43 protein-coding genes, 1 tRNA gene and 1 rRNA gene (1 of these 45 running past the window's edge) are annotated in these 57,671 nt (G+C 49.4%); 17 read left to right on the forward strand and 28 right to left on the reverse strand.

The features are described from left to right. Together H8D24_03125 and H8D24_03130 are read right to left on the reverse strand one after the other, a co-directional pair. Positions 1 to 963, reverse strand: a 16S ribosomal RNA gene (locus tag H8D24_03125); the annotation flags it as partial. Between the two features lie 370 nt (positions 964 to 1,333). Continuing rightward, on the reverse strand, positions 1,334 to 2,533 hold the full coding sequence (locus H8D24_03130) for a tyrosine--tRNA ligase (GenBank protein ID MBC8519385.1): 1,200 nt from the start codon (positions 2,531 to 2,533) through the stop codon (positions 1,334 to 1,336). 230 nt (positions 2,534 to 2,763) lie between these two features. Between H8D24_03130 and H8D24_03135 the strand changes: the two genes are divergently transcribed. Further along, positions 2,764 to 3,096 carry a hypothetical protein gene (locus H8D24_03135; protein MBC8519386.1) on the forward strand — a complete coding sequence of 111 codons (333 nt, stop codon included), beginning with the start codon at positions 2,764 to 2,766 and terminating at the stop codon, positions 3,094 to 3,096. Positions 3,097 to 3,501: 405 nt separating this feature from the next. Here the strand turns inward: H8D24_03135 and H8D24_03140 are convergent. Beyond that, positions 3,502 to 3,578: transfer RNA gene (locus tag H8D24_03140), tRNA-Arg, on the reverse strand. Between the two features lie 38 nt (positions 3,579 to 3,616). Continuing rightward, positions 3,617 to 5,125, reverse strand: a complete 1,509-nt coding sequence (locus tag H8D24_03145; protein ID MBC8519387.1) for a YifB family Mg chelatase-like AAA ATPase — start codon at positions 5,123 to 5,125, stop codon at positions 3,617 to 3,619. 41 nt (positions 5,126 to 5,166) lie between these two features. On the opposite strand from H8D24_03145, the gene H8D24_03150 reads away from it, so the two are divergent. Together H8D24_03150 and fetB are read left to right on the forward strand one after the other, a co-directional pair. Next, a complete protein-coding gene (locus H8D24_03150; GenBank protein ID MBC8519388.1) occupies positions 5,167 to 5,775 on the forward strand; it encodes an ATP-binding cassette domain-containing protein in 609 nt (202 codons plus the stop codon). After that, positions 5,765 to 6,577, forward strand: coding sequence for an iron export ABC transporter permease subunit FetB (gene fetB / locus H8D24_03155; GenBank protein MBC8519389.1), 813 nt, complete (start codon positions 5,765 to 5,767; stop codon positions 6,575 to 6,577). The genes H8D24_03150 and fetB overlap by 11 nt, the downstream gene beginning before the upstream one ends. 32 nt (positions 6,578 to 6,609) lie before the next feature. Here fetB and H8D24_03160 read toward each other — a convergent pair whose 3' ends face one another. The 5 genes from H8D24_03160 to H8D24_03180 are packed head-to-tail and all read right to left on the reverse strand — an operon-like array spanning position 6,610 to position 12,025. Continuing rightward, a complete protein-coding gene (locus H8D24_03160) occupies positions 6,610 to 7,188 on the reverse strand; it encodes an SPOR domain-containing protein (protein MBC8519390.1) in 579 nt (192 codons plus the stop codon). After that, on the reverse strand, positions 7,188 to 8,945 hold the full coding sequence (locus H8D24_03165; GenBank protein MBC8519391.1) for an arginine--tRNA ligase: 1,758 nt from the start codon (positions 8,943 to 8,945) through the stop codon (positions 7,188 to 7,190). The genes H8D24_03160 and H8D24_03165 overlap by 1 nt, the downstream gene beginning before the upstream one ends. A gap of 12 nt (positions 8,946 to 8,957) precedes the next feature. After that, positions 8,958 to 9,512, reverse strand: a complete 555-nt coding sequence (locus H8D24_03170) for a DJ-1/PfpI family protein (GenBank protein ID MBC8519392.1) — start codon at positions 9,510 to 9,512, stop codon at positions 8,958 to 8,960. A gap of 10 nt (positions 9,513 to 9,522) precedes the next feature. After that, positions 9,523 to 10,872: a S41 family peptidase gene (locus H8D24_03175; GenBank protein MBC8519393.1), complete on the reverse strand. Its 1,350-nt coding sequence runs from the start codon at positions 10,870 to 10,872 to the stop codon at positions 9,523 to 9,525. Positions 10,873 to 10,909: 37 nt separating this feature from the next. Continuing rightward, a complete protein-coding gene (locus H8D24_03180) occupies positions 10,910 to 12,025 on the reverse strand; it encodes an anhydro-N-acetylmuramic acid kinase (protein ID MBC8519394.1) in 1,116 nt (371 codons plus the stop codon). Between the two features lie 205 nt (positions 12,026 to 12,230). On the opposite strand from H8D24_03180, the gene H8D24_03185 reads away from it, so the two are divergent. The 3 genes from H8D24_03185 (at position 12,231) to ppsA (ending at position 15,610) form a co-directional block, all read left to right on the forward strand. After that, positions 12,231 to 12,797, forward strand: a complete 567-nt coding sequence (locus H8D24_03185; protein ID MBC8519395.1) for a hypothetical protein — start codon at positions 12,231 to 12,233, stop codon at positions 12,795 to 12,797. 69 nt (positions 12,798 to 12,866) lie between these two features. After that, a complete protein-coding gene (locus H8D24_03190; protein MBC8519396.1) occupies positions 12,867 to 13,184 on the forward strand; it encodes a hypothetical protein in 318 nt (105 codons plus the stop codon). Positions 13,185 to 13,246: 62 nt separating this feature from the next. Next, the gene (ppsA, locus tag H8D24_03195; GenBank protein MBC8519397.1) at positions 13,247 to 15,610 is read left to right on the forward strand and encodes a phosphoenolpyruvate synthase; all 2,364 of its coding nucleotides are present in this window, start codon (positions 13,247 to 13,249) and stop codon (positions 15,608 to 15,610) included. 74 nt (positions 15,611 to 15,684) lie between these two features. Here ppsA and H8D24_03200 read toward each other — a convergent pair whose 3' ends face one another. The 8 genes from H8D24_03200 to H8D24_03235 form a co-directional block, all read right to left on the reverse strand. Beyond that, the gene (locus tag H8D24_03200; GenBank protein ID MBC8519398.1) at positions 15,685 to 18,402 is read right to left on the reverse strand and encodes an HAD-IC family P-type ATPase; all 2,718 of its coding nucleotides are present in this window, start codon (positions 18,400 to 18,402) and stop codon (positions 15,685 to 15,687) included. A gap of 65 nt (positions 18,403 to 18,467) precedes the next feature. After that, positions 18,468 to 21,239 carry a bifunctional [glutamate--ammonia ligase]-adenylyl-L-tyrosine phosphorylase/[glutamate--ammonia-ligase] adenylyltransferase gene (glnE, locus tag H8D24_03205; protein MBC8519399.1) on the reverse strand — a complete coding sequence of 924 codons (2,772 nt, stop codon included), beginning with the start codon at positions 21,237 to 21,239 and terminating at the stop codon, positions 18,468 to 18,470. Beyond that, positions 21,236 to 22,234, reverse strand: coding sequence for a peptidoglycan DD-metalloendopeptidase family protein (locus H8D24_03210; GenBank protein MBC8519400.1), 999 nt, complete (start codon positions 22,232 to 22,234; stop codon positions 21,236 to 21,238). Before H8D24_03210 ends, glnE begins: the two co-directional genes overlap by 4 nt. 32 nt (positions 22,235 to 22,266) lie before the next feature. Then, positions 22,267 to 23,694, reverse strand: a complete 1,428-nt coding sequence (gene ntrC, locus H8D24_03215; GenBank protein ID MBC8519401.1) for a nitrogen regulation protein NR(I) — start codon at positions 23,692 to 23,694, stop codon at positions 22,267 to 22,269. 3 nt (positions 23,695 to 23,697) lie between these two features. Further along, complete coding sequence (locus tag H8D24_03220; protein ID MBC8519402.1) at positions 23,698 to 24,774, reverse strand: PAS domain-containing protein; 1,077 nt, start codon at positions 24,772 to 24,774, stop codon at positions 23,698 to 23,700. Between the two features lie 242 nt (positions 24,775 to 25,016). Further along, positions 25,017 to 26,423, reverse strand: a complete 1,407-nt coding sequence (glnA, locus tag H8D24_03225; GenBank protein MBC8519403.1) for a glutamate--ammonia ligase — start codon at positions 26,421 to 26,423, stop codon at positions 25,017 to 25,019. Positions 26,424 to 26,680: 257 nt separating this feature from the next. After that, entirely contained in the window at positions 26,681 to 26,902 is a 222-nt protein-coding gene (locus tag H8D24_03230; protein ID MBC8519404.1) for a sulfurtransferase TusA family protein, read from the reverse strand. An 11-nt stretch (positions 26,903 to 26,913) separates the two neighbouring features. Beyond that, a complete protein-coding gene (locus H8D24_03235) occupies positions 26,914 to 27,957 on the reverse strand; it encodes a tRNA (5-methylaminomethyl-2-thiouridylate)-methyltransferase (GenBank protein ID MBC8519405.1) in 1,044 nt (347 codons plus the stop codon). A 138-nt stretch (positions 27,958 to 28,095) separates the two neighbouring features. On the opposite strand from H8D24_03235, the gene H8D24_03240 reads away from it, so the two are divergent. Both H8D24_03240 and H8D24_03245 read left to right on the forward strand, forming a co-directional pair. Continuing rightward, positions 28,096 to 28,404, forward strand: coding sequence for a hypothetical protein (locus H8D24_03240; protein MBC8519406.1), 309 nt, complete (start codon positions 28,096 to 28,098; stop codon positions 28,402 to 28,404). 23 nt (positions 28,405 to 28,427) lie between these two features. After that, a complete protein-coding gene (locus H8D24_03245; GenBank protein MBC8519407.1) occupies positions 28,428 to 30,716 on the forward strand; it encodes a U32 family peptidase in 2,289 nt (762 codons plus the stop codon). 36 nt (positions 30,717 to 30,752) lie between these two features. Here H8D24_03245 and H8D24_03250 read toward each other — a convergent pair whose 3' ends face one another. Further along, a complete protein-coding gene (locus tag H8D24_03250) occupies positions 30,753 to 31,940 on the reverse strand; it encodes an NAD(P)/FAD-dependent oxidoreductase (protein ID MBC8519408.1) in 1,188 nt (395 codons plus the stop codon). A gap of 99 nt (positions 31,941 to 32,039) precedes the next feature. Here H8D24_03250 and glyQ point away from each other — a divergent pair, with 99 nt between their 5' ends. Genes glyQ through H8D24_03275 form a run of 5 tightly spaced genes read left to right on the forward strand, consistent with a single transcriptional unit; the run spans position 32,040 to position 36,675 of the window. After that, complete coding sequence (glyQ, locus tag H8D24_03255) at positions 32,040 to 32,966, forward strand: glycine--tRNA ligase subunit alpha (GenBank protein ID MBC8519409.1); 927 nt, start codon at positions 32,040 to 32,042, stop codon at positions 32,964 to 32,966. Next, a complete protein-coding gene (locus tag H8D24_03260) occupies positions 32,963 to 35,044 on the forward strand; it encodes a glycine--tRNA ligase subunit beta (protein ID MBC8519410.1) in 2,082 nt (693 codons plus the stop codon). The genes glyQ and H8D24_03260 overlap by 4 nt, the downstream gene beginning before the upstream one ends. Positions 35,045 to 35,051: 7 nt before the next feature. Continuing rightward, entirely contained in the window at positions 35,052 to 35,393 is a 342-nt protein-coding gene (locus H8D24_03265) for a nucleoside triphosphate pyrophosphohydrolase family protein (protein MBC8519411.1), read from the forward strand. Between the two features lie 2 nt (positions 35,394 to 35,395). After that, a complete protein-coding gene (gmhB, locus tag H8D24_03270; protein MBC8519412.1) occupies positions 35,396 to 35,947 on the forward strand; it encodes a D-glycero-beta-D-manno-heptose 1,7-bisphosphate 7-phosphatase in 552 nt (183 codons plus the stop codon). Next, a complete protein-coding gene (locus H8D24_03275; protein MBC8519413.1) occupies positions 35,947 to 36,675 on the forward strand; it encodes a 1-acyl-sn-glycerol-3-phosphate acyltransferase in 729 nt (242 codons plus the stop codon). Before gmhB ends, H8D24_03275 begins: the two co-directional genes overlap by 1 nt. On the opposite strand, the gene gyrB is transcribed toward H8D24_03275, so the two are convergent. The 4 genes from gyrB to dnaA form a co-directional block, all read right to left on the reverse strand. Beyond that, on the reverse strand, positions 36,672 to 39,089 hold the full coding sequence (gene gyrB / locus H8D24_03280) for a DNA topoisomerase (ATP-hydrolyzing) subunit B (GenBank protein MBC8519414.1): 2,418 nt from the start codon (positions 39,087 to 39,089) through the stop codon (positions 36,672 to 36,674). The genes H8D24_03275 and gyrB overlap by 4 nt on opposite strands. A 203-nt stretch (positions 39,090 to 39,292) precedes the next feature. Beyond that, a complete protein-coding gene (recF, locus tag H8D24_03285; protein ID MBC8519415.1) occupies positions 39,293 to 40,378 on the reverse strand; it encodes a DNA replication/repair protein RecF in 1,086 nt (361 codons plus the stop codon). A 32-nt stretch (positions 40,379 to 40,410) separates the two neighbouring features. After that, complete coding sequence (gene dnaN / locus H8D24_03290) at positions 40,411 to 41,523, reverse strand: DNA polymerase III subunit beta (protein MBC8519416.1); 1,113 nt, start codon at positions 41,521 to 41,523, stop codon at positions 40,411 to 40,413. 251 nt (positions 41,524 to 41,774) lie between these two features. Continuing rightward, positions 41,775 to 43,247 carry a chromosomal replication initiator protein DnaA gene (dnaA, locus tag H8D24_03295; GenBank protein MBC8519417.1) on the reverse strand — a complete coding sequence of 491 codons (1,473 nt, stop codon included), beginning with the start codon at positions 43,245 to 43,247 and terminating at the stop codon, positions 41,775 to 41,777. A 109-nt stretch (positions 43,248 to 43,356) separates the two neighbouring features. Between dnaA and rpmH the strand changes: the two genes are divergently transcribed. From rpmH to mnmE, 4 genes are all read left to right on the forward strand, one after another. After that, a complete protein-coding gene (gene rpmH / locus H8D24_03300) occupies positions 43,357 to 43,491 on the forward strand; it encodes a 50S ribosomal protein L34 (GenBank protein ID MBC8519418.1) in 135 nt (44 codons plus the stop codon). A 63-nt stretch (positions 43,492 to 43,554) separates the two neighbouring features. Continuing rightward, positions 43,555 to 43,929, forward strand: coding sequence for a ribonuclease P protein component (rnpA, locus tag H8D24_03305; GenBank protein ID MBC8519419.1), 375 nt, complete (start codon positions 43,555 to 43,557; stop codon positions 43,927 to 43,929). Positions 43,930 to 43,931: 2 nt separating this feature from the next. After that, entirely contained in the window at positions 43,932 to 45,629 is a 1,698-nt protein-coding gene (yidC, locus tag H8D24_03310) for a membrane protein insertase YidC (GenBank protein ID MBC8519420.1), read from the forward strand. A 16-nt stretch (positions 45,630 to 45,645) separates the two neighbouring features. Next, complete coding sequence (gene mnmE / locus H8D24_03315) at positions 45,646 to 46,986, forward strand: tRNA uridine-5-carboxymethylaminomethyl(34) synthesis GTPase MnmE (GenBank protein MBC8519421.1); 1,341 nt, start codon at positions 45,646 to 45,648, stop codon at positions 46,984 to 46,986. Positions 46,987 to 47,004: 18 nt separating this feature from the next. On the opposite strand, the gene H8D24_03320 is transcribed toward mnmE, so the two are convergent. The 6 genes from H8D24_03320 to H8D24_03345 all read right to left on the reverse strand — a co-directional run. Continuing rightward, entirely contained in the window at positions 47,005 to 48,930 is a 1,926-nt protein-coding gene (locus H8D24_03320) for a dimethyl sulfoxide reductase anchor subunit (protein MBC8519422.1), read from the reverse strand. 10 nt (positions 48,931 to 48,940) lie between these two features. Continuing rightward, complete coding sequence (locus tag H8D24_03325) at positions 48,941 to 51,187, reverse strand: molybdopterin-dependent oxidoreductase (protein ID MBC8519423.1); 2,247 nt, start codon at positions 51,185 to 51,187, stop codon at positions 48,941 to 48,943. Between the two features lie 24 nt (positions 51,188 to 51,211). After that, a complete protein-coding gene (gene nirD, locus H8D24_03330; protein ID MBC8519424.1) occupies positions 51,212 to 51,529 on the reverse strand; it encodes a nitrite reductase small subunit NirD in 318 nt (105 codons plus the stop codon). Positions 51,530 to 51,742: 213 nt separating this feature from the next. Then, positions 51,743 to 54,256: an NAD(P)/FAD-dependent oxidoreductase gene (locus H8D24_03335; protein MBC8519425.1), complete on the reverse strand. Its 2,514-nt coding sequence runs from the start codon at positions 54,254 to 54,256 to the stop codon at positions 51,743 to 51,745. Positions 54,257 to 54,641: 385 nt separating this feature from the next. Then, positions 54,642 to 56,381 carry a bifunctional protein-serine/threonine kinase/phosphatase gene (locus H8D24_03340; protein MBC8519426.1) on the reverse strand — a complete coding sequence of 580 codons (1,740 nt, stop codon included), beginning with the start codon at positions 56,379 to 56,381 and terminating at the stop codon, positions 54,642 to 54,644. A gap of 1 nt (position 56,382) precedes the next feature. Continuing rightward, positions 56,383 to 57,671: the 3' portion of a NarK family nitrate/nitrite MFS transporter gene (locus tag H8D24_03345; protein ID MBC8519427.1), read on the reverse strand. 181 nt of this gene lie beyond the right edge of the window; 1,289 of the gene's 1,470 nt are visible here — the last part of the coding sequence; the start codon falls outside the window, past its right edge — the gene reads right to left on this strand; it ends in the stop codon at positions 56,383 to 56,385.

Below are 57,671 nucleotides of genomic sequence, written 5' to 3' on the forward strand. Positions count from 1 at the left end.
TAAACCACATGCTCCACCGCTTGTGCGGGCCCCCGTCAATTCCTTTGAGTTTTAACCTTGCGGCCGTACTCCCCAGGCGGACAACTTAACGCGTTAGCTTCGCTACTAAGATCACTACAATCCCAACAGCTAGTTGTCATCGTTTACGGCGTGGACTACCAGGGTATCTAATCCTGTTTGCTCCCCACGCTTTCGTACCTCAGCGTCAGTATTGGTCCAGGAAGTCGCCTTCGCCACTGGTGTTCCTCTGCATCTCTACGCATTTCACCGCTACATGCAGAATTCCACTTCCCTCTACCATACTCTAGCTAGACAGTATTGAATGCAGTTCCCAGGTTGAGCCCGGGGCTTTCACACCCAACTAATCTAACCACCTACGCACGCTTTACGCCCAGTAATTCCGATTAACGCTTGCACCCTCAGTATTACCGCGGCTGCTGGCACTGAGTTAGCCGGTGCTTCTTCTGTAGGTAACGTCAAGTTACATTAGTATTAACAATGTAACCAATCCTCCCTACTGAAAGTGCTTTACAACCCTCGGGCCTTCTTCACACACGCGGTATTGCTGGATCAGGGTTTCCCCCATTGTCCAATATTCCCCACTGCTGCCTCCCGTAGGAGTCTGGGCCGTGTCTCAGTCCCAGTGTGGCTGATCGTCCTCTCAGACCAGCTACAGATCGTTGCCTTGGTGAGCCATTACCTCACCAACAAGCTAATCTGACGCAGGCTCATCTAATAGCGAGAGCTTTCAAGAAGAGGCCCCCTTTCCCTCGTAAGGATCATCCGGTATTAGCTCGAGTTTCCTCGAGTTGTCCCCGACTATAAGGTAAATTCCTACGCGTTACGCACCCGTCCGCCACTCGACGCCTGGAAGCAAGCTTCCATCGTTTCCGTTCGACTTGCATGTGTTAAGCATACCGCCAGCGTTCAATCTGAGCCAGGATCAAACTCTTCAGTTCAATCACTGCGGCTGCTTGTGGCAGCCAATCTTTTCTCGAATTGTTCGTAAGCTTCGAAAGAGTCCATTTCTGGACTTTTTCTAGGGTTACTTACAATCGATATTTCTTGCTTAGCAAGATACCGATGCAAGTACCCACACAAATTATCTGACCTGATTTTTAAAGAGCATTTGCATGACTCACGTCGTGCAAGGAGGGCGTATTCTACATCCCTCTATTCGACTGTCAACCACTAATTCAAATTAATTTTTGGTGAACCCGAATTACCTGCTTTTGGTGCCGTTTTCAGCAACAACAATCTGAGCAGGGAGGCGCATTCTACATCCTCAAAAACGCCTGTCAACAGTTTTACAAAATAAAGTACCGGCTCTCGATTATTTAACTGTAACCCTGGCAAATCTACGCTTGCCAACCTGATAAACCTGAGCCTCTCCAGGCATGACTTTCAACTTCGTCTCCTCTATCTTCTCACCATCCACCTTGACTGCTCCCTGACGTATCATGCGTAGCGCATCAGAGGTGCTGGCGGTAAGCCCGGCCTCTTTCAATAAATTGGCAATAGCCAGGCCATCACCCTCTGCTATCAGTTCAACCTCATCCATCTCGTCCGGTATAGCGCCCTTACGGAAACGATTAATGAAATTCTGCTCCGCCTGAGTCGCGTCATCTTGACTATGAAAGCGGGCCACAATCTCTTTTGCCAACTCTACTTTTGCATCTCTTGGATTGCCCCCATCCTCAACACCTTTTCTGAGTGAAGCTATCTCCTCCATTGGACGAAAACTTAGCAGCTCAAAATACTTCCACATCAACTCATCCGAAACCGACATCAATTTTCCAAACATCTCATCCGGGCTATCACTAACGCCAACATAATTATTCAGTGACTTTGACATCTTCTGCACGCCATCCAGTCCCTCAAGAATGGGCATAGTGATAATTGTCTGTGGTGTCTGACCTTCCTGCTTTTGCAGCTCGCGCCCCATCAACAGATTGAACTTTTGATCAGTTCCTCCTAGCTCAACATCCGCTTTCAGCTCTACAGAGTCCCACCCCTGAATAAGAGGATAGAGAAACTCATGAATCGCTATGGGCTGTCCACCCTTATAGCGCTTGTCAAAATCATCTCGCTCCAGCATCCGCGCAACGGTCAGTCTTGATGCAAGCTTGATCAGATCTGCGGCCGACTTCTCGCCCATCCATGATGAGTTGAATACAATAGTGGTCTTCTCGGGATCAAGGATCTTGAAGACCTGATGCTCATAGCTCTTCGCATTCTCCAATACATCATCACGAGTCAGCGGCTTTCTGGTGACATTTTTACCGGTCGGGTCACCAATCATTCCGGTGAAGTCGCCGATCAAAAACATCACCTCATGTCCCTGATCCTGAAATTGACGTAACTTATTTATCAAAACAGTATGGCCAAGATGAAGATCTGGCGCTGTTGGGTCAAATCCTGCCTTGATGCGTAGCGGTCTCCCCTCTTTCAGCTTATCCACAAGCTCGGATTCAACCAGGATCTCCTCAGTCCCACGCCGAATCTCTTCCAATGACTCTTTTATTGATACCATCTTGATCTTCACTCTATATTGATTATTCAGTTTTGAAGCGATAGCCGCGAAGAGTACCACAACTTTTAGCCACCCCTGGACTACATAAGGCGCTCAGACACCCATATCTGTACTCCCACAGCACACCAATTTAATAGTAATTTAATACTTGACAATGTTATTGAATACGACTATCATTGCACCCGTAAAACAGATTTATTTTTATTTTATTAATTTTGATGGAGATTATCATGAAAAAGATTATTGCTACTATTGCTCTTGTTGCTGTTGCTTCTAGCGCTTCTGCTTTCTTCGGTGGAGACAACGATAACCAGTCTGGTTACGGAACTGGTTCTGCTGACGGTGCTTTTGACGGACGTGGACGTGGCGCTGGTAAGGGAAATGCTGACGCAGAAGGTAACTTCAGCATGACTATCAACGCTTCTGGTAAGGGTTCTTCTAACATGGAAGCTGACATGGACGCTGCTGAGAATGCACGTTTTGACGGTAAGAGCGACATCCGTACTGAGTCTAGCCCTTCTTACCCATACTATGGTGCTCCTGTAGCTCCTGCTGCTCAGTAAGACCTAGTCTTCTTAGTTGCAAAAACCCCGTACGATCTACGATCGTACGGGGTTTTTTATGCCCAACACATATTGAAAAACAGATTAAAGCTCTAGAGCGAGAGCACCATCGCTGTTGTTACTGTTACAAAAACTGCACAAACCACCATAAACGAGATAATGAATCTATCCAAAATTCTCTCCTTAATGTAAAAGCAATAAACCACTCAAAAGATGCGTGATCAGAGGGACTCTAACGACTTTGCCATGTACTGTCCAGTGTTTTACCAGATATGTTTTTTCTTATATTTATCAATATGATAAGCAAATACGTTCATGCATAAATTCTGCTAAATAGCAAAAAATTTATACTGGATGCAATAGTCCCTGGTGCATGGTGACAGCAAAAGAGGTGGTCGATAAAAGTGGCGCGCCCGAAGGGATTCGAACCCCTGACTTCCACCTCCGGAGGGTGGCGCTCTATCCAGCTGAGCTACGGGCGCATGCTCAATCTACAGGTGGTGCATTCTACTTGAAGAGGTTAACTATCTCGATCCATTTTTCTATATGAGAGCGCCTCTGCAATATGCCTCATTTCAACCCAGCGATCCTCTGCAAGGTCAGCAATCGTCCTGGCCACCCTTAATACCCGGTGATATGCACGTGCGGACAGCCCCAGAGAATCAATCGCATCAATCAAAAACTGCTTCTCCTCCTGCCCAAGACCACACGCCTCTTCCAGTTGATCACCCTGAAGCTGACTATTTGGAACACTCTGACGCTTTATCTGTATCTCTCTTGCACTTTTGACCCGCCGCCTTACCTGGCTACTATCCTCAACATTATCCTCTCTCTCCCCTGCCAACATTTCAGCAGGGATACGTGCGACCTCAATCTGCAGATCAATTCTATCTAGCAATGGTCCTGAAATCTTTCCCTTATAGCGCTGAATTTGGTCTGGAGTACAGTGACACTTGCCTGATCGATCACCATAATAACCACACGGACATGGATTCATGGCGGCAATCAATTGGAAACGTGCAGGAAACTCCACCTGTGCCGCCGCACGAGAGATGGTAATTTTTCCTGACTCCATAGGCTCTCTCAGTACCTCCAACACACTACGAGAAAACTCTGGAAGCTCATCAAGAAAGAGAACTCCATGATGAGATAGTGAGATCTCTCCTGGCCTAGGACGCCCCCCACCACCCACCAGAGCAACTGCCGATGCAGTGTGGTGTGGTGTTCTAAAAGGTCTAACTCCCCAACGGGATGCATCAAACTGTGGACTGTTTATTGAGTAGATGGTGGCGCTCTCTAGCGCCTCCTGCTCACCCATTTCAGGCAAAATGCCAGGCATTGTAGAGGCCAGCAGCGTCTTTCCAGTACCCGGCGGGCCACTCATAAGCAGATTATGTGAGCCCGCAGCGGCAATCTCCAGAGCTCTTCTGGCTATATGCTGCCCACGCACCTGTGATAGATCAGGAACCTGCTGCTTCTCGATCTCCGCAACATTGATCTCAACAGCAGGAAGAGGCGTCTCATCAACAAAAAATGAGACCACTTGTTGCAAGGTTGTGGCCGGGTAAAAATTTAAGTCGGAGACGTGTGATGCCTCAGTCGCATTCTTTTCCGGAAGTATCAAGGCTCGACCAACATCACGAGCCTTAAGTGCCGCAGGGAGCACGCCTCTAACCTCCCGAATGGCGCCATCCAGAGCCAGCTCACCAATAAACTCAAAAGAGTGCAATTTCTCCGGCTGGATCACTCCAGAAGCCGCAAGAACCCCCATTGCAATTGCCAAATCAAGCCTTGCGCCAGATTTTGGCAGATCGGCCGGCGCAAGATTTATGGTTACCCTTCTCTGTGGAATCTTGAAACCAGAACTGATCAGTGCACCACGTACACGATCCTTTGCCTCTCTCACCGCAGCCTCAGGTAGTCCAATTATTGATATGCCTGGCAGGCCTCCGCTCAGCAATACCTCAACCACAACCTCAGGCGCCTCAATACCAGAGATTGCACGACTATTCACGGCTGCCAATGACACAAAACACTCCTCAGAATTTATTTTGGATACAATAACACGCTATGGATGGCCTCTCTCTTAAACAGCTAGCAACCGATCATATTGGTCCTATCGACCTCTCCATTAACCTTGGGCACAGTATCGGTCTTTTTGGCCCATCAGGCTCGGGCAAAACTTTACTGCTCCGTGCAATCGCTGATCTTGATCCACACCAGGGAGAAATCACCCTGGCCGGCAAATCCCAGATCCAATACATACCAAAACTCTGGCGTCGACATGTTGCATTTTTTGCTACTGAAAGTCAGTGGTGGGGAGAGACTGTAAAAGAACACATGCCCGGACCGGTAGTTCCATGGCTGGAGATGTGTGGTTTTGACCAAACGGCGTTACAGTGGTCTGTTAACCGCCTGTCAAGCGGAGAGAAGCAGAGACTTGCCATTGTCCGTCAACTTGCACTATTACCGTCAGTACTGTTACTGGATGAGCCAACCTCTAGCCTTGACACAAGAAATGGACAACGCATTGAAAAGATGTTGCTTCAATACCAGCTACAGAGAGAGGCCGTATTGATTTGGGTAAGCCATGACAGAGAACAGTTACTGCGGGTTACTCAACGACAGTTTGAGATGAGTGAAGGAAAAATCCAGGAGATTACAAAACATGCCACCTGAGACAACATATTCACTTATTCAATTAACCCCAACCGATTTATTGCTTGCAGCCATATTGATTCTATTGGTTGCAGTTATCTCCCTGATAAACAAGATTAACATTGAAAATAAAATCATATTTTCATCTATCAGAGCCACCCTTCAACTACTGTTTATAGGTCTCGTTCTACAAACACTGTTCAATCACAGCAATCTGCTATGGGTAGCAATAATGTCCATGATCATGGTACTGCTGGCAGGCAGAGAGATTCATGTAAGGCAGCAGAGAAAACTATCTGGTGGCTGGGGCTTCATGACTGGAACAGTCGCCATGTTTCTCTCCTCAATGGTCACAGCCCTTTTTGCTCTGTTGGTAATTATTGAACACGACCCATGGTATCACCCTCAATATGCCATCCCTCTGCTTGGAATGTTACTGGGCAATACCATGAATGGAATATCTCTGGGAATGGACAGACTGACCAGCAGCGTCTGGCAACAGCACAGGATTTTAGAGGCTCGTCTGGCTCTTGGTGAAAGCGCACAAGAGGCCATTCGCAAACTACGAGATGATGCCATTCGCACCGGCATGATTCCGATTTTGAATGCCATGGCTGCTGCAGGTGTTATAAGTCTGCCAGGAATGATGACTGGTCAGATTCTCTCTGGAACCCCTCCAATTGAGGCCGTGAAATACCAGATTCTCATTCTGTTTCTCATTGCAGGAGGGACTGGACTAGGTGTCATGGCATCCGTTTCTGTCTCATCAAGACGTTTTTTTGACACAAGAGACCGTCTCAGAATGGAACGCCTCTCTAGTTAAGCGCGTTAATTCAATAGGTTATAATGTTAGCACTATCGTGCTTGAGAATTTGAAACATACTTTTTGAGAAACGACTTATATCCCGCACTGTTTAGACGCTGCTTTTCATGATCAGCACTTGAGAAACTTTGGTACGGGCCAACATCTACTCTATAGAGCGCACCTTTAGAGGTTTTATCTCTATTTATCTGGACATTTTCAAAGCCATTAAGGATTAGCTCAGCCTTCTGTTTATCAGCAGCCTCTTTGCTGCGAAACGCACCCAACTGAATCAAGTAATTCCCTCTCGGGGTTGATGATCTCTTTACTGGCTGCTTTTTCTTGCCACTCTTCTTCGAAGAGCTCTCTGATTGTTTCCTGGGCCTCTCCTCAACACCTGCGTACTCCTCCTCCGGTAGCATGGAAAAGAAGTCAAACTGAAACTTATCCTCGCTCTCCTGCCCTGCCTTCTTGCCCTTGTCACCATCCTGTTTCACGCTCTGTTTAGGCTCTGGCTCTGCCGGCATCTTCAGCCAATACAGATACCCCCCAAAGATACCCGCAGCAACCAGTGCCAACAGAATAATTGCTGATCCGGAAGATTTCCCTATCATCTTGTGCAGAGCAACCATTACATCTCTTCCGGCGCCGATACGCCCAGCAGCCTCAAACCATTAACAAATACCTGCCGCGCAGCCAGAATAAGAGTTATTCGTGCATTCCTCAACACCTGATCATCCACCAGAAACTGATGTGCGTTGTAGTATGTATGCAACTCATGGGCAAGATCACGCAGATAATGTGCCAACTGGTGTGGCTCACGCTGAAGTGCTGCACTCTCCAGCAACTCTGAATAACGTGATATTCCAACCATCAATATCTTTTCATGCGACTCAGTTAACAGGTGAAGATTTGACTCTCCCTCTTCCTGACTCCACTCCATCCCTTTTTCACCCATCTGTCGCATTACGCTATGAATTCGCGCATGGGCATACTGAATATAGTAAACCGGGTTTTCTGATGATTGAGAGCGCGCAAGATCCAGATCAAAATCCATATGCTGCTCGCTCTTTCTTAGTACATAGAAGAACCTTGCAGCATCATTACCAACCTCAGACCTCAGCTCTCTGAGAGTTACAAAAGAACCGCTCCTCGTGGACATCTGCACCTTCTCACCGCCCCGATAGAGTGATGCAAACTGCACCAACAATATCTCTAGCCGATCCGGCTCCTGCCCCATGGCCGCAAGACCTGCCCGCACCCGTGGCACATAGCCATGATGATCTGCACCCCATATATTTATCATCCTGTCAAAGCCACGATTAAGCTTGTTCATATGATAGGCAATATCTGATGCAAAATAGGTCTTGAGGCCATTGTCACGAACTACAACACGATCCTTCTCATCACCATAGTTTGTAGAACGAAACCAGAGCGCGCCATTTTGCTCATATATATCATCACTGGCCTGCAGCTTCTCAATAGCCTGATCAACAGTGCTGTCGTCCATCAACGACTGTTCTGAAAACCACTCATCGTAGATCACGCCAAATTCAGCAAGATCATCTCTGATATCTCCCAGGATGGCACTGATTGCTGCATGGTGAATCTGGGAATACTGCTCACTCCCCAGCAGACTACGCGCCTGAAATATAAGACCATCTATATGCGCCTCTTTATCTCCATCTGGCTCATCCTCAGGGACCCCATCCATCACAACATCAACTGGATGCAAAAACAGCTCTCCCTGCTCGCGATGGAGCGTTGCTGCAATATCCCAGATATAGTCACCCTGATATCCGTTAACCGGGAACACCACCTCCTCACCACAAAGATCGAGATAACGCATCCATACACTGGCCGTCAAAATATCCATCTGACGGCCCGCATCATTTACGTAGTACTCACAGTGAACTTGATAACCAGTTGCTCGCAACAGGCTGGCTGTTGCCGCACCATAGGCAGCCCCACGCCCGTGACCAACATGGAGCGGTCCGGTCGGGTTGGCAGAGACAAACTCCATTACCACCTTCTCATCACCACCAACATCACTTTCACCATACTTGTCCCCAACACGCAGGACCTCACTAATCACCTCTCCATAAGCTGCATCAGAGAGATAGAAGTTAATAAATCCGGGGCCTGCAATCTCTGTTTTTACTACCTGCTCCGATTCTGGCAGGGCCCCCACAATTTTCTGCGCCAGTTCCCGTGGGTTTGTTTTAGCCTGTTTTGCCAAAACCATAGCCATATTGGTGGCAAAATCACCATGACTCTGGTCTCTTGTGCGCTCAATAAGAACAGCAGGGTCGCTCTCCAGCTGAAGGACACCTGACTCACAGAGATGAGCCAATGCAGACTCAACAAGTTGTTTTAGTTGTTGCTTCACTAATGTCTCACTCTAGCCACGTACCAGTGGCTCTTCTACATCCTGACGTGCCTCTCTGCCCAGCAGAGCCTCAATCAATTCAAGCGCAAAATCCATTGCAGTCCCCGGCCCTCGTGAGGTTATGACTTTACCATCGGAAACCACGTCAGCATCCTCAATAATATTGGCAGATGTCCCCTGCAAGAAGCCTGGATAACTGGTGGCCTCTTTACCATTTAACACCCCGGCATCAGCCAACACCTTTGGTGCCGCACAAATTGCTGCTGTATATCTATCTTCAGCTGCCATTTTCTGAACCAGCTTATGGATACGTGGATCTGCATTTAGATGATCCGCCCCTGGCAGGCCACCGGGCAACACAACCATCTCATAATCTTGTTGCAGAGCTTCATCAAGTGACATATCTGCAATGTGCACGGTGTCACGACTGGCTTTAATTGGGCCATCACTCAGTCCGGCAACCACTACCTTGATCCCTGCTCGTCGCAACAGATCAACAATGGTTATTGCTTCCAGCTCTTCAAACCCCTCTGCCAGTGGAACCAATACAGAAATATCACTACCCATTGATCTATCCCTAATGTGGAGCGTGCAGCAGATGTAGCCCTTTAAGCATATTCAGGGCCTCAAACAGAACAAAGTCATCCTCTGCCAGGTTTGTTTCTGGCTCCTCACCGTCATCAGCCTTCCTCGTTCCTGTATCGTCATCACCATTAGAGGTCTCGCCATTCCCATTGCTTAGGTGGCCAGAAAGATCTCTCTCTGAAACACGATGAAGATTCTTCTTTTTATCTTTGTCACTCTTTTCGATTTTGATATTGCTCAACTCAATATCCGGGGCAATCCCCTCTGCCTGAATAGAGCGTCCAGATGGTGTGTAATAACGTGCCGTTGTCAGTTTCAGAGCCGCACCTTCACGCATTGGCAGGATTGTCTGCACAGAGCCTTTGCCGAATGTCTTGGTACCCATTATTACCGCCCGCTTGTGGTCTTGTAGTGCTCCAGAGACAATCTCGGATGCTGAAGCAGACCCACTATTCACCAATACAACCAATGGTGCACCATTCATGATGTCATCTGAATCAGCCTCAAACTCTATTTTTGAATCTTTCACACGACCATCCGTATAGACTAACAATCCATCTGTCAGAAATGCGTCTGCAACAGTTACCGCAGCACTCAACACACCTCCAGGGTTGTTGCGCAGATCCAGCACCAACCCGTTCAGATCCTCTCCATCATTCTCTTTGATCAATTTCTTGATGGCCTTTTCAAGATTTTCTCCCGTACGCATCTGAAACTGACTGATTCGTACATATCCAAAACCATCCTCCAGGGTGCGGCTTTTAACACTACGAATTTTTATCACATCCCGAATAATATTAACTGTCAGAGCCTGATCTTCCCCCTTGCGCACCACGGTAAGCTCAATCTTTGTGCCAACTTTGCCGCGCATCTTCTTGACTGCATCACCCAAGGTGATGCCCTGAACAGCTGTGCCATCAATGCGTATGATCAGATCACCTGCCTGCATTCCTGCGCGCTGTGCTGGAGTATCATCAATTGGTGAGATCACTTTGACAAAGCCATCCTCCATGCCCACCTCAATCCCCAGACCACCGAACTCACCTGTAGTGCTAACCTGTAGCTCATCATGTGCCTCTGGCAACAGATAGGATGAGTGTGGATCCAGGCCACTCACCATCCCCTTGATTGCGTTATTAAGCAGCTCCTCATCACTCACATCTTCAACATAGCTATTTTTAATATTACTAAACGCCTCACTAAAGGCCCGTAATTCATCCAGCGGCAGTGGAACAACAGCGCCCTCCTCCCGTTCAGCCAATACACTACGCTCCACGGCAAGTGAAATCCCAAGGATTAATCCGGTCAATAAAATCAGTAAGTCACGCGCTTTTGTCTTCATTAAGCAATCCGCTGTCAGGTTAAAAACTCATTAATAATTATGCAGATTTTACAGGAAAAATTGCACCCAGTATTACCGATTGGTTTGCGCCTGTAACAGATGGGATATTACCAACATCTCCACGAACGGTTTGACGAGCCAGCCAGCCAAAAGCTACTGCCTCTACCCAATCTGGATCAACCCCAATCGATGCTGTTGAATCAACACTCCAGCCCGATAAATTTACAGCCATGCGCTCCAGAAGAAAGGAGTTGTGCGCTCCGCCCCCACATACCAACAACTGTTGCCTACCAACATTCTGGTCACGCACAGCATCTGCGACTGTAACGGCCGTCAGTTCACATAGAGTGGCGGCAACATCCTCTACCGGAAGCGATTTAACTAGTGAACTCCAGCCACCATAAAGCCAGTCACTATTAAATAGCTCACGCCCTGTACTTTTTGGAGATGGCCGTGAAAAGAAAGGATCGCTCAACATAGATTTCAACAGGCTGGAGGATAGTTCTCCTTGCCTGGCAAAGAGACCATCCTTATCCATTCTTGTGCCGAATGACTCTTCAGCCCAATAATCCATCAACACATTACCAGGACCGGTATCAAACCCAACCACAGGAGCGCCTCTGTCTGCTGGTAAGAGCGTTACATTTGCCATGCCCCCAATATTGACTACAGCACCACTTTGCCCTCTCATCAACCAGCGGTGATAGGCTGGCGCCAATGGTGCGCCCTCTCCTCCAGCAGCAATATCACGGCGACGAAAATCTGCCACCGTGGTGATTCCTGTCCGTTGCGCAACAATATTAGGGTCGCCAATCTGCAGGGTGAACGGTGTACTACCAGTTGGTTTATGACGAATTGTCTGTCCATGGCTGCCAATCGCCACTATCTTCTCTGCTGCCAGACCTGCTTTCTCAACCACGGCTACTGCGGCATCTGAAAAAAGCACTCCCAACTCAACATCCAACTCTCCCATCCTCTCAATCTCATTCTCCCCCTCCATGCAGAGAGCAAGAATTCTCTCTTTAAGAGATGGTGAAATTTGGGTCACATCTGTTGCACAGAGAGATGGGGGGAAGGTTGAAAAATCAACAACCACAGCATCAACACCATCCATACTGGTGCCTGACATCAGACCTACAAAATACTCACTCATTGCCTATCCATAAAAATCATCAGATGACGGTAACCTGTTACGTTGTACTTATCAATGAATAGCTACCATACATGTAAAGCGCTCTCATCCACGCCCCTTAGCTAAATTATTGGACATTTCCGTACAGGATTGTTAGGTTGGTTACGTCATTGTCACAATACTAGTCACACATAATCTTGCGCCACACCACTGGAGAAAATTATTTATGAAACACATCAAGCTGGCTCCATCTCTTGCTCTCTCTCTTCTGCTCTCATTTAGCAATGTCTGGGCAGATGAATTTCATGAGACTATCGAAATTTTTCAAAAAGCTGGCGAAAGCGGTGGGTTTTTTAATGATGCCCATGGCTATGCCGTGTTTCCGACTATTGGAAAGGTTGGTATTGGTATTGGCGGCTCTTATGGCGATGGTAGAGTATATGTTGGGCATGACCATGTCGGTGACACCACAGCAACACAACTAACAATAGGATTTCAGCTTGGTGCACAGGCATTCAGCCAAATCATCTTCTTTCAGGACAAGCGGGCATTTGAGGAATTCACCACGGGCAAGTTTGAATTTAGTGCGCAAGCAAATGCCGTGGCAATTACTGCTGGAGTCTCTGGAACAGCATCAACCATTGGTAATTCTGTAGGAGCGAGCGGCGGAAGAAATGACGCTACAACAACAGGGCAGTACAACAAAGGGATGGCCTCTTTCACAATAGCCAAAGGTGGATTGATGTACGAAGCATCAATCGGCGGACAAAAATTCAGCTACACACCCAAGTAACCCACAGCCCTTAACAAACCAGCAATCTCTCCCTCTCAATAAGGGAGGATGCTCAATGAGCAAACAAACATGATGGGAACAACCAACGTTACTTTTATCGATGTCTTTATGATGGCTCTTCCAATAATACCCATCATCTATTTCCTGATTGCAGGAAACCCCCATGATGTCGACACGGAAGAGAGAGCATCATTATCGGCCGCAAGAACATGGCTCGTGCTCGCCTTGATGGCCTTGGGGCTAGGGGTGATTGGAGTAGTTATTGCAACTGCCACCCTGATTATGGGGGTCAAGACAATCATACGAGGGCGCACCATGTACGGGTTAACAGTGATATTGATATCTATATTTGTGCCAATCTTTAGCTTTATTCCACTATGGAATTAAGTTGCTAGAAACTACAAGACTCATATCGACCCTAATGAGACCTTTCTCAAAGGAGGAGATGGGTGGTAGATAACTACGTAGTCTGGCTTGATTCGGTGGGGATGGGGGATGTGGGTCAGGTTGGGGGCAAGAATGCCTCTCTTGGCGAGATGATCCATGCCCTTTCGGACAAGGGTGTCCGGGTTCCCAACGGCTTTGCCACCACTGCCCATGCATTCCGGGACTTTCTTGCCCACAGCCACCTGACCGAGAGGATCCACCAGTCACTTGAGGCACTGGACCCCACCGATATTCATGCGCTGAAGGAGTGTGGTGCTGAGATCAGGCGCTGGATTCTTGACTCCCCATTTCCCGTTCCCCTGCTCAATGCCATAACCTCCGCCTATGAAAAACTGGAGGGGCAGACTGATGGAAAACTGAGTGTTGCCATCCGCTCCTCGGCGACCGCCGAGGATCTTGCCGACGCCTCATTTGCCGGACAGCAGGAGAGCTACCTTAATGTCTGTGGAGTGGAGAGTGTCCTCGCCTCAATCAAGAATGTATTTGCCTCGCTCTACAATGACCGCGCCATCTCCTATCGGGCGCATCAGCACTTCGACCACCAGAGCATTGCAATATCGGTCGGGGTACAGCAGATGGTACGTAGCGATCTCGGCTCCAGCGGCGTGCTCTTCACCCTGGATACGGAGTCCGGATTCAGGGATGTAATCCTTATCACCTCAGCCTATGGCCTTGGGGAGACGGTGGTACAGGGAGCAGTCAACCCCGATGAGTTCTATCTCTACAAACCGACACTGGCCACAGGACATCACGCCATCCTGAGCAGGACACTGGGATCAAAGGAGATCCGCAAGATCTATGCACGGGACAATCTGAAGGATTTTATCGTTACCGAACGTGTCCCTGAACTGGAGCGTAACCGCTTCAGCCTCAATGACCGGCAGATTCATGAGTTGGGGCGCTACGCCGTCACCATCGAGGAGCACTATGGACGCCCTATGGATATTGAGTGGGCCCTTGATGGTGTCGACAACAAAATCTATATCGTCCAGTCACGCCCGGAGACGGTAAAGAGTCAGGAGAAAACAACCAACTCCATTAACCGCTACAAACTCAAGGAGAGGGGTACCGTTCTGGCCAAGGGACGCGCCATTGGGCAGGCCATCACCAACGGAACCACACGAATCATTGCCAACATCTCGGAGATGGAGCGTATTCAGCCCGGTGATATTCTGGTTACCGACATGACCGATCCAGATTGGGAGCCGATCATGAAGCGGGCCTCAGCCATCGTCACCAACCGCGGGGGCCGTACCTGCCATGCAGCCATTATTGCGCGGGAGCTGGGGATCCCCACAATTGTCGGCACCGGGGATGCAACCGAATCCATCCCCAACGACCACACTGTCACCATCTCCTGTGCGGAGGGTGATGATGGTTATGTCTACGATAAGGCACTCGCATTTGAGCTTATTACCACACCAATCAAGTCACTGCCTCCGCTCAAAACCAGAATGATGGTCAATATTGGAAACCCCGGGCGCGCCTTCGACTACGCCTCCATCCCCAATGATGGGGTTGGACTCGCGCGGATGGAGTTCATCATCAGCAATATCATCGGCATCCACCCAAGGGCGATTATCGATTTCGAAAATCTCCCCGCTGAGAGTAGAGATGAGATAGAGAGAAAAATATCCGGCTATGGATCACCCATCGAATTTTATGTTGAGAAACTCACCGAGGGGATAGCAACTATTGCAGCGCCATTCTCCCCAAACCCAGTACGCATCAGAACCTCAGACTTCAAATCAAACGAGTATGCAAACCTGATTGCCGGCAGAGAGTATGAGCCATTTGAGTCTAATCCAATGATTGGATACAGGGGGGCACTACGGCAGCTGTCGGAACCATTCCGCCCCTGTTTCGAACTGGAGTGCAAGGCGATAAAGCGGGCACGGGAGAAAATGGGGCTCTCAAATATAGAGCTCATGATCCCCTTTATACGCACCCTGGACGAGGCCATAGATATCATCAGTCTACTCGAGGAGAATGGGCTGAAACGGGGAGAAGATGGCCTCCGGATCATCATGATGTGCGAGGTGCCCTCCAACGTGATCCTCGCCGAGGAGTTTCTCGAATATTTTGATGGCTTCTCTATCGGCTCCAATGATCTGACCCAGCTTACCCTGGGGATGGACCGTGACTCCGAGTGGATGGCCGCTGGGTTTGATGAACGCAATCCGGCAATCAAGGAGAGCATCTCCAGGGTTATCCAGGCGTGTCACAACCAGCACAAGAGTGTTGGTATCTGTGGGGAGGGCCCCTCACATTATCCGGAGTTTGCAAGGTGGCTGGTAGAACAGGAGATTTCCAGTATCTCTATGAGCCCGAACAGCATAATCGAGACCTGGAACGGCCTGGGATAGGTCGGTATCCCCTACTGAATCACCTGGTTGATCACTGCCTGGGCCATCTCCAGACCAGACACCCTGTCCATTTTTCACCCCGCAGCCAGAAGGGGGCCATTCCCGGGATGGTGCCTGTTTATTTTCTTCTGGATCTCCATCACCACCATCAACAACAAAGCAATCCCCAACAACTGCAACCAGTGTTCGAAACTGATGGGCTGAACACCCAATACTCTCTGTAACCAAGGCACATACATGGCACCAATATGGATCAACTGCGCCAATACCGTGCCAAAAAGAAGGAGCGGATTCCGTAGTGGAGAGAGTTGAAAAATCGATCGACTTTCGGACCGGCAATTAAAGACGTGGACATTCTCAAAAAGCACCATCAGTAACAGTGTGCTATTTCTGGCAGCATCTATATCCATCCCCAGAACATGCGTGAGGTTCCAATAGAGGATGAATGCAGTAACCCCCATCATAAGGCTGGAGACAATGATGCGCTCCACCATCAGCCGATTGAATATCGGCTCCTCTGGACTGCGTGGGGGGCGCCTCATCTCATCACCCTCTGCCGGCTCAAAGGCGAGTGCAACGTCCTGAATCCCGTTGGTGACAAGGTTGAGCCAGAGCAGTTGTGCCGGAAGCAAGGGCAGCGCTACCCCTGCCATCAATGCAAGGAAGAAGAGCACTACCTCCGCCGCACCGGTCGAGATCAACAAAAAGATCACCTTGCGCACATTGGCGTATGCCACCCTCCCCTCTTCGATCCCGGAGACGATGGAGGTGAAGTTGTCATCAACCAGGATCATATCCGAGCTCTCACGGGCGACATCTGTCCCCTGTACCCCCATCGAGACCCCGACATTGGCCGCATTAAGTGCAGGCGCATCATTGGCCCCATCCCCGGTCATTGCAATAAAGTGGCCGTTACGGATGAGTGATCTGGTAATTACAACCTTCTGTGAAGGATCAACACGCGCAAAGACTCGCGTATCTCTGGTCAGTCTGTCAACCGCAGCCTCACCATCCTCCTCCGCCTGCCTCAGCTGATAGCCGGTAACAACCTGTTGTTCTGACTCTGCCATCCCAAGCTCTCTGGCGATTGCGAGGGCTGTTACCGGATGGTCCCCAGTCACCATCGAGACATCAATACCGGCATGACGACAGGACTCTATCGCCCCCTTTACCTCCTGCCGCAATGGATCAATCATCCCCACCAGACCCAGGAAGGTAAGCCCCTCCAGATCCATTACTGTAAACGGGCTGCCATCTGCTATCTGGCGAACACCACCTGCAACTGCCAGAATCCGATACCCTTCTCTGGCCAGCTGTTCTGACTGCGCCAGCACCACTTTCTCATCAATCTCCATCTTCCCATCAGCTAATGCCATTCCGGCACACATCGGCAACAGTGCCTCCAGCGCCCCTTTAACAAAAACCAACTCTCTGTCACCATGCTGGTGGAGGGATGCAGAGAAACGATTCTCTGACTCAAAAGGGATATCCTCAACCAGCGGATACTCACTCATTGCATCCTGCCGAATCACTCCAGCCCTGTATGCAAAAATCTGTAGTGCAACATCCACCGCATCCCCATGATGAACCCATTTACCATTGCGCATCCCAAGATACGCCTCATTATTAAGCGCAACACTCCTTGCCAGAGCCCCCAACTGTTGCTGCTGTGAGACGGGGAGATGATCCTGCAAATTCTCCCTGCCATCTATCCTCAAGAGCTCACCACCAGGAAGAGCAACCATGGCTACGGCCATCTCATTAACTGTCAATGTGCCTGTCTTGTCAGAGGCTATAAAAGTGCATGAGCCCAAGGCCTCCACTGCATAGAGGCGACGTACAACGACGTTTCTCTTGGCCATTCTGTTGGCACCAATCGCCAAGGCAACAGTAATTGCAACGGGCAGCCCCTCCGGAATCACGGAGACCGCCAGGGCAACAGCAAGCAGAAAAACCTCCTGAAATGGGGCTCCTAGAACCAGTTCAACAACTATCAACAGAAGAGCAATCACCCCGAATACAAGTGCAATCACCCTAGTGAAATCCTCCATCCTCAGCAATAATGGCGGCTTCGCACTCTCTGTAGCTGATAGAGAGCCAGCAATCTTGCCGATCTCCGTCTGCTCTCCTGTCGCTACAACCAGGCCATGACAACGACCACGGACGATGATTGACCCGCTAAAGAGCATGTTGAGGCGGTCACCAACCGCACTATCCAGCGCATATGCTCCCTCTGAACTCTTGGCAACAGCCAGCGACTCACCAGTCAGCAGGGACTCATCAACCTCTACCCCTTTGGCACTGATCAACCGTATATCTGCTGGCACCCTGTTCCCTGAACCAAGAAAAACAATATCCCCCGGGAGCAACTCCTCAGAATCAAGTTCCAGGGGCTCACCTTCACGCAAAACATTTGCGACGGTCCTGACCATGGAACGAAGCGCCTTCGCACTCTTCTCTGCGGAGTGCTCCTGAACCGTACCAATAGTGGCATTGATAAGAAGTACTGCGGCGATAAAAATTGCATCCAAATAGTGTCCAAGGCTGAGCGATACCAATGCCGCAAAAAGAAGAACATAAATTAGTGGGCTAAAAAACTGGCGGATAAAGATTGCCATAATCCCAGGCTTGGGTGGCTGGGGAAGAGTATTCAACCCATACTCTAATCGACGCCTCTGCACCTCATTCTGATCCAATCCATGCACTGATGCATCGAGCATCTCCAGCAGTTCATCCACAGATCTGGCATGTGGTGAGTCAACCGGTTCATTGGCAGTGACAGTCTCTCTCATTATCACGAGACTAGCATATCCAGCCACGTGGCTTCCAAATAATGCGGAGGGCTACACTATCTTGCCTACAACAGGCGATCCCAAATTTTGGTGACCTGCTTACGCTCTACAACAAACTCTTCTGCAGAGACGATTGCTTTCCTGTTTTGTAGGGATAGGTGGTAGGCACGCCTTCGATAGCTACGATAATTTTCCTCAAGTGTTTTTGCTTCATCATCAGTAATCAGCCCCTCTTCGGCCAGCTGCTCCAGTAGACGAATATTATCTGTCCACTGCATTAAGGATGGGTGCTGTAATGACCAGCGTAACACCATGTACTGAACCATAAACTCGATATCAACCATTCCTCCCTTCATCTGTTTAAGGTTGATCTCGTCTTTGCCGCACTGGCCTAGCGAGTCACGCATTTTCTCTCGCATATCACTAACCTCGGACTGCAGCTCTCTCTCGTCTCTCTGCTGACTCAGGATTGTCCTTCTAATTTTTTCAAACTCTGCTCTTGCCTTTGCGCCACCAAAAATCACCCGGGCACGTACCAGTGCCTGGTGTTCCCAGGTCCACGCATCCTTCTTTTGGTAGTCCAGGAACCCTTCTGAATCCAAGACCAGCAATCCCGATGCGCCATTAGGGCGTAGGCGTGAATCAATCTCGTAGAGTCGTCCGCTCATGGTGCGAGTGCTAATTAGGTGGATCATTCTCTGTGCCAGCCTGATATAGAATTCACGCCGGGTAACAGGTTGCTGTTTACGGCTAAATGGATCTTCTGGTTGGCCTGTATGGAGAAATACCAAGTCAAGGTCTGAGCCATAGCCAAGCTCAATCCCTCCCATCTTGCCATATCCGATAACCAGAAATCCCGGGGCTGCCATGCTCTCTTTGCGCATACGTGGCTGTCCCCAGCGCCTGGTCATCTCATCCCACGACAGCTGAAAACAGTACTCCACCACGCTCTCTGCTATCCAGGTCAGGGCATCACTTACCTCCATAATCGGCAGCCTGTCCATTACATCAACCGCTGCCACCTTAACCATGTGTCTACGCTGAAAGTGGCGCAACAACTCCATCTGCTGTTCAAGGTCCTGTTTATCTACCCGGCTACCCAGCAGTAGAAGCTCTTCTGTCAATGATTGACGCTCCTCGGGAAGGAAGAGATTGCGTGGATCCAGCACCACATCCAGCAACATTGGGGTCTGCGATAGTTGCTCTGAAATCCATTCACTTTTCTGTAGCAAAAATAGCAGGTGCTCTAGTGTGTGATGATTTTCTGCCAGCAGAGTAAAGTAGACGGAGCGTCGGCCTATCGACTCTACCAGATGAATGGCCCGCTTCAGGCTATGATCTGAATCATCCTGCCTTGAGGCAGCCTCTATCAACAGCGGCATCAATCTATCCAGACGCTCTTTTCCCTCCCTGCTCATGGATTGGACTGTTGATGAGCTATTTAGTTGCTGCAGAGAGGCTATGATATTTTCCGGTTCATCGAAGTGCCGTGAAAACTGCTCGACTAATTGCTCCACAGATATGCCGTCATCAAGATCTGACCACGCCTGGTTAAGGGGATGCTGCTCTTTTTCTGGGGCACGCTCATCTGGGACAGCGAACAATTCCTCAAATCGTCTCTGTACTCGGCCCCGGTGCTCTTCGAGCTGAACAAAAAACTCTTTCCAGCTATCAAATCCCATAGACTCAGCCAGTAACACACGCTGTTCTTTGCTGGATGGAAGCCGTTGGGTCTGTCTATCCTCATACTCCTGCAGGCGATGTTCAGCGTTGCGCAGAAAAATGTAGGCCTCTGTCAGCTCCTGTTCCTCTTCTCTGCTTATCTCCCCACGTTTAGAGAGTAGTGGCAGCACTTTGAGAATAGGGCGTACCTGTAACTCTGGTTCTCTGCCCCCATGCACCAGCTGGAAAGCCTGACCTATAAATTCAATCTCACGTATACCGCCTGGCCCCAGCTTGAGGTCATCTTCCATCCCTTTTTTACGTACCTGCTGTGCAATCATCATCTTCATTTCACGTAGCGACTCGAATGCACTGTAGTCAATGTAACGTCGATATATGAATGGCCGCAACAGGTTTAACAGTTGCTCTCCTGCACCGCTGTCTCCTGCTATCACTCTGCCCTTGATCCATGCATAGCGCTCCCAGCTTCTTCCATGAATCTGATAATAATCTTCCATGGCATCAAATGATGAGACCATAGAACCGCTCTCACCAAATGGGCGCAGTCGCATATCAACACGAAACACAAAGCCATCTGCTGTCTTGTTGTTAATGGTACGAATCAGGCGTTGTGCCAGATGGGTAAAAAACTCCTGGTTGCTGATCCATGGGCGCCTGCCCCTGGTCTCACCATCCTCTGGATAGGTGAAAATAAGATCAATATCTGAAGAGAAGTTGAGCTCTCTGGCTCCAAGTTTGCCCATTGCGACCACAATCATCTGCTGTGGTCGACCACTCTGCTCCCCTTTCGGGGTTCCCTCCTCATCACACTGCCATTGGTATAGCAGGTTTAGAGTCTCTGAAACTACAACATCAGCCAATGCCGAAAGCTCACTGACTGTTGTCTGGTAATCAGACCAGCCAGCAAGATCACGCAGCGCGATCCTTACCATCTCGTCACGCCTGAATAAGCGTAGCGCCTTTGAGAGCTGCTGGTCACTCTTGACTGGTGCCAATAGTCTCTTTAGTTGTTGTCGGTAATGTTCCTCATCAACTGTTGAGCTGATGGTTTTTGATTGGATAAGCCGCTGCAACAGGGTTTGATCCTGTCGGCAACTATTCTCAATAAACGGGCTAAACTTGAAAAGGCTGGTAAGGGTAGAGAGAGAGCTCACTGCTTCATTGCAAGCTGTCTGCTCTTATGACGATTCAATAAAACCTTGCGCAGTTTTGCCGTAGCCTGATAGAAATATTTACGCTCTGCTGTAGATAGCTTGTTGGTGCGTGGCAGTGCAACCTGCATTGCATCCTTGTACTCACCATCTTTTCTGAACTCGTAGTGGAGATGAGGCCCGGTTGCCAATCCAGTGCTTCCACTATAACCGATTACCTCGCCCTGCCTTACTCGTGTTCCCACCTTAAGCTTTTTTGCAAAACGTGAAAGGTGTGCATATACAGTGGTGTATTTCCCGCCGGCATGACTCAGGAATATGACGTTTCCATACCCTCTCTGTCGCTCCCGCTTCTCTACAACGCCACCTGCTGTTGCCATTACTGGAGTTCCGGTTGCGGCAACAAGGTCTGTACCCCTGTGTGGACGATACTTCTTGAGCACTGGATGGTAACGACGCAGCGTGAAGTGCGAACTTATCTTGGTGTTTTTTAGCGGGCTACGCAAAAAATCTGCCTCCAGTGGAGTACCGTCTCCACTATAGAAACGTGACACTCCACGACGGTTGGTGTGGTTAATCACACGTATGGGTTTGCCCTGATTATTAAGCTCGGCAGCAAGAATTTTTCCACTCTGCAGTGTGCCGTCTGCTCCCGGTTGAAATACAACCGTAAAGTGATCCCCTTTTTGAATATCTTTGCGAAAATTGATCTGCTCGGAAAACAACTCCTCCAGCTTGCGTATATGTACGCCAGGTATGCCTGTGTTTCTCGCTGCTCGTGAAAATGTCTTGGTAATATGGCCTCGATAGACTTCCCAACGACGTATAGAGGTGGTGCCTTTATCGGCTTTCTCTCTTATCTGTTTGTTCGGCTCATGTTGTGGTGTGACCAATCTCTTTTCTACTTTTGTAGTTTTGACCTGGGCACCACCCTGCTCTGCACAACCTGAAAGCAGGAATAGCATTGAGATCAACATAATAGAAAATAGCCGGCTCATCTCCCCATTATACAATGATTTATCAGGTGGCGTTATTCACGATGCTCGTCCAGGGAGAGCTCTTTGATTTTACGGGTCAGGGTATTTCGCCCCCACCCCAATAGACGGGCGGCCTCCTGTTTCTTGCCTGCTGTATGCTCCAGCGCAGTCTTGATCAGAATCTTCTCCATGGTTGGAACAACCTGATCAAGCAACCCTTCCTCTTCCTGGTTGAGATGCTGTCTCAGCCACTGCTCAAGGGCCTTCTCCCAGCTATCACCGCCAACTGTTCCCTCTGCACGCAGCTCTGCTGGAAGATCACCCACACAGACATTCCTGGTTGGTGCCATTACTGTGATCCAGCGACAGGTGTTCTCCAGTTGACGCACGTTGCCCTGCCACTCCAGACCACTTAAATAATTCATTGTTTCAGGAAGCAGCTCCTTCTCCTCTACCTCAAGCTCTTCTGCCGCCAGCCTTAAAAAGTGGTTTGCCAACAGCGGAATATCCTCTCTGCGCTCGGAGAGCTCAGGCACATGAACACGGATAACATTGAGACGGTGGTAGAGATCCTCACGAAAATCTCCAGCCTGGACCGCCGCCTCCAGGTCCTGATGGGTAGCCGCAATAATTCTCACATCCACCTTGGTTGGCGCATGTCCGCCCACCTGGTAAAACTCACCTTCGGAGAGCACGCGCAACAGTCTGGTTTGCGTCTCTAGCGGCATATCCCCTATCTCGTCCAGAAACAGGGTGCCTCCATCAGCCTGCTGAAAGCGGCCCTTGCGCACACCTGTGGCGCCTGTAAATGCACCCTTCTCATGACCAAACAGTTCTGAATCCATAAGGTCTCTGGGAATTGCGGCCATATTAAGGGCAATAAATGGATAGTCTGCCCGTGGGCTGTGACGGTGCAACGCCTGAGCAACCCGCTCCTTGCCTGTACCGGATTCCCCGTTGATCAGCACCGTCATATTGGAGTGCGCCAAACGCCCAATTGCACGAAACACCTCCTGCATGGCAGGAGACTCTCCTATGATGTCAGTTACGGTCTCTCCTTTTTCTCTCTGCCTGGTACGTTTACTATGCACCTGCTCAACAGCACGCTGCACCAGACCGGTGGCCTCTTCAATATCAAATGGCTTGGGCAGGTATTCAAAAGCACCCCCTTCATAAGCTGCAACTGCACTATCCATATCAGAGTGGGCGGTCATGATGATCACCGGCAAATCCGGTTGTCTTGCACCAATCTCCTTCAACAGGGCCAGCCCATCAATACCCGGCATTCTAATATCACTCACTACAACGTCCGGGCTCTCACGCTCCAGCCTATCCAGCACCTCATTACCATCACTAAAAGTCTCTACCTCCATTCCTGCTTTTTGTAGTGCTCGCTCCAGAACCCAGCGAATAGAACGGTCATCATCAATAACCCAGATCTGCCCTCTGTTTTTTTCGCTAACTTTTGTATCCTGAGTCATCTTCTATTCCTCCAGCGGAATCAATAAGGTGAATATGGTTTTGCCGGGCCTGGAATTACACTCAATCACCCCGCCCTGGCGATGGATAATAGACTGCGCAATTGAGAGGCCGAGGCCAGTTCCCTCGGCACGTCCTGTTACCATGGGTAGAAAAATGGTTTTTTGAAGCTCTTCCGAGACCCCGGGGCCGTTGTCCTGAACCTCCAGACTACAGACCAGGCGATGATGTTTATGACCAATAGTCACCTGGCGCAATATGCGTGTTCTAAGCTGAATCTCACCACTGTTGTTGAGAGTTTGTGCCGCATTTTTAACAATGTTGAGCAGAGCCTGAATTAACAGATCTGGATCAGCCATAATGGTTGGAATGCTGGGATCATAGTCTTGCTTTATCTGTAGTGATGACTCTCCAGCCTCCGCAGTAACAAGAGTTCGCACCCGCTCCAGTACCTCATGAATATTTGTCTCTTCCAGGCGTGGCGGACGACTTGGTCCCAACATTCTGTCGAGCAGAGTCTGCAGGCGATCTGCCTCACCAATAATAACCTCCGTATATTCTCTTAGTGACTCATCTTCCAGCTCTCCCTCAAGCAGCTGTGCAGCCCCCCTTAATCCGCCCAGAGGGTTTTTGATCTCATGTGCCAGGCCGCGCAACAGGTCTGCTGATGCTCGCGTCTGGTTAATCAACCGATCCTCATTAATCAGGCGTAACTGCTCATCTACCCTCTGTATCTCTACCAGTACATGGTTGTCTTCATCATGCTCCGTTAGTGGAATCAGTGAACAGTCCACTACAGAGCTCTCGCCACTAAATAGCCGAAGCTCCACCTCACGCTCTGTGTATGGATAGTTTGTCTCCGAGATGCGCTGCATCCCTTTTGCCAAATCACAACGAATATCCACTATTTCTGACATTCGCATGCCTGCCGCCTTCTGTGCACTGGTTCCCAGTAAAATTTCTGCAGCTGGATTAAGAAAACAGAGGCGCTGATTAGCGTCTAAAATCAGTATCGATACAGTTGTATGGCCTGCAACAAGCTCTGCATAGCTAGATATACTGTTTTGGGAGAAAGAATTCATAACTTCAGTAATCAATGCAATCGCTATACCAGTATCATAATTATTCCGAACATATCAATAAATATTCTTTAAAAACAATATGTTATAAAACAAGATATACTCATGACTGCATAAATCACGATGCCCTGGGCAGCTATAATGCACCATTATGGTGCATTCTATTATGGATCACAAATCGGAAAAATAAAAAAAGCCCCCTCCATAAATGGAGGGGGCTTTTTGCAGGTTTAATGTATTACAGATTAAACGCTGTAGTACATATCAAACTCAACCGGATGGGTGGTCATACGCATACGAGTCACCTCTTCCATCTTCAGGTCGATATAGCTTTCAATAAAGTCAGCTGTAAATACATCACCCTGTGTCAGGTAGTCATTATCATTGGCCAGCGCCTCAAGCGCCTGCTCAAAGGAGTGACATACAGTTGGGATCTCTGCTGCCTCCTCTGCTGGCAGGTCATACAGATCCTTATCCATCGCCTCACCTGGATCGATCTTGTTCTTGATGCCATCAAGGCCAGCCATCAACATGGCTGCAAACGCCAGGTATGGGTTGGCAGTTGGATCAGGGAAACGAACCTCGATACGGGTAGCCTTGGGTACCGGTACAAACGGAATACGAATAGAGGCAGAACGGTTACGGGCAGAGTAGGCCAGCATTACTGGTGCCTCAAAGCCTGGAACCAGACGCTTATAGGAGTTGGTTGATGCATTGGTAAATGCATTCAGTGAACGGGCGTGTTTGATGATTCCACCAATATAGTAGAGCGCGTCCTGAGAGAGGCCGCCATACTTGTTACCCGAGAAGATATTCTTTCCCTTCTTGGCGATGGACTGGTGAACATGCATACCAGTTCCGTTATCACCAACGATTGGCTTGGGCATAAAGGTTGCTGTTTTGCCATAAGCGTGTGCAACATTGTGCGTTACATACTTGAGGATCTGCACCTCATCCGCCTTCTTGACCAGTGAGTTGAATGCAGTAGCAATCTCGTTCTGGTTTGCAGTAGCAACCTCATGGTGGTGTGCCTCAATAGTCAGGCCCATATCCTCCATAACCAGAGACATTGCAGTACGGATATCCTGAGTAGAGTCAACAGGAGGTACCGGGAAGTAACCACCCTTGACGCCAGGGCGGTGGCCCATGTTACCGCCTTCATAGACCTTCTCTGTATTCCAGGATGCCTCCTCGGAGTCAACCTTGCAGAAAGAGCCACTCATGTCTGAGCCCCAACGAACATCATCAAACAGGAAGAACTCTGGCTCAGGACCGAAGAATGCCTTGTCGCCAATACCGGTAGACTTGAGGTACTCTTCTGCACGATAGGCTACAGAACGTGGATCACGCTCATAACCTTCCATGGTTGCAGGCTCAACAATATTACAGCGAATAATGACTGTTGGCTCCTCATAGAATGGGTCCAACAATGCAGTGTCTGCATCTGGCATCAGAATCATGTCTGATTCATTGATTCCCTTCCAGCCCTCGATAGAGGATCCATCGAACATCTTGCCAGCCTTGAAAAAGCCGGCATTAACCTCGGCTGAAGGAATAGTTACGTGCTGCTCCTTGCCCTTGGTATCTGTGAAACGGAGATCAACAAACTTGGCATTGTTCTCCTTGATGAGTTTAAGTACTTTCTGAGACATTAATGACTCCCCTGATTCAATGTAAACACTAGTAAAGAGTAGCCACTACCCTGTGACCAACCCCTGTAAAAAATTAATCCTTCGAAATCAGATGTGCTCATGAATCCGAAGGGAACGCCGGATTATATAGCATAAGTCGTGCCAATCGTATAACTGCCTGATCTTGCTTGAGACTTTTTCTGAACTTTTTATAAAAACAGCGGTAATTGCACCAATATAGTGCGTATTTTTAGGCGTATGCCACATAATAGGGCGCATTACACCTCAATAACAATGCGCACCTCTCTCCCCTCCTGGCTTTTTTCCACCACCACATGGCCATTGATTCGACACCAGGCCGGAATATCATTCAGTGCGCCTGGGTCAGAGGAGAGCACCTCCAGACGGTCGCCTGGATTTAGCTCCTCAACCACCTCCTGAGCACGAATTACCGGCATGGGGCAGAGCAGGCCTCGAGTATCTATGGAAAAATTGGCCATTCAGGCGACTCCTATATATACCAGCTTTTTTCAATATCAGCTGGAGAGATTGGTTTCACCGTTATCTCTCTGCTCTCTCCATCACGCCCTCTTATCTCTACGGTAACCTCAGGGGCGCTTTTTCCTTTACCAAAGCGTGCGGTAATTTGGCCGGCCAGCATCAAATCTTCGTCACTGGCTTCGCCATCGATCAATACCAGAGGCCCGGGGAAATCTGTTGTTCTCATGCTGGTGTACTGGTTTCTATAACCTTGCAGGAAGTGATTCTCGCCCTCCTCTCTGGAGATGATCATCTTGAAGTTCTTTCTTGGACGAATATGACGCCCCACCTTGAGTAGCATAATGTCATCCATCTCATACTCTCTGGAACCACGCGCATCCCACAGGTCAACCAGCTTAATCGAGTAACTCTCATCAGTCAGAAAACAGCATCCGCCAGCCGGGGTTGCATAATCTTCAAAGCCAAACTGTTTTGCCAGCGCCATCTGCGGCTTGCGGGTGCGGCCACTGAAGTCATATAGGGCTTCACGATCCAGCCAACCCTCTCTCTCTGGAAGTGTGGGGGGAAGATTCTTTGCACAGAGCGGGCGCACCAACAGGTCATCCGCACCAGATTCGCCAGATACCACCGGCATTGTATCCTTGCGTTGCGACATCGGGCGCTGCCCCACTACCTCTCCGGTGGCGATAAAATCAAACTGATGTTTATGCATCCACTCCAGCGCCTTCTTCACCATGAAGATTTTGCAGTCCAGACATGGGTTCATATTGGCTCCATAGCCATGCTTGGGATTTAGCAAAACATCTTTGTACTCCTCCACAATATCGACCATATGGAGTTTGATCCCTAACTGCTCTGCTACCCAGAGAGCATTGTTGCGCTTATCTTTCTTCTGGTCTTTCTTGCGAATGGCGTGAGTATGCCCCTCTACACAGAAGCCCGTATAGAAATTAATCCCCTCAACATGAATCCCCTGCTCCTGGAGTACGCGCACAGCCAGCATGGAGTCCAGTCCCCCCGAGACCAATACCGCCGCTTTTTTCGGTTCCGACATCAAATATCCCGGTTTAATCAGTAATGAGTGCGCATTTTACCCGAATCCACACCTGGAAAGTATGGATTCGAGTTCTATCAATTGATACCTTTTTCACGGATAATGCCCGCTCACTCCATAGCACTGCTGGCTCATCTTATGAAAAAAACATTCTCGCTACTCCATCCCAAGAAGACGAGGCCCCGTCTTGTTGAGTCCATCAAACATGAGGTCAGAAAATACATTAAAAGGGAGCGCAGAAAGAGCCTGCCTGATGGAGCCGACTACTGGGATTTTGACTGCAAATTTGGAGATGATGAGGCAAGCAGCATCGTCACTCATATCTCTGAGATTGATAAACAGATTACTGCGGCCGAATCCAAACCGCTTGACTCCTTCTATATAGAGATTTTGGCAAAGCCTGGATATCGCATCAAAAAACCGGCCACAAAAACCGATTCTGGCTAGTTGTCCCACTCTGGCAGGTTTCAATGAAAAGGGAGATTGAGCTACTGGCACCTGGTGGAGATATTGACTCCATCAAGGCGGCCATCCTTGCAGGGGCAGATGCTGTCTATTGTGGGCTGGATAGGTTCAATGCCAGAAATCGGGCAGAAAATATAACGTTCGAAAATCTTAACGGGATTATCCGGCTGGCACATAAACACCGCTGTGAAATCTTTCTGACCGTCAATATCATTATTGTGGAGAGTGAGATCCCAGCTCTTTTAACCATGCTGAACAGGCTGGTCAACACCAGGATTGACGGGATTATTGTTCAGGATCTGGGGCTACTCTATCTGCTCTCCAAATATTTTCCAACGCTCAGGGTTCATGCATCCACCCAGCTGACTACCCACAACCCTGGCCAGATAAAATTCCTGCACCATTTGGGGGTTACCAGAACAAACCTCTCCAGAGAGCTGAATCTTGATGAGATAAAAAAGTTGAGCTCAGTTGCACATGAGAGTGGGATGCTGACCGAGGTCTTTGTTCACGGCTCCAACTGCATCTCCTTTTCAGGGCTCTGTTATATGAGCTCTCTGCACGGTGGAAATTCCGGCAACCGTGGTCGCTGTAGCCAGCCCTGCAGAGACCAATACCTGACCACTGCCGAGGGGAGAGATTTCCCCCTAAATATAAAAGATAACTCGGCATATTCCGACCTTGGTGCGCTCCATGATGCCGGGGTCGACTCCATCAAGATTGAGGGTCGGATAAAGAAATACCACTATGTCCATACCGTGGTAGATGCCTGGAGAAAACAGCTACAGCAGTTTTATGAACAGGGCACAACCAGCATCGATGATGGTGATCTGCGCAAGGTATTTAACCGTGACTTCTCAAACTCCTTTTTGCAGAGCTCCATCGGCAGAGAGACATTTATTGATAACCCACGAGACAACTCTGCCCTGCATCGCTCAAGACAGGGGGGGGTCTCAACTACCGATAGCTTAACGGTAGCCAAAAGGGAGCTCTATGAGCTGAAAACAGAGATCATAATCAACGTCAGAGAGGGTATTGAGGGGCTAAGCATTGAGCAGGCGCCACTGCGAATCACTGCATCTGGTAGTGCAGGCACGCCTTTGGGGCTACTGATTGAGACCCCTGAGGAAGCATTCACCATCTCCTCAGACACCAACCTGACACAGCTTATTGATGCTACTGGTGGTAAAGGCTTGCACAATGACGAAGGCAAAAAATCGCTGCCGCACATTGATCACCAATTTTTATTAAAACGGCTAAGGCCCATCAATGAGACTGAATATTTCATTGATGATCTCAATCTGGATAAACTGCAGGATGGTCTTACCCTGCCCTTCCGCTCTCTAACCAAGATAAAAATTGAAATTCTATTCGTCCTGAATGGCTCAAGAGAGAGGGTTAGTCCAGTTGAGATGCCAGCCCTGAAGAGATCTGGTGAAGAGATTAAGCACTCTCTATCACTACTGATCTCTTCCCGTGATGATCTTGATCTCTCTGTTGATGGTGTTGCAGAGATCTATTTCCAGCTCCCCTCTTCCACTCAAGACAGCAGCGCTGAGCTCATTGAGCTATTTAACGACAGCCCGCAGCTAGTCCCGTGGTTTCCGGCTGTATTAATTGGTGAGGAGTACCATGCCGCTGTAGAGTTTCTTCACCAGCTGAAACCGAAAAAGATTGTTACCAATAACAGTGGCGTAGCCTACGAGGCATACCAGCGGGGAATCCCCTGGGTTGCTGGCCCCTATATGAATCTTGTCAACTCATTCAGCCTGTTGTGCCTGAAGGAAAATTTTAACTGTAGTGGTGCATTTGTCTCAAATGAACTCAACAGAGAGCAGATAAAGAGGATCAAAAAACCTGCTGGTTTTGATCTCTACTACAGCATGTCGCACCCTATCGTATTGATGACCAGCCGAGTCTGCATGTTCCACCCCGTGACCGGATGCGAGAAAAATATAGTAGATGACAAATGCATTCAACGCTGTGACAAATCCTCATCCATTACAAATCTTAAACAGGTCTCCTTCATTATTGATAAGGCGAAAGGCGGATATCACTCTGTCTATAATGAGTATGATTTTCTGAATACCGACATTGTTAAAGATATACCAAATACATTTTCCAGCTTTCTAATTGACCTAAGAGATATAAAAACCAACACAAGAGTCGAGATTGAGAAGCCTGACATTGTCAGGCTGTTTATGCAGCATCTCAATGGTGACAGCAAAGCAACAGAACAACTTAACCAGGGAATCTCTCCCTCAACCCAGACCCAATACAGACAAGGGATCTAGTACCCAGTCCGGTAAATCCCCCATAATTATAACGTCCTAAACCACCTGTCCCGCACACCAGCCCGATGACCAGGCCCACTGAAAGTTGTAACCGCCTAACCAGCCAGTGACATCAACCACCTCTCCAATAAAATACAACCCCGACACCTTGCCGGACTCCATGGTTTTGGATGAGAGCTCATCACAGTCAACTCCTCCCAGGGTTACCTCAGCGGTTCTATAACCCTCCGTACCATTTGGCTTGAGCTCCCACCTTTGCAGCTGTTGCGCAACATCACCGAAACGGGCATAAGTCATCTCCTGCAGTCTGGTATCTGCTATCTCTCTGCCCAGTAACAGCGGAGGAATCCGCTTGGGCAGAAGCTCACTCAATACAGTTCCCACCCTACTATTGGGTTGTGTTGACTGCTTTGTAATCAGAAACTGTTCTAAATCCGTATCCGGCAATAGATTAATGTAAATGGTCTCACCCGGATGCCAGTACGATGAGATTTGCAAAATAGCTGGGCCACTAAGGCCTCTATGGGTAAACAGCATGCTCTCTCTAAACTGGTTATGACCTGTGCTAACAACACTGTCCACTGCAACACCTGACAATACGGAAAACTTCTCTCGCTCCTCACTATGCAGGGTCAGTGGAACCAGCCCCGCAGTAGTTGGCCAGATATGGTGCCCAAACTGTTCCGCTATCCGATAGCCTAAAGGGGTCGCTCCCATCTTTGGAATAGAGAGCCCACCGGTAGCCATCACTAAAGAGGTCGCCTGAAAACACCCTCGTGATGTCTCTACAGTGAAGCGCTCACCCTCCTTACCGATGGTTTTAATCTCTCTCTGTAGACGTATATCCACTCCTGCCATTTCACACTCGGCGAGCAGCATATCTAGGATATCCCTGGCGCTGTTGTCACAGAATAGCTGTCCGTGATCCCTCTCATGGTGTGGGATCCGATATTGGTTCACCATGGCGATAAAATCCCACTGGGTAAAACGGCTCAGCGCAGATTTACAGAAATGGGGGTTGTGGGATATGTAGTTGTCAGCACTTACCTGCTGATTGGTGAAATTACAGCGCCCCCCTCCAGATATGAGGATTTTTTTGCCCGGTTTATCTGCATGATCCAGCACAATAACTCTGCGGTCTCGCTTTCCTGCCTCTATTGCACACATCAAGCCTGATGCGCTGGCACCAATAATCAGAACATCTGTCTGGGTAGTATTTGACATAACAGGTACAACTGTAATGGAGGTGGACATGAGGTGGAAGCAGTGGTGTTATAATTCCCCTTTTTCCAGAGAGATAACAACCATCTTTTCAGGTTTTTCATGAACAACAACGATTCATCTACTTTTCAGGGGTTGATTCTTTCGCTTCAGAACTACTGGGCGGAACAGGGGTGCCTACTAAATCAACCATACGATATGGAGGTTGGAGCCGGCACCTTCCACCCCGCCACATTCTTGCGGGCAATCGGGCCTGAGCCCTGGAGTGCTGCCTATGTACAGCCATCCCGCCGCCCAACTGATGGGCGTTATGGTGAGAACCCAAATAGATTGCAACACTACTACCAGTTTCAGGTTGTAATCAAACCATCGCCACTGAAGATTCAGGAGCTCTATCTCGACTCGCTTCGTATGCTGGGAATTGATCCGCTGGTACACGATATCCGTTTTGTGGAAGACAACTGGGAATCTCCCACCCTGGGTGCCTGGGGGCTTGGTTGGGAGGTTTGGTTGAATGGGATGGAGGTGAGCCAGTTCACCTATTTCCAGCAGGTGGGTGGCCTTGACTGTCGTCCGGTAACCGGCGAGATCACCTATGGCCTGGAGCGTATCGCCATGTATCTGCAGGGAGTGGAGAGCGTCTTTGATCTGGTATGGACCGATGGCCCGCTAGGCAAGGTTACCTACGGAGATGTCTTTCACCAGAATGAGGTGGAGATGTCTGCCTACAATTTCAAACATGCCAATATAGAGGAGCTATTTCATCAATTTGATAGCTGTGAGGCAGAGAGCAAGAAGCTTATTGAGGCCGATCTTTCTCTTCCTGCCTATGAGATGATGCTTAAGTCCTCTCATCTGTTTAATCTACTGGATGCCAGAAATGCCATTTCGGTCACTGAGCGTGCCCGCTTTATTGGACGCATTCGCGGCCTCTCCCGTGCTGTTGCGCAGGCATATTATGAGCGCCGCGAGAGTCTTGGATTCCCCATGCTTGACGAGTCTGTCACACCTTCCGGAGAAGCCTCATGAGCACAACCCAATTTGAAGACTTTCTGTTTGAGCTGGGTACTGAAGAGCTCCCGCCAAAATCTCTGCAATCACTGAGTCAGGCCCTGGGGCAAGAGGTAGAGTCAAGCCTCCAGAGTGCCGGTCTGGAATATGGAGAGGTCAGACTTTACGCTGCTCCAAGACGCCTGGCACTTACCATCAAAGCGCTACAGACAAAACAGGCTGATCGTGAAACCGAGAGAAAAGGCCCTGCGGAGGCCGCGGCCTTTGAGGATGATGGAAGCCCAACCAAGGCTGTAATCGGATTTGCCCGCTCTTGTGGGGTTGAGGTTGACCAGCTTGATAGAGTTGAGACACCCAAGGGTGTCTGGATGAGTTATCAGATAACATCCAAGGGTGCTCCCACGATTGAGTTATTGCCAGAGATTATTCAGACCGCCCTGGATCGCCTCCCTATTCCAAAAAGAATGCGCTGGGGATCCTCCGATGCTGAATTCCTGCGCCCTGTACACTGGGTTGTGGCCATGCTTGGCACAACTGTTGTCCCTGCCACACTATATGGAATCACCTCAGGCAACCAGACTCAGGGGCACCGTTTCCACCACCCTGAGAAAATAACAATCTCATCTGCAGATAGCTATGCGACACAGTTGGAAAGTGATGGGATGGTACTAGCTGACAGTAAAAATCGAAAAGAGAAGATTCTCCAGCAAGTCGCTGCTGTGGCTGAAAAGCTTGGTGGCCATGCCGTTATCGATGCTGCACTGCTTGATGAGGTCACGGCACTTGTAGAGTGGCCTGTTGCAGTTGGCGGCAGCTTTGAGAAGCGTTTCCTGGAGGTTCCTCAGGAGGCATTGATTGCATCAATGCAAGGCCACCAGAAGTTCTTCCCGGTGGTGAATGGCAGTGAAGAGCTGATGGCTCACTTCATAACTGTAAGCAACATCGAGAGCAGTGACCCAACAATGGTACAGAGTGGGAATGAGCGTGTAATTCGTCCACGCCTCTCTGATGCCGCATTCTTCTGGGAACAGGATCTGAGCCAAGCGCTCTCCTCTCACCAGGATGGGCTGAAAAAAGTAGTCTATCAGGACAAGCTTGGATCACTTTTGGACAAGTCGGAACGTGTTGCCAAGCTTGCCTCAACCATTGCATCCGAACTTGGGTCCAGCACTGAACACGCCAACCGTGCGGCAATGCTGGGGAAATGTGACCTGCTGACCAATATGGTAAAGGAGTTCCCGGAGCTGCAAGGCACCATGGGACGCTACTATGCGGAGCATGACAACGAACCTGTAGAGGTTTCGGCTGCCCTGGATGAGCAATACATGCCCCGCTTCTCTGGCGATCAACTCCCATCAACCCCCACAGGCGAAGCTGTTGCCCTGGCTGAGCGCATTGACTCCATGGTGGGAATTTTTGGCATTGGAATGGTGCCAACAGGAGATAAAGATCCATTTGCTCTGCGCCGGGCAGCTCTTGGGGTGCTCCGTATCATGGTTGAAAATAGCCATCCTCTAAACCTGCTGAGGCTGATTCAGTCGGCGGCTGAAGGCTACGGAGACAAAATAGATGGTGGTACTGCACAGAAGGTTTTTGCCTTCATGTTGGAACGGCTGCGCGGCTACTACCGAGACCAAAATATCTCACCGGCAGTATTTGAGTCTGTCCTCTCCTGTCAGCCTCCACAGCCGATGGACTTTGATCTCCGTATCTCTGCTGTTAACAGTTTTGTTGATAGTGAAGAGGCTGTCGGCCTGAGTGCTGCCAACAAGCGAATACATAATCTGTTGAAAAAGGCTGATGATGTTGTTGATGGCCAGGTTGATGTTGCACTGCTAGAGGAGGAGGCTGAAAAGTCTCTCCACTCCAGACTTGATCAGATCCGCCAACAGCTTGATGATGCTCTGCAACAGAACGATTATGGGACTGCACTGAAACTTCTCTCAGGGTTGCGGGGGTCTGTTGATCAGTTTTTTGATACGGTGATGGTAATGGCAGATGATCAGGATATCCGGAATAATCGTCTCGCCCTGCTCTCCCAACTACGTAACCAGTTCCTCAGAATTGCAGATATCTCTCTGCTCCATACCACCTGAGACAGAGATGAACAGAGACTCCTACCAAGAGATGTTGAATGAGGTCCAGGCCTTTCACGACAAACATCAGTTTAGTGAGAATGGTGGCGAAGAGATGACCTATAGAATCTCACTCATGGCTGAGGAGTTGGGAGAGATCTCATCATGTGTCACCAAGGGAAAAGGGAAAGAGGAGCTGGCCGAGGAGTGCGCGGACCTCTTTATCCTGTTGATGGGAACTGCAATTGCGGCAAAATTCGACCTTAATCAATCATTCTGGGACAAGATGAAAAAGCTGGAACAGAGACAATCGAGGATGGTTGATGGGAGAATCCGTGTTTCGGAGTTCAGAGGAGTTAAGGAGCAGTAGCCATGGAGCTGATTATTCTTGATCGGGATGGTGTCATTAATGAGGATTCGGATGAGTACATCAAATCCCCCGATGAGTGGCATCCACTACCCGGTAGTATTCAGGCAATTGCCAGACTTAACCATGCAGGTTATCGGGTCGTAGTTGCAACCAATCAGTCCGGGGTTGGTCGTGGACTATTTGATATTGAGACACTGGGAAAAATACACGAGAAAATGTATCTTCAGCTTGAGGAGGAAGGGGCCTCTGTAGAGGCCATCTTTTACTGTCCACACCAGCCAGAGGATGAGTGTGAATGCAGAAAACCTAAACCCGGACTGTTCAAAGATATAGAGACCAGATTAGGCAAACCGGTTGAGGGGGTTTATGCTGTTGGTGACTCACTACGCGATTTTGATGCCGCTAGAGCAGTTGGCGCCATTCCTATTTTGGTAAAAACAGGCAAGGGCGAGAGGACAATCGAAGCGGATCAGGGTCTGGACGATGTTCTGCAGTTTAACGATCTCTACAGCTTTGTTGATGCTCTCTTGAGTGGTGCCCTCTCTGATACATAATGATCTACCTTAGGTCTCTACTGTTTTTTGTTGGCATGGTGATTAGTGCCCCCGTTATCACCCTGCTTGCTCTACTGGTTGCAGCTTTTCCGTTCCCTGTCCGTTACCGTATCATAACCCTCTGGGCCACCTTTGTTATCTGGTGGCTGAAGATAACCTGCAAATTGAACTACAAGATCTCTGGTGTCGAGCATATCGACAACTCAAAGGCAGCCATCATATTTAGTAAACACCAGTCCGCCTGGGAAACCATGGCTTTTCAACGCATCTTTCCCCCTCAGGTCTGGGTGCTTAAACGTAGCCTCCTATGGGTCCCGTTTTTCGGATGGGGGCTGGCACTGTTAAAACCGGTAGCAATTGATCGCCAGGCTGGTCGCAAGGCACTGCAACAAGTAGTTGACCAGGGGATAGAGAGACTGAAAGCGGGCATCTGGGTGGTTATTTTTCCAGAGGGGACTCGTCTTGCACCAGGCACAAAAAAGAGGTTTGCAAAAGGTGGTGCAACCCTTGCCGCAGGTTCAGGTTACCCGGTTATCCCGGTAGCACATAACGCAGGTACATTCTGGCCGCGTCGCGGCCTATTAAAAAAGCCTGGAACAATAGAGGTACATATTGGACGACCGATTGAGACTACAGGGCTCTCTGCCAATGAGATCAACCGGCGTGCTGAAGAGTGGATCAATAGTGAAATGGAGAAACTTGAAAAGCTCCAGGAGCCTCTTTCCTAAACATCAAGGTTTGATGCCATCAACGCATTATCCTCAATAAACTCCCTGCGAGGCTCAACCAGCTCACCCATAAGGGTGGTAAAAATCTCATCTGCAGCAATAGTGTCCTCAATATTCACCTGAAGCAGACGACGTGTCTCTGGATCCAGTGTGGTCTCCCACAGCTGTTCCGGATTCATCTCACCAAGACCTTTATAGCGTTGAATCTGCTGACCCCTCTTTGCCTCTTTCATCAACCACTCAACAACCTCACCTAATGAGGTTACCGGGTGTGCTCTCTCCCCTCTTCTGATCTCGGCTCCTGCCTCAATCAGCCCTTCCAGGCTCTCTCTTAATGACATCATTGCCTTGTACTCTGCAGAGCGGAAAAACTCCTCAGAGAAGTGGGTAGACTCAACCATGCCATGAGTACGAATATTAAAACAGAGTGAACGCTCGGTTGTGGAGTCGGCAACTATCGATGCAACAATCTGATCCTCAGGTTTTCTATCCCTGTTTACCATGGTCAGGAACGAGTCCAGCCATGCTGAGGCCTCGTCATTATCAACAGACTCCAACCAGAGAGCCGGGGAGCTAACCAAGGTCTGCAAAACATCCCGGTCATAGCGGCGAGACAGCCTCTCAATACTGCTTTCAACCTGCAGATACTGCTTAGCCAGGGTCTCAAGCGCACTACCCGAGATAGGTGGCACAGAACTGGACAGGAATAGCTCCGCACCATGAATGGCTGTCTGTAGCAGATAATCCTCCAGTGCAGGGTCATCCTTTACATAACGCTCCTGCTTCCCTTTTTTAACCTTGTATAGCGGTGGCTGTGCAATATAGACATGCCCTCGCTCTACCAACTCAGTCATCTGACGATAGAAGAAGGTCAGCAGCAGTGTGCGGATATGAGAACCATCCACATCGGCATCCGTCATTATGATGATGCGGTGATAACGCAGCTTGTCAGGATCATAATCCTCTTTACCAATCCCGCAGCCCAATGCAGTAATCAATGTTCCCACCTCTGCCGAGGAGAGCATTTTGTCAAAACGAGCTTTCTCTACATTGAGAATTTTTCCCTTCAGCGGAAGTATTGCCTGGGTCTTGCGGTCTCTACCCTGCTTGGCCGAACCACCAGCTGAATCACCCTCCACCAGAAACAGTTCAGAGAGCGCAGGATCCCTCTCCTGACAGTCTGCAAGCTTTCCGGGAAGTCCCGCTATATCCAGCACCCCTTTGCGCCGCGTAAGCTCACGCGCCTTTCTCGCAGCATCACGTGCCCGTGCCGCATCAACAATCTTTCCTGTAATTGTTTTTGCCTCACCTGGATTCTCTAGCAGAAAATCTGACACCACATCATATGTTATTGATTCTACAATGCTTTGTACTTCTGATGAGACCAACTTATCCTTGGTTTGGGAAGAAAACTTGGGGTCTGGCACCTTAACAGAGACGACTGCAGTCAACCCTTCTCTGGCATCATCACCAGTCAGAGAGACTTTTGATTTTTTTGCAATCCCCTCTTTTTCAACGTATCGATTAATTGACCTGGTCAATGCACCTCTAAACCCGGCCAGATGGGTACCACCATCCTTTTGGGGGATATTATTGGTAAAACAGAAGATGTTCTCTTGATAGGAGTCGTTCCACTGCAGGGCCGCCTCTACCGTTACCCCACCCTTCTCCAGATCAAAATAGACAACCTTCTCATGAATTTGGGTCTTTTTTCGATTCAGGTGTTCAACAAAAGCGCTAATCCCCCCATCATAATTGAAGACATCATGCCGCTCTCCATCCCCCCTCTCATCATTCAGCTCGATATGGACACCAGAATTAAGAAATGAGAGCTCCCTTAACCGCTTTGCAAGAATATCGTAATGAAACTCATTCGTACTAAAAATCTCAGTACTTGGCTTGAAACGCACCTCGGTCCCAGACTGATCGGAATCCCCTACAGGCTCCAGAGGTGCGACAGGCTCCCCCAACCTGTAACTCTGCCTATAAACCTTACCCCCCCTATGGATCGTCAACTGAAGGTCCTCGGAGAGAGCATTTACCACCGAAACCCCCACTCCATGCAATCCTCCGGAAACTTTATATGAGTTATCATCAAACTTTCCTCCAGCATGCAACACAGTCATGATTACCTCTGCGGCTGACCTATTCTCCTCTGGGTGAATATCAACAGGAATTCCTCTTCCATCATCTCTGACGGTAACAGAGTTGTCGGTATGAATTGTTACCCCTATCCGATTACAGTGGCCAGCCAGAGCCTCATCAATCGCATTATCTACAACCTCAAAAACCATGTGGTGCAGACCTGTTCCATCATCGGTATCACCGATGTACATCCCAGGTCTTTTTCGAACAGCATCAAGACCTTTCAGTACACGAATATTGGAGGCATCATACAGGTTTTCATCACTCATAATTTTCTCAGCAAATCAAGGCGTTAGCGTAGAACAACTTTATATATCAGGGTTATTTACCACCGCTTGTAATATAAAAATATACGCTCGATAATAATCCCCTGATTATATCATATTCAACCAGTTATAGCCCCAACATATCCTCATTACAGACATCTACCGTACATCCTCCTCCCTCAGCAAGAGCCTTTACTGTAACAGCCTCACTGATGAATTATATCGCCATGTTCCACGTGGAACATTTCAACATTACCGATATCAGGCAATTTTAAGCCCGGGTCAGTAGTTGTTGCAAAAACCTGGTATCCGCCAGAGACAAGATAGTTCAGAATGAGAAAACCATTATTCCTGTCTAGTTCTGAGAAAATGTCATCCAATAAAATGACTGCGCGCTTTCCCATTTTCTCATGCAGATGGTAAAGCTGAGACAGGTAAAGCTCTATAGACAACAACTTCGCCTGTCCTCTTGATAAAACATCCTTGGCTTTTCCTTTGTTGCTACTAATAATAAAGTCAGCCTCATGTGGTCCATGCGTGGTTCTTCCTGTAGCTATATCTTTTTCCGTGGAGCCCTCAATAGCACCGAGCAGATCGCCAGAGCCACTCCACCCTTTACGATAACTAAAAGTTATATCAAGCCCTGATAGACTTTCCATTAGTGTAGAGATCTTTTCCTGGTAAATTTCAACTATCTCATCAAGATAATCTCTTCTGTAAGCGGTTATTTTCTCCCCATCATCTGCCAACAACTCATTCCAGTATGACAACTCGCTACCTGCTCTCCTTTCTCTTTTTAGAAGAGCATTTCTCTGTCGAACTGTTTTTTTATACCGCTTAACAACATTTAGAAAATCAGGTTCCACGTGGAACATTCCCCAGTCGAGAAATGATCTTCTACTGCGTGGTGCCCCAATTACCAGGTTGATTGAATCCGGCGTAATAATTTGCAGGGGTAAAATCTCAGCAGCCTCTGATAGGCGTATAGTGGGGGATCTATTGATGTGAAGACGATTATTGTTTTTTCCTCGCTCCATACCAACGGAAAAAAGTTGTCCTGATGGTGATTCTATTTCTGCAAATACAGTTAATATATTTTTACCGTATTTAACAAGAGAGGAGGGCGATGGTGAACGAAACGATCGTCCCGTACCAAGCAGATAGATCGCCTCAAGAAGTGAGCTTTTTCCGCTGCCATTCTCCCCACAAATAAGATTAAATCCTGGTGATGGAACAATTTCAGCATTAGAAATAATTCGACAATCAGAAACAGCAAGCGACCGGATATACAACTAAAAACCTTTAGTTTTTAATAGGTTATCTATTAAAGCCTCATAGGCATAACAACAAACTTGTACTCTTCAAGATCATTCTGGGTGTGAATCAGGCTACTGCTATTTTCATCAATAAAGTATATCGTTACCTCATCATCACTAATTACAGAAAGGGCATCCATCATATAGGCAGAGTTAAAACCAATCTCCATTGGCTCTCCACTGTATTGAACCGACAACTCCTCTTCAGCCTCTTCCTGTTCAGGATTGTTTGCGTGAATAGTTACTACAGACTCGCTCATTGCCATACGAATCCCGCGATATTTCTCGTTGGAAAGAATTGAGACACGACTCACCGCCTTTCTGAAATTTTCATTATTGGTTACCAGGGTTCTTTTGCCTTCACGTGGTATAACACGCTGGTAATCCGGAAAACGTCCATCTATAAGCTTGGTTGTAAGCGTCAATTCACCCAGTACAGCCTGAAGATGGTTTGAGCCAAGAATCAGCTTAACCGGCTGATCACTATCATCCAACAGGCGCATAAGCTCATGGACTGCCTTGCGGGGGATGATAACCTGTTTTTTCTCACCGTAGTCTTGGTTCAATGTGCGACGGCAGAATGCCAGTCTGTGTCCATCTGTAGCAACCAGTCTCAACTCCTTTCCTTCAAGCTCAAGTAGCAGACCATTCAAGTAGTATCTAACATCTTGCATAGCCATTGAGAACTGACTTTTTTGTAACAGGTTTTTCAATGCGGAGTGGCTAAGTTCATCAATAGAGGCAACCTCTGAAATTTCGTCTACACGAGGAAAATCCCCGGCAGATAGGGTTGATAGGGTAAATCTACTCTTTCCAGAACGGACGGCTGCGCGACTCTTGTTTATCTCTACCTTGATCTCTGACTCATCAGGGAGAGCTTTCGAGAGGTCGGAAAACTTTCTGGCAGGAATTGTAGTTGTACCTGGCTCAAATTCTCCTGTCACTTGAATGGTTATTTTTATCTCAACCTCAAGGTCCGTACCAATTAGTGTCAGCTCACTGTCATCTGATACATCAACAAAGATGTGAGAGAGAATGGGAAGAGTCTGCCTCTTTTCTACGGCACCACTGATTGATTGCAATGGCTGTAGTAGATTCTCACGCAAAATGGAAAACTTCATTCTTAAATATCCCCTCTAAGTAATAAATATTCTATATATAAGATAGTAGTAGTAATAGTGTTGACGTTTTACTGTTATGAAACCTATTTTTATTAATTATTTCAGTCTGTTACATATATTCTTAAACTGTTCCAAACAGGGAGACAAAACTGTCTCAAAACTGTGGATAACTTTTTCTCAAATTTTCTTTCTCACTATTCTCATTGGTTATCCACACAGTTTTTAACAACTTGTTAGACAACCATGAATTATCAAGCACTTAATTGTCGTTGAAGGTTTTGATAATCATCATTTGTTCTTGAGTCACTCTCTCTTAACTCATTTATTTTTTTACAAGCATGTATCACTGTTGTGTGGTCTCGTCCACCAAAGGCTCTGCCAATTTCAGGCAGGCTCTTTTCTGTCAACTCTTTCGCCAGCGACATGGCAATCTGGCGGGGACGTGCTATTGAGCGCGAACGACTTTTTGAAAGGAGGTCTGACAGAGAGACGTTATAGTAGTCAGAGATGGTTTTCTGAATATTGTCAATTGATACCAGACGATCATGGACAGCGATCAGATCCCTAAGAGCAACTCGTACACTTTCAATGGTAATGGGCTCACCGGTCAGCTGGGTATTGGCCCGAACATTATTGAGGGCACCCTCAAGCTCCCTAACGTTTGATTTCACCAGTTTAGCAATCTCAAATGCAGCCTCCTGAGGAAGGTCCAGTGGTATCTGCTCAGCCTTTTTCATCAGTATTGCTACCCTGGTCTCTAGCTCTGGACGCTCGACAGGAACGGTAAGCCCGGCCCCAAAGCGTGACTTAAGTCTATCCTCAAGCTTGTCTATCTCTTTCGGATATTTGTCGCTGGTAAGAACAATCTGCTTGTTTCCCTCAAGAAGGGCGTTGTATGTATTGAAAAACTCCTCCTGTGAGGAGTGTTTTCCGGCAAAGAACTGAATATCATCGATCAATAGAACATCTAGACCATGAAAATACTGTTTGAACTGGTCAATAGTGTGGTGACGCAGGGCACTGACCATATCATTCACAAAATTCTGAGACCGGATATATAGAATTCTGCTTGATGGGTTTTTCTTCAACAGCTGGTGACCGATGGCGTGCATCAGATGGGTTTTGCCGAGACCAGTTGATCCGTGTATAAACAGAGGGTTATAGCTGGATTCAGGGTTATCTGCAACCTGTTTGGCGGCGGCATGGGCCAACTGGGTTGTCTTTCCCTCAACAAAGTTTGAGAATGTAAAAAACGGGTTCAGATTGTTCTCAAAATATTCAGGTAGCAGGGACTCGGGCTGAGCTACTGAACTCTTCTTAGAGTTTGAGCCGATATAGAGAAAAACTTCGCTCTCGGAATCATCAATCTGCAGAATAGTTCGTCTGATAAGAGGAAGATAGTGACTCTGAACCTGATCAAGTATCAACCCATTTGGGGCAAACAACTCGATTGATCCATCTTTTTCAGTGACGTGGAGAGGGCGTATCCATGCATTAAACTCCTCATCCGGAAGCTCATCACCTAGAATCCTTAGACAGTTAGTCCAAACCTCAGCCACTAAACATCCTCCTTGATGCTTTATAATCGTTTGATTAATAAAGAATATATTTACTATAAGCAGGAACCTGAAGACAAAGAAACCATACAACAAACCCCCCTGAATGAGGATGATTGTAGCCCCAAGAGAAAAAGTTATCCACAGTTGCTTCTGTTTTTTATTCATTGATTTATTGTTGATCAAGGAGTAGAGTTCGCTGTTCTCTGGAATGGGCTGAGGCCTGTTCAGGTATGGCCAAATACAGATTTAACAAGATATAAAAAGGTGAACGATCATGAAGCGTACATTTCAACCTAGTGTACTGAAGCGTAAGCGTACTCACGGATTTCGTGCAAGAATGAAAACCAAGTCAGGACGCAAGATCCTGAACGCTCGCAGAGCGAAAGGGCGCGCGCGCCTGGCTGCTTAATTTTACAGATAGCCAAGGTTGAAGAAAGGGGTGCTCTATAGCACCTCTTTTTTTCTATTAAAGATGGAGGCCTCATTCTCTTCCGAGCGACGACTGCTTACCGCAGCCAATTATAGCCAAGTCTTTGATAATAGTTGTTGCAAGGCGGGAGATGACTCTTTTCTCCTGCTGGCAAGGTTAAATAATCTGAACCATGCACGTCTTGGCCTGGTGATTGCAAAAAAAAAGCTAAAGCTCGCGGTTGACAGGAATCGTGTCAAACGGATCTCAAGAGAGAGCTTTCGTACCCTGCAGTGCGAGCTTTCAGGGATTGATGTTATAGTGCTTTGCCGCTCTGGCGTGGTGAGGCTAGACAAAAAAGAGATTCGTCGCAGACTGGATCTTCTTTTCGATAAAATAAACAGATCAAAAAAACAGATACAGGCAGTTAGCGAATAATCATGGACACTCAGAGACTCATCCTATTTGTTGCACTCTCTTTTCTCTCACTAATGTTGTGGGATGCGTGGCAACTGGAGCAGGGAGCCGGTCAACCACAGCTTTCTCAAGCAGAGCAGCAGCATGCACAGACATTTTCTGTTCCTGTAGCGCCTGAGGCGAGAACCGTTGATATCGCTACAGGGGGAGGAGTTCCCAGGGTTTCTGCCCCTGAGGCTGAGCAGAGCGGTCAGCCTCGTGTGGTTGCCGAGAGTGAGATGAGAGCATCCGGCACACCCATTCATGTTGAGACAGACCTTCTGAGTGTGATAATAAACAGTGAGGGAGGAGATCTGCGACAGGTTGATCTGCGTCAGCACGGACAGGACTCAGAGCACAAAAATATCCCATTCCGCCTGATGAGTGAGGACGACCAGTTCTTTGTTGCGCAGACAGGAATTATGGGTGGAAAGGGGACAGTAAAGAGCAGCTATCCTGATCATCACGCCATCTACGAGGTAGAGCAGACTAATTTTGTAATGGCTGGAGAGGAGGAGTTGCAGGTGCCAATGGTGTGGCACGATGATGCTAATGGAATCAAGATTACAAAAACATACATATTCCATCACAACAGCTACAAGATTGATGTGGTCTACCATGTAGAAAATAGTGGCACCACAACCTGGAAGGGTGGACTCTATGGTCAGCTACTGAGAAATGATCAGACACCAGAGGCTGAAAACAGCTTTATCTATACATATACCGGCGGCGTTACCTACACCAATAGTGAACATTACCAGAAGGTAGATTTTGACGAGATGGCAAACAGAGCACCTATCCGCAATGCGGACAAAGGATGGGTTGCAATGATTCAGCACTACTTCCTTGCTGCGGTTGTTCCAGACTCAAATCTTAAGCCAACACTCTATACAGACCAACAGTCCAGTGGGCACTATGCCATTGGAGCAATTCTTCCAGTTGTCTCTGTGCCAGCAGGGGAGAGTGGAGATCTAGCAATACAGTTATACACCGGGCCCAAAGATCAGGAGCGTCTTGAGTTACTGGCCGAGGGGCTAGAGCTGACGGTCGATTACGGTTGGCTGACATTCCTGGCGCAGCCGCTATTCTGGATTCTCAACGAGATTCAGGATGTGGTCAGCAATTGGGGGCTCTCTATTATTTTGCTTACCATTCTGATTAAACTGGTGTTTTTCAAGCTGTCGGAGACAAGCTATCGCTCGATGGCGAGAATGCGCAAACTCTCGCCACGTCTTACATCACTAAAAGAGCGCTACGGAGATGATCGTCAAAAGATGAATGAGGCAATGATGAAGATCTACCGAGAGGAGAAGGTCAACCCCATGGGTGGCTGTCTCCCTATTCTGGTGCAGATCCCCGTCTTTATTGCCCTCTACTGGGTGCTACTGGAGAGCGTTGAGATTCGTCAGGCACCATTCATGCTCTGGATTCAGGACCTCTCCGCCAAGGATCCGTACTATATTTTGCCGTTGTTGATGGGTGGCTCCATGTTGATTCAGCAGAGGCTTAATCCAGCACCAATAGACCCTATTCAACAGAAGGTGATGATGGTTCTGCCGGTTGTATTTACCGTCTTCTTTGCCTTCTTCCCGGCTGGCCTGGTTCTCTACTGGGTGGTGAATAATGTGATCTCCATATCCCAGCAGTGGTATATAACCAAAAAGATCGAGGCCGCTGGATAATCCCGGCGTATAGATCTTGGATGAGACCATCTGTGCCCAGGCGACTGCCAATGGTCGCGGTGGTGTGGGCATACTCAGGGTATCGGGCGACAGTGTTCAACCAATAGCACTCTCAATTCTTGGGAAGGTCCCGGAACCAAGAGTAGCTGAGCTTCTCAGTTTTCTGGATGAGAAAGGGGATCCCATCGATCAGGGGATAGCCATCTTTTTCCCCAATCCAAACTCATTTACTGGTGATGATGTGCTTGAGCTGCAGGCGCATGGTGGTCCTGTGGTTATGGACCAGTTGATGCGTAGAGCACTGGAGTTGGGAGCACGAGCAGCACGTCCAGGAGAGTTTTCGGAACGTGCATTTCTCAATGGCAAAATGGATCTGGTGCAGGCAGAGGCGATTGCAGACCTGATTGACAGCGCCTCGGAGCAGGCGGCACGCTCTGCCGTGCGCTCTCTTCAAGGCGCTTTCTCAACAGAGGTTCATCATCTGGTTGATGCGGTAACTGAGCTGCGAATTTATGTAGAGTCATCAATGGATTTTCCAGAGGAGGAGATAGACTTTCTGGCAGAAGGAGACGTTGCAGGCAGGCTGCAGGCGATTGCGCAACAGCTGGAGCGGGTATTGGATAGTGCCAGAGAGGGGGTTTTGTTAAAAGAGGGGATGACTCTGGTCATTGCTGGCCGCCCCAATGCAGGCAAGTCCAGCCTGCTTAATGTGCTGTCTGGAAAAGAGTCAGCCATTGTGACCGAGATTCCAGGTACCACCAGAGATCTACTCAAGGAGCAGATTGATATAGATGGGCTTCCAATCCACATTATCGATACCGCAGGGCTGAGAGAGAGCGACGACCCAGTGGAGCAGGAGGGGATCCGTCGTGCCTGGCAAGAGATTGAAAAAGCGGACCAAGTACTTCTGCTGGTAGATGATCAAGATGGTCTTACAGAAGAGGATTGGCATGCACTGGATCAGATAGAGCATATTCCTGTCACTATCGTGCGCACAAAAATAGATCTAACCGGGAAAGAGCCCGGGCTTCAGGGTGGAGAGCGAGATACAGAGATAGCGATCTCGGCAAAAAGTGGAGATGGAGTCAACCTGCTACGCACCTTTCTTAAGGATGCTGCAGGTTATCAGTCGGGTGGAGAGGGAACTTTTCTTGCCAGAAGGCGCCACCTTGATGCACTGCAACGTGCCCAACGTTCACTACAGCAGGGCAGGGAACAGCTGACAGAATTCCATGCCGGAGAACTGCTGGCTGAGGAGTTGCGCCACTCTCAGGAGGCGCTCTCCGAAATTACAGGAGAGTTCACCAGTGACGATCTTCTGGGAAAGATCTTTTCCTCCTTCTGTATCGGAAAGTAATGGTATGAGATATCCGGGTTAACGAGCTTTGGTGCTCCTGTTGGTTGCAAGGTATTGGTTCAGTGCGCAACGGGCATCGGCGATCAGCTCATCCAGGCGGAAGGGGTGGTGGCGGGAGGGCTCTACCCCTAATGTTGTTGTTTCGGAGAGGCCACTCTCAATGGCATGCTCCATGAAACCCGGATTTTTCCAGAAGAAGGCGCCTGGCATGGTGGTTGGAATAACCAGAACATAGAACAGTGCACGACCAATGATGGAGGCCACAGCCACCATTACAGCCAGCAAAAGGAGAAGTGGGGCTGAATAGAGATCAAACCAGGTCATGGTGAAGAGGAGCAACAGGGAGAAAGATATCAACCCATTGCGAAGCCAGTAACTGTAGCCATATGTGGTCTGCTGCTGGTAGATGGAGGCAGCTCCTTCATTTGTGGCGTGTTCCAGATCTAGCGAGTGAAAGAGTAGCCCAATCCCCTCCAGTGAGATCCCAAAGGCCATCACCATCGCCAGCAGTCGACCCAGTTCTGGTGAGAGTTGATCCATGGCTAATGCAATCAGGAATAGCAGGAGTGCACCAAGAGAGAGAGCGGTTCCAACAAATGCAGCAGCAGTATGCCAGTGATCCCAGTAGGGGCGTGCGGGGATTCGGTAGAGCTTGATCATGTAGTATCCGCCCACTCCACCACCCAACAGGGAGAGCCCGATAAAAAGCTCCTGGATGAGAGATGGAAATAGCTCACCAAAAAGGAGTTCAGCGAGCGCAAAGAGGGTGAAACCGGCCAGCCCGATAGAGAAGAGGGTGACACCGGCGATCTCTCGACTCACCGGAGAGAGCTTCAGGTTATAGAACCCCCGGTAGAAGCGGTGTGGTTTTCCAAGATGCATATTGAGCTTAAAGAGACCAACACCCATTGTGATCAGCAAGATCAGGGTAGTAGGAACCTGAACAGAAACATCTTCGAAGAGTGAAAATGGTGGGAGCGAAAACCATCTTCCCAGCGCAAGCAGCAAGAATGATCCAATTACCATCTGGCTAGTGAGGGTAAAGATGACATGTCCATTTTCGTGGGAGCCGAGTAGCTTCTTCAGATTCCAGGAGCGAGTGAAGCCATGTTTTGGGTCGAGCTCAGGCTGAAATTGCTCTCCTGCTTTGCACCTTCTGTTTTTCTCGGGGCTCTCCTCTTGGTGATACTTCAGTGGTACTTGATCCAGGCGATGCATCTCTCGGTGTGTGGTTCGGGTCTGCTGAAAACGGATATTGGGGTGGGTGATATCGGTTCGTGGGAAACCCGGGATTGTGGTTTGTGACTGTTCTCTCCCCTCCGGGATGTTTTCAATCACTCCAAAATCGAGCGCCTTGCCAAGGCAGGCAGAGACACAGGCCGGTTTCAGCCCAACCTCAAGTCGATCCACACACATATTGCACTTGGTCACCTGCCCTTTCACTGGATCCAACTGCGGTGCATTGTAGGGGCAGACCCAGGTGCAGTACCCACAACCAAAACAGATGTCGGGATCCTGTAGCACCGCACCATATTCGGAAAACTTGGTATAGGCTCGGGTGGGGCACCCCTTGAGACAGACCGGGTTGTCACAGTGGTTGCAGGCCATCGAGATATTGAGGCGCTGAACATTGGGATAGCTTCCTCCCTCGACAAAACCGACTGAGCGGAAGGCAAGATGGGCGGGGTTATCATTTTTCTCCGAACAGGCCGATTCACAGGCGTGACAGGCGATACAGTTGTCGGCATTGAAATAGAATCCATGCTGTTTGTAGCGGTTGGGGTTCTCTCCAATGGCCGAGTCACCATTGATGTTGAGGCTCTTGTTGTGGAGTGGGTCTCCCTCCTTAGCCAGCTCAATTTGCTTGCCGTAGCGATTGGTTGATTCCGAAACGGGATCGCTGAGTAGTGCGTAGTCAGGTTCAAATTCTCTGCGCTGAAACATCGGAGTACTCCTAAAAGGCTCTCATTTCCATACTGAGACAAGCAGCACTCGGCTGATCCATGATCTTTTCAATCCGGATTGCAGACTGCTTGTAGGCGGGCTGGCGGGAGTGTGGATCCAGCAGGCCGAGAGTGAGGCGGTTGGCACAGTCATGGAAGTGGAAGGGGAGAAAGAGCATGTTCCTGGGAACCCGATGGGGGGGTTGCGCCATGACGATGGCATCGGATCGACGGGAGATCAGGCGAATATATTCACCCTGAGCTATTCCTCTCTCTCTACAGAGATCCGGGTTGATCTCGACAAATGGGATTGGGCTGAACTTGTTGTTGTTTCCGATCTTTCCGGTCTTGGTACGGCCATGCCAGTGCGCTACCAGACGGCCGGTGTTGAGCCAGAGTGGAAATTTCTCATCCGGCACCTCGTTATTGTCGATAAAGGGGAGGGGGATCAGTTTGGCGCGCCCATCCGGGTACTGGAAGCTCTGAGGGTCGGTGTAGAGCCGACGGCCACCGTGAGGAGGCTCTTTTCCCTCAGACCTCTCATTTTCAGTATAGGGCCACTGAACTCCTCGTTGTGCTTCAAGTAGTGGATGGTCCATCCCGGAGATATCGGCAAGCCGTCCTTTTGAGAGGCTGGCCATCTCGGCAAAGATATCCGAGGCACTCTCTGGAAAGTGGACGGATCGTCTCACTGGTTTACCGCTCTCTTTCTGCCTGGATTGATAGTTCTCCTGATTGAATCGTTCCGCCATCCGGTTGAAAATCCAGAGATCGGGTTTGGCCTCTCCCGGAGGATCCATGATTGGGGTGACCCGGTTGATTCGTCGCTCGGTATTGGTCATCACTCCATCCTTTTCGGCCCAGGTTCCCGCTGGGAGGTAGAGGTGGGCATATTGTGTACTCTCACTATCCTGATAACAGTCCTGAACGATGCAGAGTTCCAGTTTCTCCATCGCCTTGCGAACCCGGGCACTATTGGGGAGTGAGGTAAGCGGATTGGTTGCAATCAGCCAAATCCCCTTGATCTCACCGCTCTCAATGGCATGGTAGATATCGGTCTGGTACATTCCCCGCTTGGTTGGCAAGAACTCCGGATCAATACCCCAGTAGGAGGCAATCTCTTCTCGATCCTCCCGGTTCTCCAGATAGCGGTAGTTGGGAAGGCCGGAGCAGGAGGACCACTCTCGAGTTCCCATTGCATTGCACTGTCCGGTAATGGAGAGGCTGGTTCCGCCCGGCTTTCCGATGTTGCCGGTAATCAGTGCAAGGTTGTTGATTCCCACCACACCATCCGAGCCATGTGTCGACTGATTGATTCCCATGGTCCAGATCTGCATCGCAGCGGTTGATTTTGCAAAGATCCGTGCCACCTGACGAATGGTGTCCTCATCGATGCCACAGAGCCTTGATGCAGTGGTCGGATCATAGCGAGCTACCTCGGCACGCAGTGACTCGATCCCCGTGGTGTTCTTTTCAATATAGTCTTGATTCTCCCAGCCATTAGAAAGGATCACATGCATCAGTGCATTCTGCAGCACCACATCGGTTCCCGGGGTAATAGGGAGGTGGATATGGGCATTCTGCGCCAGCATGGTGACGCGTGGATCGACCACGATCAGTGGAAAACCGCGCTTCTCCTGCGCCTCTTTCATCCGCCAGTAGATGATGGGGTGCTGCTCCGGCAGGTTGGAGCCCCACGCGATCAGGCAGTCGGTATGATCGAAATCCTCATAACAGCCGGGGGGGCCATCGGAGCCAAAAGAGCGCTTGTAGCCGGAGACGGCCGATGCCATGCAGAGGGTGGTATTGCCATCATAGTTGTTGGTTCCGATCAGTCCACGAGTCAGCTTGCCGAGGGTATAGAACTCCTCGGTCAGCAGCTGCCCGGTGGAGACGACCGCTACAGAGTCTCGGCCATGGGCTCTCTGGATCCTGAGTATCTCTTGATGTGCATTGTCCAGGGCACTCTCCCAGCTGGTTGGCTCCCACGGCTGGTGCCAGTGGTTACGAATCAGTGGTACCGTGCCACGACCAGAGGATTCAAACAGCTCATGCTCGAAGATCCCCTTGAGACAGAGCTTCCCTCGGTTGACATCGGCATCAGCGACCCCCCGGGAGCTGACCGCCTTCCCCTCCTGGTTGAGCCCAACCTCAATCGAGCAGCCAGTGGAGCAGTAACCACAGGTGGCATATTTCCACTCCACCACCCTCTTATCGACAATGGTGATCGGGTTTTTATTGGATCTTCCAAACAGCATAAGATTTCTCTTCAGAGGATGGGATTAACGGATCAGGTAGAGCCTCTCTCCCTCCACCTCAATCCGGTAGGTTGGAGTGCAGCCATGATCCGGACCGGTGGCCTCGCCACTCTCCAGGTCGATAACCCAGTTGTGAAGGGGACAGGTGACCCGGTTGCCGTGAACGATTCCCTGAGAGAGCGGCCCCTTGCGGTGGGGACACTGGTCACTGACAGCGAAGAAGAGGTCCTCCGAGCTGCGGAAGATTGCAATATCCCCCTCATCACTCTTGACCACTCTTGATCCGAGGCGGGGGATATCCGAGCGTAGGCCAATTTCGATTTTTTCAATAACGGCTTCCATGATTCATCCTTGTATATTGTCTCTCTTTGATCTATCTGATTCTGAATTGAGCCTTAGGGCCTGTCCCAAAATAACTTGTGCAGATTGCACCGTAATTTCGTTCGCTTTCGAGGCGTGGCAAGGGGCGCATAGCCGGGCTATGTAATCCTTGTCACAACAAAGAAAGCGGGGGAAAGGGCAAGCAAAATGTGCATGTTATTTCGGGACAGTTCCTTAGGAGGCCTGTGCCAGAGTTTGCTGGTGCTTAATATTGGCAAGCGGCTGAAATTCTCTGCTGGCATCTTGATCCTCGGAGTGATGCCTCCAGGGGTCCACTTGTGCATACTGTTGAGAGATCCGGAAACGTTCGGCCAACGCCGCTCTCTGAGATGCATCCCCCACAATCTTCTCCTTAATGGCCTGCAGACCAATCCGTTCCACCCACGGTGCGGTGCGCTCCAGATAGTGGGCATCCTCCCGATAGAGTTGACAGAAGGCGGCACAGTATTCCAAAACCTCCTCTTCACTCTCGACCTTGGCCAGAAGGTCGGTGACACGGACCTTGATCCCGCCATTACCACCAACATGGAGTTCATACCCGGAGTCGACACAGACCACTCCAAAATCCTTGATCGTCGCCTCCGCGCAGTTTCTGGGACAGGCGGAGACTGCCAGCTTGAACTTGTGTGGCATCCACGATCCCCAGGTCAACTGTTCAAGTTTGACTCCCAGATCGGTCGAATCCTGGGTTCCGAATCGGCACCACTGACTCCCTACACAGGTCTTTACGGTTCGCATAGCCTTGCCGTAGGCGTGGCCCGAGACAAAACCGGCCTGATTGAGATCTTTCCAGATGAGCGGCAGCTCCTCTTTCTGAATTCCAAAGAGATCGATCCGCTGACCACCGGTTACCTTGATCTCGGGGACATTGAATCTGTCCGCAACATCAGCAATGGCACGGAGTTCATCAGGTGTGGTCATTCCGCCCCACATCCGTGGAACCACTGAGTAGCTTCCATCCTTCTGAATGTTTCCATGGGCCCGTTCGTTGATAAAACGGGACTGGGGATCATCATACTCACCAGGCCATTGGGCAAGAAGATAGTAGTTGATGGTGGGGCGGCAGCTATGGCATCCATCCCGATTTCCCCACTCCAGAAAATGATAAACATCCTGGTGGCTCTTTAGCTGATGTTCACGAATGGCCTTGCGAACGACATCATGGGAGTGGGTAGTGCAGCCACAGAGCGATTTCTGGGTTGGGGTCTTCTCGTATCCCTCACCAACGGTAGAGGCGAGGATCTGTTCAACTAGTGCAGTACAGGATCCACAGGATGCTGAGGCCTTGGTATGGCTGCGCACCTCATCCAGGGTAAAAAGGTTGTTGGCACTGATGGCCTGAATCACATCTCCCTTACAGATCCCATTACAGCCACACACCTCAGCACTATCGGGTAGATCCATGATGTTCTGACTGCCATGGCCAGAGTCTCCTAATTGTGCCTGGCCAAAGAGCAGAGTATCGCGAATCTCGCCGACATCGGTCTGATCCCGCATCATCTGAAAATACTTCGCCCCATCAATGGTGTCACCGTAGAGCACAGCCCCCTGGATGCGATTGTCTGAGAGGACCAATTTCTTGTAGATGCCACGACCCGGATCCTGAAATAGTAGTACGTCCTGGTTCTCCTGCTCCTTGAACTGGCCGGCAGAAAAGAGATCTATACCGGTTACCTTGAGTTTGGTTGAGGTCACCGAGCCCCTGTAGATTCCGATGCCATAGTTGGCCAGGTGGTTGGCCACCACCTTGGACTGCTCAAACAGTGGGGCAACGAGACCATAGGTGGTGTTGCGATGTTCTACACATTCGCCGACGGCATAGATTTTTGGGTCATAGCTCTGCATAGTGTCACTGACCACAACTCCTCGATTACAGTAGATGCCGGACTCCTTGGCCAGCTGGATCGAGGGTCGAATCCCAACCGCCATTACCACCAGGTCAGCAGGGACCTCCAGGCCACTTGTGAAACGGACAGCACGAACCCGAGTGCCTGCATTCTCATCGTCACTTGTAGGGTGTCCCAAAATGGCTTCGGTCTCGGTGTTGAGCAGGAAGGTAAGGCCATCCTCTTCCAGTTTCCTCTGCAGAAGGTCTGAGGATGCACGATCCAGTTGGTTGTCCATGACCACATCGGAGCGGTGGACAATGGTCACCTTCATCCCCTGCTTCTGCAGGCCACTGGCAGCCTCAAGTCCCAGCAGGCCACCACCGATGACAACAGCATGTCGATAGTGGTTGGAGGCATCAACCATTGACTCCACATCTTCAACGGTGCGGAACCCAATCACTCCATCCAGATCATTGCCGGGAACCGGCAGAATAAAGGGGTGAGACCCGGTCGCTAGCAGCAGACGGTCGTAGTGGATCTGTTCTCCATTTGCCAACTCCACTCTGCGCCGGGCACGATGAATTTTTGTGGCAGCAACCCCAGAGATTAGTTCAATCCCATGCTCCTCATACCACTCCGGCGTGTTAATGATGATCTCATCAAAGGACTTTTCTCCTGCCAGTAGTGGAGAGAGCATGATTCGGTTGTAGTTGGGGTGGGGCTCCTCACCAATGACGGTGATCTGATACTGGCCGGAAGAGATCTTCAGCAGCTCTTCCACAGTTCTCATGCCGGCCATTCCGTTGCCGATCACTACCAGGCGATTTTTGCTGAGGGGGGTTGGTGATGGGCTGCTCATTGAGTTCAATCCTTGGTTGATACAAACGTGTACTTAACTTTAAGCAATGAACGTGCCAAACGCTTTGTATATAGATAACATGTTGTAATCTCAATCATTAATGCGCAAAGTCTATGGTTGAAGAATATGGGTGTGCGCCAATTTGGTGCTCCGAGTGGGGTCAATTCTCTAGCATTGACCAGATATTGAGCTGAACAATGAGGCTCTCTCGATACCTCATTAAGGCCACTGTTTAGGAGCCTCTGAAAAAGCTTAATGGGATGGGGGTTTGGGGGAAGGGCTCTATAGGTGTTGTTGTAACATACTGAACCATAACCCTTCCCCCATAGAATAACTTGTAAGGGAGATCTGATTGGGTCACGAAGTGACTTAATCAGAGCTTTCTTTACGTACCAAGCAATGTCAGCAAGATGAGATTGGCCAGTGCCAGAACCAATGCGAGTGTCCGCCAGAATACCAGTGGATCACGCTCAATCAGTGGCTGGAACGACTCCTGCTGAAAGGATGGGTTGGGCTGCCTGAGATCTATCGGGATCTCGGACAGCGCCGGATAACGATCGACTGGTGAGGGTGAGAGAGCCTTGCGTAATGTACTGCTGATCCAATCGGGCAGATCATCCCGATAGTGGTGCGGGGCAGTGAAATGGCGGGAGTGAATTTTCTGCACCGCCTTCCTGGTCGAGGGGTGGTCACCCAGATCCCCATAGGGGAGTTTTCCGCATAGCATCTCATAGAGAATAACCGCCAGTGAGAACTGGTCGGAGAGGGGGCTACCCGCATTTCCCTGGAAGAGCTCGGGTGCTGTATAGTTTCGGGTACTGTGTATTCGTGAATAGTCGACAGGAGAGCGAATCTCCTCAACCCCCGAGATGCGTGTGGATCCAAAATCGATGATTTTGACCGTTCCATGGGTATCGATCATGATATTTTCCGGCTTCAGGTCTCGATGGACCATCTCCATCCGGTGGAAGGTGCGCATTCCATGAATGATCTGTTCGGCAATCTGGCGCACCTCAACCAGAGAGGGGTTGGGGTGATCGCTCATCCACTGTCTGAGTGTGATCCCATTAATATACTCAGTGGCGGTATAGAGAAAGCGGCGCCGCTCCCGGATATCATGGATCTTGAGAACATGGTTGGAGTGGAGGCGTAGCCCAATCCACTCCTCGTGTTGAAAGGTCTCCAGGTAGGTTGAGTCATCCTCAAAATTGACGGATGGGGTCTTGATCACAACCTCACCAGAGGATGGATCACTCTTTTCTGCTTTTAGATCCAGTGCAAGATAGACTTGTGTACGGGGGCTGGAGTGGAGCTCTCGAAGAATCCTGTAACCATCAATCTCCATTCCAGGGGAGAGATCGGGAGGAAAAGGGAGTGACTGGAGTTTCTGGTAGTGGCTCTGATCATCCTCTTCCGGGAGCTGGTTGATGAGCAGAAACTGACAGCTCAGATTGTCATTACTGCCACTCTCCAGCGCCTGTTGGCAGATCTTCTCTGTAAGGGGCTGGGGAGAGTCCAAATCCTGATGGATAAGATGATTTATCTCCCGGTCGGAGAGAAAATCATGAATGCCATCGGTACAGAGCAGAAAGGCATCTCCTGCACGGACTGCTATCCGGTGCACATCCACCTCAATATGGGTATTGATCCCCATGGCGCGCCCCAGATACTCTTTCTCGCCACGCCCGCAGACCCGGTGGTCACGAGTAATCTGTTCCAGTTGCCCTTCGCGCCAATGGTAGATTCGGCTGTCTCCCACATGGAAGATCGAGGCAGTTGAGGATTTGATCACCAGCGTTGAGAGGGTTGTGACCAGCTCCCCCTCTCTGGAGAAGAGCTGTTGACCTTGTCCGAGTAGCCAGTGGTTCAGGGCGGAGAAGATCTTGCTTGCCGAGGTGCTAACAGTCCATGAATCGGGGGTGCTGTAGTAGTCGGAGATAAAGCCCTGAACAGAGGCACTGCTTGCATCAGCAGCACCGGCACTGGAGCTGACACCATCGGCAATGGCAGCTACCACCCCTTTGCTGAAGAGCTGTGCTCCATCAGGGATGGCGTAGTTGCAGGCATCATCATTGGCCGGCTTCTGGCCGGCCAATGAGTGTTGTCCTGCCGAGATGTATTCCAAACTATTTCACCTCAATCAGCTCAACTGTGCCGTCCGGCAGCACCTCGGCCATATGTCCTTCGGGCTCATCAAGAAAGAGCTGAATCAGAACCAGAATCACCAGGGCAGATACGGCAATGGTGAGGAAGAAGAGGGCGGGTTCAACAAAGGAGAGCACGGTGAGGAAGATCACGCCACCTACATTACCATAGGCTCCTGTCATTCCAGCAATCTGTCCGGTCATGCGCCGTTTGACGAGTGGCACCATTGCAAATACCGCCCCTTCACCGGCCTGAACAAAGAAAGAGCAGGCCATGGTGGCGGCTACAGCGACCGGTAGAGCCCAACTGGCATCAATATGGCTTAGCGCGAAGTAGCCAATGGAGAGCCCTAGCAGCAGGATTGAGAGGGTCCGTTTGCGTCCAAAGCGATCGCTGATCAATCCACCACTGGGGCGAGCCACCAGGTTCATGAATGCAAAACCGGAGGCCACCATTCCAGCCAGCACCGGGGTAATCTCAAAAGTATCGAGGAAGAAGAGGGGAAGCATGGAGACGACGGCCAGCTCGGATCCGAAGGTGACTAGATAGGCAAGATCCAGCATTGCAACCTGCTTGAATGAGTAGCGGTCAATCTCGGGCAGATCCCCCTTTAGCACATGACGGTTGACCTGTAGTACCTTGAAGCTCTGGATCAGATAGATGGAACAGAGCAGACCATAGAGGAGTAGAGCAACCCCATCACCATAGAGCCCCAGATTAGCCGGACTCAGCTTCCAGTTTAGCACCGCCAGAGCGCCATACATTGGAAGATTCATCAACAGGTAGAGAATAAGGTCTCCCTTGCTGGAGACCTCCATAGCTCCGGATTTTTTGGGCTTGAAGTAGGTGGATCCTTTCGGGGTATTGCTGACATTGAGGTAATAGATGAAGGAGTAGAGAATGGCGACGAGGCCGGTAGATCCGATGGCATAGCGCCAGCCATCCTCACCACCAAACAGCAGCGCAAGAGTGGGAAGGGTCAGGGCTGCAGCGGCAGAGCCGAAGTTGCCCCATCCGCCATAGATCCCCTCTGCAACACCGACCTCTCGGGCGGGGAACCACTCGCTGACCATACGGATACCAATCACAAAGCCGGCGCCAACAAATCCCATCAGAAAACGGGTGACTGCCAGCTGCTCAAAGCTGTCGGACAGTGCATAAAAAAAACAGAGGACTCCGGAGAGCGCCAGCAGGATGGAGTAGACGATCTTGGGGCCAAAGTGGTCCACCAGCATTCCAATGATGATTCTGGCAGGGATGGTGAGAGCCA

Source organism: Candidatus Thiopontia autotrophica, assembly GCA_014384675.1.
Taxonomy (GTDB): Bacteria; Pseudomonadota; Gammaproteobacteria.

Excerpts from the sequence above, each read along its gene's own strand:
- dnaA (MBC8519417.1), bottom strand. The coding sequence starts at position 43,247 with ATGAATAAAAAACAGAAGCAACTGTGGATAACTTTTTCTCTTGGGGCT.
- H8D24_03185 (MBC8519395.1), top strand. The coding sequence starts at position 12,231 with ATGAAACACATCAAGCTGGCTCCATCTCTTGCTCTCTCTCTTCTGCTC.
- H8D24_03135 (MBC8519386.1), top strand. The coding sequence starts at position 2,764 with ATGAAAAAGATTATTGCTACTATTGCTCTTGTTGCTGTTGCTTCTAGC.
- dnaN (MBC8519416.1), bottom strand. The coding sequence starts at position 41,523 with ATGAAGTTTTCCATTTTGCGTGAGAATCTACTACAGCCATTGCAATCA.
- H8D24_03235 (MBC8519405.1), bottom strand. The coding sequence starts at position 27,957 with ATGTCGGAACCGAAAAAAGCGGCGGTATTGGTCTCGGGGGGACTGGAC.
- H8D24_03190 (MBC8519396.1), top strand. The coding sequence starts at position 12,867 with ATGATGGGAACAACCAACGTTACTTTTATCGATGTCTTTATGATGGCT.
- glnA (MBC8519403.1), bottom strand. The coding sequence starts at position 26,423 with ATGTCTCAGAAAGTACTTAAACTCATCAAGGAGAACAATGCCAAGTTT.
- H8D24_03130 (MBC8519385.1), bottom strand. The coding sequence starts at position 2,533 with ATGGTATCAATAAAAGAGTCATTGGAAGAGATTCGGCGTGGGACTGAG.
- ntrC (MBC8519401.1), bottom strand. The coding sequence starts at position 23,694 with ATGACTCAGGATACAAAAGTTAGCGAAAAAAACAGAGGGCAGATCTGG.
- H8D24_03245 (MBC8519407.1), top strand. The coding sequence starts at position 28,428 with ATGAAAAGGGAGATTGAGCTACTGGCACCTGGTGGAGATATTGACTCC.
- glyQ (MBC8519409.1), top strand. The coding sequence starts at position 32,040 with ATGAACAACAACGATTCATCTACTTTTCAGGGGTTGATTCTTTCGCTT.
- H8D24_03160 (MBC8519390.1), bottom strand. The coding sequence starts at position 7,188 with ATGGTTGCTCTGCACAAGATGATAGGGAAATCTTCCGGATCAGCAATT.
- H8D24_03275 (MBC8519413.1), top strand. The coding sequence starts at position 35,947 with ATGATCTACCTTAGGTCTCTACTGTTTTTTGTTGGCATGGTGATTAGT.
- yidC (MBC8519420.1), top strand. The coding sequence starts at position 43,932 with ATGGACACTCAGAGACTCATCCTATTTGTTGCACTCTCTTTTCTCTCA.
- H8D24_03175 (MBC8519393.1), bottom strand. The coding sequence starts at position 10,872 with ATGAAGACAAAAGCGCGTGACTTACTGATTTTATTGACCGGATTAATC.
- rpmH (MBC8519418.1), top strand. The coding sequence starts at position 43,357 with ATGAAGCGTACATTTCAACCTAGTGTACTGAAGCGTAAGCGTACTCAC.
- H8D24_03180 (MBC8519394.1), bottom strand. The coding sequence starts at position 12,025 with ATGAGTGAGTATTTTGTAGGTCTGATGTCAGGCACCAGTATGGATGGT.
- H8D24_03170 (MBC8519392.1), bottom strand. The coding sequence starts at position 9,512 with ATGGGTAGTGATATTTCTGTATTGGTTCCACTGGCAGAGGGGTTTGAA.
- H8D24_03250 (MBC8519408.1), bottom strand. The coding sequence starts at position 31,940 with ATGTCAAATACTACCCAGACAGATGTTCTGATTATTGGTGCCAGCGCA.
- H8D24_03210 (MBC8519400.1), bottom strand. The coding sequence starts at position 22,234 with ATGAGCCGGCTATTTTCTATTATGTTGATCTCAATGCTATTCCTGCTT.
- H8D24_03320 (MBC8519422.1), bottom strand. The coding sequence starts at position 48,930 with ATGTTTCAGCGCAGAGAATTTGAACCTGACTACGCACTACTCAGCGAT.
- nirD (MBC8519424.1), bottom strand. The coding sequence starts at position 51,529 with ATGGAAGCCGTTATTGAAAAAATCGAAATTGGCCTACGCTCGGATATC.
- gyrB (MBC8519414.1), bottom strand. The coding sequence starts at position 39,089 with ATGAGTGATGAAAACCTGTATGATGCCTCCAATATTCGTGTACTGAAA.
- gmhB (MBC8519412.1), top strand. The coding sequence starts at position 35,396 with ATGGAGCTGATTATTCTTGATCGGGATGGTGTCATTAATGAGGATTCG.
- H8D24_03260 (MBC8519410.1), top strand. The coding sequence starts at position 32,963 with ATGAGCACAACCCAATTTGAAGACTTTCTGTTTGAGCTGGGTACTGAA.
- H8D24_03240 (MBC8519406.1), top strand. The coding sequence starts at position 28,096 with ATGAAAAAAACATTCTCGCTACTCCATCCCAAGAAGACGAGGCCCCGT.
- H8D24_03150 (MBC8519388.1), top strand. The coding sequence starts at position 5,167 with ATGGATGGCCTCTCTCTTAAACAGCTAGCAACCGATCATATTGGTCCT.
- H8D24_03200 (MBC8519398.1), bottom strand. The coding sequence starts at position 18,402 with ATGAGAGAGACTGTCACTGCCAATGAACCGGTTGACTCACCACATGCC.
- H8D24_03335 (MBC8519425.1), bottom strand. The coding sequence starts at position 54,256 with ATGAGCAGCCCATCACCAACCCCCCTCAGCAAAAATCGCCTGGTAGTG.
- H8D24_03220 (MBC8519402.1), bottom strand. The coding sequence starts at position 24,774 with ATGAATTCTTTCTCCCAAAACAGTATATCTAGCTATGCAGAGCTTGTT.
- H8D24_03230 (MBC8519404.1), bottom strand. The coding sequence starts at position 26,902 with ATGGCCAATTTTTCCATAGATACTCGAGGCCTGCTCTGCCCCATGCCG.
- H8D24_03265 (MBC8519411.1), top strand. The coding sequence starts at position 35,052 with ATGAACAGAGACTCCTACCAAGAGATGTTGAATGAGGTCCAGGCCTTT.
- H8D24_03325 (MBC8519423.1), bottom strand. The coding sequence starts at position 51,187 with ATGCTGTTTGGAAGATCCAATAAAAACCCGATCACCATTGTCGATAAG.
- rnpA (MBC8519419.1), top strand. The coding sequence starts at position 43,555 with ATGGAGGCCTCATTCTCTTCCGAGCGACGACTGCTTACCGCAGCCAAT.
- fetB (MBC8519389.1), top strand. The coding sequence starts at position 5,765 with ATGCCACCTGAGACAACATATTCACTTATTCAATTAACCCCAACCGAT.